A 52804-nucleotide genomic window follows, 5' to 3' on the forward strand; every position below is an offset into this window, starting at 1 on the left:
ATGCACACGTTCACCTGGGACAGTCGCAACCAGGAGGAGATTCTGGATTGCGACCACCTGTACCAGGAGGAGGACGAGGAAGACGGAACGGTCCACAGCTGAGCGAGGAAGAGGAGGAAGCGGCCTGCCGCGTTTCTCAGGAAGCAACGGAACAGCAACGCCAGCAGGCGCTACAGGCCGACGCCGGGCCGGAGCTGGAAAGCCCGAAACGCCGAGTACGAGCTGGACGAATATCCCGCCGTATGCCAAGAACCTCACCGTGTCGCCACCATCGCTGACATCGAGGAGCGAGGCCGACGCCTGTTTGATCCGCTCAAGAAGCCTTCTGACAACGCGCTGGTGTTCTACAGAGCACCTTCCGTCACGTCGATGCCCAAGGCAGCGACTGCGACAGCAACGCCTGGACGATCCACTGCCGGGCGTAGGCCAAGGACTTCCGGCAAGCCTCGCCCTCCCGCCAATGGCGGCCTGGTTCTGTCGTCCCGCCCTACGCCAAGAACCCCACCGGGTCGCCACGGTGGCTGACATCGAGCAGCGCGCCCGGATGCTGTTCGATCCGCTCAAGCGGCCCGCAGACAAGGCGCTGGTGTTCAAGCGCGCCTCGATCAAGGCCCTGACCGTTAACAGGCAGGCCTCGACGGTGGCCGCGTATTTCACGCGGGAAGCGCAGCACAACCAGATTGCCCCGGCTCATCGCCGGGCCATACGCCGGATCGATCAGCAGTATTACGCGCTCAGGCGCGCCGTGTTCTCCGATCAACGCTTAACCCGCCAGGACAAGGCGCAGCTGGTTTCCGTGCTGACCTTCGAACGGCTCAAAGCACGTGAACAGTTCCGTAACCCGAAACCCAACATCGAGGTAAATCTCATGGGCAGTGCAGCCATACGCAATCTTTTAGACGATGAAAAGGAAGACCCAGGCTTCAGCATCAGCGGTGCAAGAGGGCCTGGCCCAGAAGGCGTGCGTGACCGTGTGAAGCGTGTCATGGATCGCTTTGCCAAACAGGTTGATCCCGCCGCCGCCAGTCAGCGGGCCCGCGACCTCAGCGCCAAGGATCTTTACACACGCAAAGCCAAGTTCAGCCAGAACGTGCATTACCTGGACAAGCAGACCGACAAGACTTTGTTTGTGGACACGGGCAAAACTATCTCCATGCGCCGCACGGGCATTACCGAATCCGGGGTGTCGGTGGCCCTCCAGCTTGCCCGGGAGCGGTTCGGCAGCACACTGACCATCACCGGCACCGCCGAATTCAAAAAGCTGGTGATCGAGGCCGTGGCCAAGAACGGTCTGGACGTTCATTTCACTGACAAGGCCATGAACCAAAGCCTTGCGGCTCGTCGTGCAGAGCTGGACATTGAGCGTGGTGGCCAGAGCATTGGTCCTGCCACCGACTTGCCTCGGCACGTTGATGACGCCACACGGGACGTGCGGGACCAGGCGGATCGGATGGGCGTTACGGTGTCCATCGAAGCACTGTATGGCGAAGGCAAAACGGCTGAGCAGGTTAGCCAGGCGCTGGCCACCCAGCTGGACACCGTGCCGGAACCAGAGCGCGTTGCATTTGTGGAGACGGTGGCGATCACCCTGGGCATTCCAGAACGTGGCGTGCCCAAGGGCGACCAGGCGTTTGCACAGTGGCAGGCGCAGCGTGCGCAACCGGCTGCGGATGTTGCAGCAACGGCAACGTCTGAAGCGCAGGCCAACGTGCCAACGCCTTCAGACGCTGCGCCCGAGCCCGTTAGCCCGACAGTGGCCACCAGCACTGCGTCGGCGAGTCCAGAAGCCGCGAAGCCTGCACGGGCCGACGATCCGGACTTGCAGAGCCCCAGCGAGCTGGTGAGGCTTGAAGCACAATGGCGTCGTGATTTCCCGATGTCCGAAGCGGATGTCAGGGCCTCGGATACGGTCATGGGCTTGCGAGGTGAAGACCATGCCGTCTGGATCATTGCGACAAATGACAAGACCCCTGAAGCCGCTGCCATGCTGACGGCTTACATGGAAAACGACAGCTATCGTGAAGCGTTCAAAGCCAGCATCGTGGCCGCTTACAAGCAAGTCGAAAACTCGCCTAAGTTGATCGATGACCTAGACCACCTCACGGCGATGGCTGCGCAAATAGTCAATGAGGTGGAAGACCGTTTGTTCCCTGCACCTCAACCAGCAACGGGCCAGACAGCCCCGGTCAGGGGCAAAGTCATCGAGGGCACGCTGATCGAGCACGGGGAAGCACCCTATCAGCACAAGGACGACAACCAGATGAGCTACTTCGTGACGCTCAAGCCCGAGGGGGGTAGACCCCGCACGGTGTGGGGCGTAGGGCTGGAAGATGCCATGAAGGATTCGAATCTGAAGCAAGGCGACCAGGTACGGTTGCAAGACCTGGGCACTCAGCCTGTCGTGGTGCAGGTCATCGAAGAGGACGGCACTGTCACGGACAAAACGGTCAACCGCCGCGAATGGTCAGCGCAGCCGACCGCGCCTGAGCGGGAAGTGGCAGAGACCACGCCCAAGGGGCAGGCCGCAGCAGCCGGCACACCGGAGCTGTCATCGCCGGATGAAGATGACGGCATGAGCGTGGACTGAGCCGTCCGGTTACACCACCTCCTTGCCTGGAGGTGGTTCCCAGAAACCATTCGACGCACCTACAGTGAGCCACTACTATAGAAGCATATTTCTCATCCGGATAATCCAATTGGAAGTCAAAGAGCTTGTGCCGATGGCACCAGAAGCCTTCAAGGCTGAAATCAAACGTAGAGGCTGGGAGCCTGAGCTGCTGGCCGTACGCTGGGCCATGAGCAAACGCCGAGTGCATCAGATCATTGCGGATGGAGACCGGCCCAGGTACTACGACGATGCCGTGATGGCGCTCCCGGCAATCCTAAAATAGAAATATATTTCTTTATCTTTTGCGAAATATACTTCACAATTGCCCCATCAAGACGCAAAGTCCAAGGGGCATGTCGATGGAATATCTAGTCATTCTTCACACGGCACAGGGCTATGTTCGCACTCGCTATCCACGCCATATGCAGGCACAGGCTATCGCGCATTGGCAGGAATATGCGGCCACTGGCAAGAAAGCCAGCCTGATCATCGACTGATCGACCCGCCCAGCTCTTCGGGGCTCTCAAGCGGTTCCTGATACGCATCACAACCCCTCAATCATGTGCAGCGCTGAGCCCAGCGCTACGGCGCAGGGGGCAGTTTGCATCCGTTAAAGAGGTGAAGGACATGATTAACCACAGAACGCAAAAACTGCACGCTCAGCAGGTGCTTGAGCACCTGGCCCACGGTCTGGCACAGCCGATAGCGCTGCCCCGCGAGACCATTGAAGAAGCGCTGCGCGCAGCCATCATGGACGGACGACTTGAACCGGGTGAACGGCTTACGCAGCAAGCCATTGCCGATGCCTTCCAGGTCAGCCGGATGCCGGTGCGTGAAGCCCTGCGTTCGCTGGAGACGCAGGGCTACATCGCGACGGCGTATCACAAAGGCTATCGGGTCACGAACGGCCAGGAGTTGCCCCTGCACGGTCACCTGCCTGGCTTGCTGAGGTGCGTGGCAGAACGGCATACGCAGCTGGGCGACCTCGAAGCAAAAGTCGCCTTTGAAAACGAAATCCTGCGCGTCCTGGGCCGACTGCGTCCAACCCCGAGCGGATGCTCCAGTGAGGCGCTGTAGGTCTGGCAGTTCTGCATCCAGTTATTGGCACTGAAACGCTAACTGAGGAAAGACAACCATGACAAACCACCTTTGTGAATTCATCCGCAACGACAATGGCCGCAATGACGAAGCGTCTCTGCTGATCAGCCAGGATCGGCTCGACGGTGTGTCTCGCGACGGATGGGAGGCCAGTGCCGTCTGGCTTGACGCGGCTGATTTTCAGCGGTTCCGGCGCGGGCTTTACCCACGGCTGCTGAACAAATCGAGCGATGAAAGGCCGGTGGTGTCCAGGAAAGCGTCCTAGCTCGTTGAAAGCAGCGGATTTTGTAGGGCGAAAAGCGGAGGTCCCATGCTACTATCCGGCACAGTTTTATTTGCAGGAAAGCGACGATGTAGATTCACGAATCGCAGAAACCAAAAAGCCCCGGTTGGCGCCGGGGCTTTTTGGAAAATCCTGAACAGGCCGTTAGCAAGCGGATCACCTGTTCAACACACATAACGTGAGCTGATTATGGCGTTCACTGCGGCTTTGTGCAAGTCGTCAAAAGTGAAGCCTTCAGTTCACCGCTGAACGGTGGACTTATGGAAAAGATTCTTCAGCAGGCTGTGCCCCTTCTAAAGGCAGACCTGTACCCCCAGCATCACCAATACCTGACACGTTTTACCGTTGCGCATGGCCTTCATGGCCAAGGCGGTGAAGCATGAGGCACCTCAAGGCTGTCAGGCTCCCCCCTTCTGACCCTCACTCCGCTTTACGTCGCCCCGGTCGGGTAATGCCTGCCCGTTACGCGGCTCCCCGTCACCTCTCTGAACAACAGCTTAAAAATCCCCTGATCCGCTCGGCCTATGAGCGTCTGAGCAACATGGACCGCTACCGGGGCCAATACCTGCGCCGCCTGGATGGCGTTCATGGCGACAGGCGTACCCGGCGGGAGAAGTTTCTGGCCATCGAGCGCGTGGCCGAGCAGCTGCTGGTTCGCCTGGACCTGGCCACCAGCGTGCTGGGCTACATCGACCCCGACAATGGCCGCTATGTGCTTAACACTCAGTGTGGCATTGCCGAGGATGCGGGTATCTCTGCACCGGCGCTGTGTCGCTTGATGAAAACCCTGGATGATGCGGGGTATGTGTATCGTCGTATCGAGCGCATTCGCCTGGACGAGAAGGACGATAACGGTCTGCACCTAGTGCGCACCCGCGTCCTGATCCGCTTCACCAAGCTTTTCTGGAAAGACCTTGGCCTGGCCTATGTTCATGAACGCGTGCAGAAGTCGGCCAAGAAGCGTCGCGATGCTCAGTTGCGCGACATAGGGCAACAGCGCTTGGCGGACATGGAAAAGCACTCTCTGGAACTCCAGCGCCGTGAAACGTCGCGTCAGCGCTGGCAGGCCAAGGAAAATCGGGAGGCGGGCGTACCGGATACGCAAGATGTCGCGGACACCAGCACATCGCCGCCAGTGAGCAACACCGTGTCCAGTGCGCTGGATAGGCTCCTGGCGTCGAGGAGCAAAAAAGCCTAACAGGCCCCCACTTTGTCCGAAAACTGCATCCGCTCACGCGGAGGCATTGTCACGCCTGCGTTTTAAGGGCGGTGGGTGACCCTATGGCCAGGCATTGCAAGGACCGCACGCCGGTGCTGGTTGTGCCGTTTTTTAGCTGTGCCAACGGCTCTTTTTGGCCACGCCGGAGGTGGCGCACTGGAGTGTTTGAAATAAATGAAATTTTATCCCCCCTTCAGTTATCCCTTTCAGGAAAAACAGGGATTTACGCGGTGGGAACCCACCTCATAAAGCAGTAATGCACGCGCAAGTCGTGCCTTCGGCACGGCGCGTATGTCTGCGCCTATACGTCAGTGAAACAGCCTGTCTAAGCGGCCCAGGGCGATGAAGCTGCCCTGCCCTGGCCTGCGGCCACCCTACGGGCGCTAAGACCCGGATAAATCGGCCTGGAACGGCAAGCCGCCCCAGTCCTCAACCGGGCGCGTGTGCGCGCAGGCTGTTCAAATAATTATGTGCATGGTCAATCGCTCTTTGCCTTCAATGAAGGCATGCGTTTTGCGCAGTTGGTCGGCTTGAGTTGACGGGTGATGGCGGCACGCCGTTAACTGTACGTCCATGTATAGGAATTTCAATAATTCCTATACAAGGTAATCCGCCGAAAAAGGTCCCCTCGGCGTGATGCCAACGTGGCGTCGATGTCGGCAAAAAGCTTTTTTAACCCATCACCCACGCCGAAAAATGGATTGAAAGCGACTTTTCTGTACCTTTTCCAGATTTTGGACGCACCTCTCCCGTATCAGGCCGGCACGTACCTCAATTGCGCGATGCTTTGAGCGTTGTTGATCAAGCCCTGCACGGTCAGGCCGGCGATGGCTGCGGTATAAACCATCCGTGCTCCGCACAGCACGCAGCTGAACGGATCCCGCTGCAAGAACGCTTTGCTCATCTGCGCAAAATACAGTTTTGGCGCTTTGCCACGCCTTTCCATGCGTAGCGCCTCATACACCCGGGGTAGCTGTCGGCCACAGACGCGGTTGGCCAGAAATCCAAAATACCGGATCATCCGAAAGTGCTTCTCCGGGATGTGCTGCACCACCCGGCGCAGCATGTCGGTCTGGCTCAGCGTTTCCTGCTGATAGGTCTTGGTGCGGTGATCCAGGTAGGTGAAGCTCAACGTGGCCCCGCAGGTGTAGTGCGCCAATCGGCTGCCCGAGATGGGCGGTTTTTTCAGGTAGCGGCCCAGGTAATTGACGGTCTTTTTGCCGTTTTTCGTCTTCTTCGACAAGTGGATGTGCCAGTGCTGACCACCGGCGTTGAGCACAAGGTGACGCCAGTCATTTTCGCTCTGCAGATGAGCGTTTTCAGGTGGGACGGTGGTGTGCTCCCACTGACTGAGCAGGTACTGGCGTACATTCCACATCCAGCGCCGACGCAAGGCTGATGGATGAAACGACAGATCTTTCCAGACACCTGCGTCATCGATCCCACCCAAGGTGACCGAGACATGGATGTGTGGGTGCCAGTTAAGTCGCCGGCCGTAGGTGTGGATGGCGCAGAAAACACCCACTTCCACGCCCCGGCGTCGGCCCGCATAGAGCAGGTTGTCGACGGCCAGGCGACACAAGGCATCGAGCCAGTGACGGTTATGAAAGAACAGCGGCCACAGGGTGTCAGGCAATGTGAACACCAGGTGTTGCCAGGTACACTCGGGTAAGCGGTGCTGTTGATTGGCGATCCACTGATCGGTAGCTTTTTTGCCGCAGGATGGACAGGCGCGGCAGCTGCAGGTGTTGCACAGGTATTTGGCGTGCGGGCAGCTGTCGTTGCCGCAGGTGTAGTGTTTGACGCCCAGGATCGAGGTGCCGCAGGCCAGCATTTTGGTGACGGACTCGACTTCGATGTCGCGCAAGCCGCCCTCCTCGAGGAGGTGTGCCCAGCATTGATTGGCGGTGAAGAGGTTTTTGAGCGGTCGAGGTTTGTAAGCAGGCGGTGCAGAGGCCACGTCAGCAGGGCGGCTCCTCATCGTGGTGAATGACGGCGGTGATGACGAATCCGCCTGGCCCTTCTCTCATCGAAACGCTTACGCAAGAAGCGTCGGGAAACATGTCGTTCAGATACGTTGTCTGGCAGCAACTACAAAGATCGACATCACCCAAAGGATCGATATCGAAGAAAAAGTCGGTATCGGGAACGAAGGTGGTATGCCCGGCGCGTTGGAGACGGGTCTGCTTTGCCTTGGCTTTTGCCCGGCTCGCCCGTTTACGTTTTTTGGTCTCTGACGCCATGTGTAAGCCTGTGCTGAGGAGGGATCGACTCGATTTCGGCTATGATAACCGATTTCAAAATCCCACAATTTGCAGCCGCAGGCTGCCCAGTTCATACAGTTAACTCTGTTCCTGCCAGGTTCGCCTCATGAACGTCAAAATACTCGGCCGGTTGTGCGAATCCGGAAAGGTCATACCCTTCTACACTTTCAAAATCCCTGCCGGTTTTCCTAATCCGGCTGCGGACCACATCGAGCAGGACTTCTCATTCGACCGGCTGATGGACTTGCGCGCCCCTCACATTTACGTGGCCAAGATCGATGGCGACAGCATGGAGGGTGCCAAGATTTTTCATGACAGCCTGGTTGTCGTGGATCGCTCCAGAAAACCGTCCAGCGGGAGCATTGTCATTGCTGCCGTGAACAACGAGCCGCTGTGCAAAATTCTCATCCTGCAGGGTGACCATGTGGTGCTGAAGTCAGCCAACCCTGCCTATCCGCCTCGGCATATCCTGGAAGGTGAAGAGCTGTCGATATGGGGCGTTGTGCGACATGGCGTCACAAGCTTTGAGTAACAAGCCAACGCCGGTGTTTGGTCTGGTCGATTGCAACTCGTTCTACGCCAGCTGTGAGCGCGTGTTTCGACCAGACTTGGCCAAGGTTCCTATAGTTGTGCTCAGCAACAACGATGGTTGCGTTATTGCCCGCAGCTACGATGCAAAACCCTACGTGAAAATGGGCGCGCCCTATTTCCAGATCAAGGATGTTTTGCGTCGGTATGGAATCCAGTCGTTCAGCAGCAATTTTGGGCTTTAGTAAGTTAGGTGGAATGCTTTTGGACTACGCTGATTCTGTCGACGTTCTGGGGGATTGCCCATGGCCTCTACTGCCTCTTATGAGCACGTGCTTCACCGCTACCCCAGCGTTCAGGAATGGCTGACACTGCTCGATAACCTGGGAAGAGCGCCGGCTACTTTGGATGCGTACGGCAGGGGATTGGCGCATTACTTGCTCCACTGCGAAGCCTCCGGTCTGGAGGCTGAATCCATCACATTTGAGCAAGTCACGCTCTACATCCGTCGGCTACTGCCCGGGCAAGAAAACGCGGTGGCGAGTTCGACCTTGCACCAGCGCCTCACCGCGATCCGCCTGTGGTACGACCACCTGGTTTTTCAGGGGCGTTGCGCACGGAATCCGGTACCTCGCGGCCAGCACGGCCGCTTGTGTCAGGTCCCTGGACATTCAGGCTTTGTGAGAGGGCTGGTACCTCGCTTGATAAAGCTGCCCGACATCCCCACGGATGAGCAGTGGCGTTACTTTCTCAGCATCGCGGCCAGGTCGTCTATTCGTGATCGGCTTATGCTCTCGTTGGCGTACTGCGGTGCGCTCCGTCGTGCCGAACTGGTGGCCCTTAGAATCGAAGACCTGGATCTCGCCCATCGACTCATTTCAGTGCGCGCAGAAACGACCAAAGGCCGACGCAGCCGTGTCGTGTGCTACAGCCCTGACATTGCGCCGATACTTGGAACGCATCTTCATGCCCTTCGTCTGGCCGGTTGGTCGAAAGGAGCCCTGTTTCGATCCGAGTCTGATCGCAATCGAGGTTCGGCACTCACGCGGTGGACGTGGAGTAAAACGGTAGAAAGATGGGCCGCAGACTCAAATCTGTCATGCCTGAGCACACACACTTTTCGTCATCTGCGACTCACGCATTTGGCTCGTGCGGGGTGGAAACTGCATGAGTTGACGGCCTATGCAGGTCACCGGGATCCGAAGACCACCTTGATTTATGTGCACCTGTCGGGCGCGGACCTGACTGCAAAAATGGCGCATTCGGTGGGTAGTCTGGACGCCCGACTGTTCGCTGAACTCTTCAAGTCGGAGTAATCGTCACGGGAGCATTACTTACCATGAGCTACGTGCCATTTGATGTGGATCATTATGAGCGTCAAGAGAAACTGTCGGATCTGGAGCGAACTATACTTTCGAATCGTCGGTATCGTTCCGACTTGGCCTATCTACAATCGAGTGTACCCAGACTCGATGCATAGGAATTTCAAAATGCCTATGCATCAAGCTGACGCTTGGAAGGAGGCGTCATGCCTTCATAGCGATGTGTAGGAAGACGCTGATGCGTTACTTATGCAGTGAAAATCCCTATAAATCAGCGTTAATGCAGGTTATTTCACCGCGAAGCCTAGGTGCGGACGCACCTTCCCCCTGTCAGGGCTTCACGTACCTCATCTGCGCGATCGCCTGAGCGTTGAGGACCAGTCCCTGTACCGTCAGCCCGCTGATTGCCGCCGTGTATACCATCCGCGCGCCACACAGCACGCAACGGAACGGATCGACGTTTAGAAAGGCTTTGGCCATCTGCACAAAATACAGCTTCGGTGTCGGTCCTGGCGTCGCCATCTTCAATGCTTCATACACCTTCGGCAGGTATTTCCCACACACCCGATTGGCCAGAAAACCAAAATACCGGATCATCCGGAAATGCTTTTCCGGGATGTGCTGCACCACCCGGCGCAGCATGTCGGCCTGGCTCAGCGTTTCCTGCTGATAGGTCTGTGTGCGGTGATCCAGGTAGGTGAAGCTCAACGTGGCCCCGTTGGTGTAATGCGCCAGACGACTGCCCGAGATCGGCGGTTTTTTCAGGTAGCGGCCCAGGTAATTGACGGTCTTTCGGCCGTTTTCCGTCTTCTTCGACAAGTGGATGTGCCAGTGCTGGCCGCCAGCGGTCAGTATCAGACGGTGCCAGTCGCTTTCACAGTGGATGTGGGCCAGCGGCGGCGGCATCGTCAGTTGCGAAAGCGGCTGTCCCAGCAGGTAATCGCGCACCAGCCACATCCAGCGCCGCCGCAGGGCCTCTTTGTGGAACGACAGATTTTTCCAGACGCCCTGCTCATCCAGGCCGCCCGCGGTCACCGACAGGTGGACGTGGGGATGCCAGTTGAGCCGCCGTCCATAGGTGTGCAGCGCCCCGAAAATCCCGACGCGCAAACCGCGCCGCTTGGCGGTGTAGATCAGGTTATCGGCCGCCAGACGAAACAGCGCATCAAGCAGCCAGCGGTTGTAGAAGAACAGGGACCACAGCGTGTCGGGCAGCGTGAACACCAGATGCTGCCAGGGGCAGTCGGGCAGACGGTTGTTTTGCACGGCGATCCACTGGTCGGTGGCCTTTTTGCCGCAGGAAGGACAGGCCCGGCAATGGCAGGTGTTGCACAGGTATTTGACGTGCGGGCAGCTGTCGTTGCCGCAGGTGTAGTGTTTGACGCCCAGTATCGAGGTGCCGCAGGCGAGCATTTTGCTGATCGACTCCACTTCGATTTGGCGCAGACCGCCGGCCTCCAGCAAATCTGCCCAGCAGCCGTTGGCCGTGAAGAGGTTTTTGAGCGGTCGAGGTTTGTAAGCAGGCGGTGCAGAGGCCACGTCAGCAGGGCGGCTCCTCATCGTGGTGAATGACGGCGGTGATGGCGAATCCGCCTGGCCCTTCTCTCATCGAAACGCTTACGCAAGAAGCGTCGGGAAACATGTCGTTCAGATACGTTGTCTGGCAGCAACTACAAAGATCGACATCACCCAAAGGATCGATATCGAAGAAAAAGTCGGTATCGGGAACGAAGGTGGTATGCCCGGCGCGTTGGAGACGGGTCTGCTTTGCCTTGGCTTTTGCCCGGCTCGCCCGTTTACGTTTTTTGGTCTCTGACGCCATGTGTAAGCCTGTGCTGAGGAGGGATCGACTCGATTTCGGCTATGATAACCGATTTCAAAATCCCACAATTTGCAGCCGCAGGCTGCCCAGTTCGTACTTTTCCAGCTGCCTCCTGCTCAGAACAGCTTCGGTATAACACTGTTTATTTATTTCAATCTCTTTTAGAGTGATTTTTCTATCTTTTTGACTGGCAAGAGTAGATATTTTTCGCAATAGCTTATCGCCAGATGGGCCGGCGCTGATATGGTCAAGTGCTTCCTCTGCCTGTTCTTTGAATGTGTGAGCTGCTGTCGGTTCGCTACTGAGGGGGGCGATATAGATGCCTGGGTATCGAGACGGAGTGATCATGACTATCCTAAGAAGTTAATTGAGCTATATGATCGCTTGAAATTGCAACTATTGGCGCTACCCCAATTGTTGCTGACATGGTTTGGCAGGGAGTCCAATGGACCATCCAGGATTACCTGAAAATTACACTCCCGTGTGCATACATCTATGTCGTAGATATGTTGCGCTGCTTGAGTGGCCCTTGATATGGGTTCGGTTCCATACAAAGGTAACGTAGTGTGCAATCAGTCGAAAAAGGCATCCTCTGCGTGATGCTAAGGTGGCATTGATGTTGGGGAAACGCTTTTTTCACGCCTCATCGGCCTCTAAAAACGGGTCCTATGCGACTTTACGACGTGTTTCGTTAATGTCAGGCGCACTTCCCCCCCCCTCAGGTCCTCAGATACTTGGGGGTGAGAGAGAAAACGGACAAAATAGGGGTGGTTGCGGCTGTGAGCGAAATGACACCCTAAGCCGTTTCGCGATGCCTACGCACAATTTCAGTGACGGTGTTTTTGCTGATACCAAGATCTCGGGCGATCCACCTGTAGCTGCGGCCTGCTTCAATTGCTTCCATGACTTTTGGGTAAAGCTTTTCGGATTTTGGACGTACTCCCACTTGGCGCCCTAGCTTACGTCCTCGAGCACGAGCAGCCGCGAGACCTGATTTGACTCGCTCGCTGATCAGATCACGTTCGAACTCCGCAATGCCGTAGAGAAACTTCGCCAGCATCCGACCATGCGGGGACGAGAGGTAAGAATACGGCGCAAGGGCTGATTCTGCTTGTGCTGATCCGTGGATGGTGCGCGGGCAATTGCTGCCGATCATGAAGCTGCCTGGCGGCAGCCAGAACCTCCAGGCAGCAAAGATAGGAGGGGAGCGCCCACAGAATTCGGGAACATCGTGCGCTAAGCCTACGGCACCTATGCGCACTTCTTGTTCCATGGCTCCCCGTACCCATCAACGTCAGCTACAAAGCCGCCCTGTACTCCATCAGCTGGATTACATATCTGACCAGCGTCTGGCGTTGAGCGATCTGAGCCGTGCCTCCGTATATTGCGAGTTCCGTTCAGGCGGCTCACGAAGATTTGTTCCTGTATTCCCCGAATAACTTGTGCGAGGCGCCAATCCATGCTCGCGACGTATTGCGTTTTCTGACGGATATTCGTCTTCGTACTGCCCGATGCCAACCGTTCGGATTTCTTCCTCCGCCGCTCCGCTATCTTCGTCGACATCCGGTCGGCCTCGACTCACTCGGTATTGAGTACCTTGTAACGTTCTGGATGCATGAATAAGTTCATGACCGAGAAAGACGTAAGCAAGGCTTGGGTCAGGTTGCCCATTGACAGACTGATCATCGAACCGTATACCAAACCTAGAGTTATATCGTACCGCGACAGACTCGCCTCTCCCGGCTACAAAGGGTACAAAAGGGTCGCGAGTCGGCCGCGCGCAGCCAGTCCAGTGCCCTGGCATGTTGGCTTCCGAGCCCTGATCTGTCTTGGAGATGACCACCCGCTTCTGCGGATCCATTTCACAGGCGGCCTCAATATTGCGAATTACCGTCCGACCGGCGTGTCCTCTATTCAGCTCATCCAGCGCAGATGTGGTCTCCTTATAGTAGTCACTTCGATTCGGATTGCCTGTCGTTTCAATATAGATTCCAGTAAAGCTAGTTGGGTTAATGCGAGGCATGGGGGGGCTCCAGTTGATCATGGAGAGGTTGAGTGGCTTAACGTGGAAAATAGTTCCAGCCTCAACGGGCTCGCTTCAGAGAGCTACAAGGGCTGTATGTGGGGCCAGCGCAGCACATGCTTGACTTGCCGCTGCTTGACTTGCCGCGCTTAATGGCAGTAGTCAGCAAGTCTCTGGGGCGCGGTCGCAAGACGCCAAAGCATGATGCCGCGTACCAAGTTTCACTGTCTCGCCTGACCTTGGGTTGATTTTCCATTCCACATAAATGGCAACTTAAGCCAGAGCGTGATGGCCATCATAGAATCCATGGTACCTGCCGTTGAGGTTTTCAGCATCGATGAGGCGTTTGCAGACCTGACCGGCATGCCTGGCAATCTCACCGAGTTGGGAAGATCGATTCGAGCCAAAGTCCATCGCTGCACAGGTATTCCCGTGGGTGTGGGGATTGCACCGACCAAGACACTGGCCAAGCTGGCCAATCACACGGCAAAGCGTATCCAGGCGCACACCGGCGGGGTCGTGGACATCTGCGACCCTGTCAAACGTGATTGGGTGCTGCGCAATACCTCTGTCGGAGAGGTCTGGGGCATCGGTCGAAAGATGAAAGCGCATCTGGAGGGCATGCGGATTCTGTCAGCCAAGGACTTGGCCATGGCCGATCCCTGGATGTTGCGCAAAACGTTTAGCGTTGTGATCGAGAAAACCGCACGCGAACTTGCGGGTACCGCGTGCCTGGAGCTGGACGAAGTCGAACCGCCACGGCAGGAGATTTGTTGCAGCAGGATGTTCGGCAAGCGACTGACCGAGCTGGGGCCGATCAAGGAGGCGGTGGCCACGTACATGATGCGTGCGTCTGAAAAACTACGCGCCCAGGGCTCCGTGTGTAAAAAGATCAGGGTGAGTATCCGCACCGGCATGTTCAACCCTGACGAGGCCAAGTATGCGAATGGCGCACTGGTCCAGCTGCCCTACCCCACCAACGATGTGAGGGTGATGACCCAATACGCGACAGAGGCGGTTTCGCGGATATTTCGCCCAGGCTTTAGGGAGGCGCTGATTTATTCGATTTTTCGTCCCTGCAACGCTCTGGAGGCCTTGATTTATCTGGGGGCAACAGCTGGGTTTTAGAATAAATCAGCGTCTCCTTAGGTACAGCAAAGCAGAAGTGCTACTGATGGATATTTGCCAGCCAGGCGAATTTACCGATGACCTGTTCGCGGTCAATCAGTCGGTGAGTTCAGATCGACTGATGGCTGCTTTGGATTCAATCAACGGCAAGTGGGGTCGTGGGACTTTGCGCACTGGTTCAGTGCCAATGACGCCGGACTGGGGCATGCGGCGTGAGCTGATGAGCCAGAGCTACACGACACGGCTCGATCAGCTATGGGTTGTAAAAGCCAAGTAATCAAGCGCACCAGCATGGGACCGCTTCTGTTTTCTCGGTTGTTCCCGTTTAGGCGTTCGTTAAAGCGCCGGGTTGACATAATTGTTATTTATGAGATTATTGACCCACTACTCAGCCCCGTACGCAGCGATTAAGTTCGCTGGCCGTTGGGGTGAAAAAACCGGCCCATAGCCGGTTTTTTCGTTTTAAGGACTGAAAATCTTGCGCACAGCCTGTTTCGTAGACGGCTACAACCTGTTTTACGGCCTGCTGGCAGGCACACCGTACAAGTGGCTCGATATTCCTTCTCTTCTGGCTCACATCATTCGAGTAGAACGCCCGGACAGTACGCTCCAGGCCGTTAGTTTTTTCACTACCGGCGTAATGCCGACACTGGCCACTCGTGGCATCCTTTCAAAAGAGGCGCAGGACACATACCTGCGCGCATTGAAAGCGCGTGGAGTTGAGGTGTTTTATGGTCGTCACCAGCTCGAACCCAGGTACGCACCACGCTTTGTAGACAAAAACACGCCAGCATCAAGAGCTGATCAAATTGGCATCTGGAAGCTAGAGGAAAAGGAAACGGATGTTCATATCGCGATCAGTATGTATCGCCTCGCCGCTCGCCAAATGGTGCTGCCGCCTGAAGAACGTATACAGCAGATAGTCCTAGTATCGGCAGATACCGACATGACACCAGCGATGAGAGCAATCAGGGAAGATTTTCCTGACGTTCGCCTTGGTGTGATCTTACCCCATCGAGAGGGAGCAAAACGCACCGTTCCCGGCTCTCTAAAGCTCTATTCGGATTGGATGCGCCGTGTCGTAACGAACAACGAACTGGCCGAACATCAATTTCCGCCTCGCATACCAACTCGCAAAAAACCTGCCGATAAACCAAAATACTGGTGAATTCGATTGGTCCTGTTTAATTGTAGCGGCTCGCGTTTGAATTCAATGGAAAAGGTACGGCGTTGTTTGGTCATCAGACACCTCTATCTGGCGATATTCTCGCCTAAATGAGTGTCCGGAATCATTAGACCACTACACCAATACCCTTCACTTTACCCAAGAAATTTAGCCGTTTCTCAAGGCTTCAAGGCCGCTATCTATAGTCGAAGCGGCATCCACGATAGTCCGAACTGCAGCTCGATCGAATTCGTGATCACGCTGTGAGTCATGGGTCCCACCATTTAGGTAACGCCATTCGATAGAAGTCCCGCTTCTGTCGAGCAATGCATCGAGGCCCGCCAAGATTGCTTGCACGCCTTGGTGCGGGTTAGGGATTTTTCTCATGGCGCTCCGAAGCTTCACGCACTTGTTGTTCAGTTCCCAGTTGGCCCGTGGCCCCGAAAGCTTGATCTCAAGAGCTCCATCGTGCTTCTTGCCTAACCACGTCCAAGCTCGATCCGTCAGGCTTTCAATGGCTGCACGAGAGTGACGCAATGCCTCCCGCTTCTCCTCTGCATGCACGGAGGCCTGTGCCAGTAGCACATAGTTTTTGGTAGGAGGATCAGTATCGATGCGTAGGTGATACTCACCTTGATGAGGCAGGAATCGGTAGAGACGTATTTGCGATGCCCTCTCGGCCCCCAGCTCTTGCTGAATTCGGTGCAAAAACTCCTCGGCGTGAGAGGTCAAAATCACCTGTTTGTTGTCGAGTAAGCCACTTTCAAAGAAGGTACGCCAAATCCCATCACGGTGTTCATGCATAGGAATTTCAAAATGCCTATGCATCAAGCTGACGCTTGGAAGGAGGCGTCATGCCTTCATAGCGATGTGTAGGAAGACGCTGATGCGTTACTTATGCAGTGAAAATCCCTATAAATCAGCGTTAATGCAGGTTATTTCACCGCGAAGCCTAGGTGCGGACGCACCTTCCCCCTGTCAGGGCTTCACGTACCTCATCTGCGCGATCGCCTGAGCGTTGAGGACCAGTCCCTGTACCGTCAGCCCGCTGATTGCCGCCGTGTATACCATCCGCGCGCCACACAGCACGCAACGGAACGGATCGACGTTTAGAAAGGCTTTGGCCATCTGCACAAAATACAGCTTCGGTGTCGGTCCTGGCGTCGCCATCTTCAGTGCTTCATAGACCTTTGGCAGGTACTGCCTGCAGACCCGATTGGCCAGAAAACCAAAATACCGGATCATCCGGAAATGCTTTTCCGGGATGTGCTGCACCACCCGGCGCAGCATGTCGGCCTGGCTCAGCGTTTCCTGCTGATAGGTCTGTGTGCGGTGATCCAGGTAGGTGAAGCTCAACGTGGCCCCGTTGGTGTAATGCGCCAGACGACTGCCCGAGATCGGCGGTTTTTTCAGGTAGCGGCCCAGGTAATTGACGGTCTTTCGGCCGTTTTCCGTCTTCTTCGACAAGTGGATGTGCCAGTGCTGGCCGCCAGCGGTCAGTATCAGACGGTGCCAGTCGCTTTCACAGTGGATGTGGGCCAGCGGCGGCGGCATCGTCAGTTGCGAAAGCGGCTGTCCCAGCAGGTAATCGCGCACCAGCCACATCCAGCGCCGCCGCAGGGCCTCTTTGTGGAACGACAGATTTTTCCAGACGCCCTGCTCATCCAGGCCGCCCGCGGTCACCGACAGGTGGACGTGGGGATGCCAGTTGAGCCGCCGTCCATAGGTGTGCAGCGCCCCGAAAATCCCGACGCGCAAACCGCGCCGCTTGGCGGTGTAGATCAGGTTATCGGCCGCCAGACGAAACAGCGCATCAAGCAGCCAGCGGTTGTAGAAGAACAGGGACCACAGCGTGTCGGGCAGCGTGAACACCAGATGCTGCCAGGGGCAGTCGGGCAGACGGTTGTTTTGCACGGCGATCCACTGGTCGGTGGCCTTTTTGCCGCAGGAAGGACAGGCCCGGCAATGGCAGGTGTTGCACAGGTATTTGACGTGCGGGCAGCTGTCGTTGCCGCAGGTGTAGTGTTTGACGCCCAGTATCGAGGTGCCGCAGGCGAGCATTTTGCTGATCGACTCCACTTCGATTTGGCGCAGACCGCCGGCCTCCAGCAAATCTGCCCAGCAGCCGTTGGCCGTGAAGAGGTTTTTGAGCGGTCGAGGTTTGTAAGCAGGCGGTGCAGAGGCCACGTCAGCAGGGCGGCTCCTCATCGTGGTGAATGACGGCGGTGATGGCGAATCCGCCTGGCCCTTCTCTCATCGAAACGCTTACGCAAGAAGCGTCGGGAAACATGTCGTTCAGATACGTTGTCTGGCAGCAACTACAAAGATCGACATCACCCAAAGGATCGATATCGAAGAAAAAGTCGGTATCGGGAACGAAGGTGGTATGCCCGGCGCGTTGGAGACGGGTCTGCTTTGCCTTGGCTTTTGCCCGGCTCGCCCGTTTACGTTTTTTGGTCTCTGACGCCATGTGTAAGCCTGTGCTGAGGAGGGATCGACTCGATTTCGGCTATGATAACCGATTTCAAAATCCCACAATTTGCAGCCGCAGGCTGCCCAGTTCATCATCGATCGCGTTGACTACGTCGTCGAAAATCACGACAGGACAATTCTCGGCGAGGTTCTTGGCAAGGAGAATAGCGAGGCCCAGGCAACGAATGTGCCCCTCGCTCAAAATCATGAGTGCATCGAATCGTTCACTTGGTTGACCTACGAATTCGATCTCAATTTTGCCGTTCTCAGCCAATGGCAACCACAACGCATGGATCTGAGCAGGTAGTGGATCCTCTCGATTGAACGAGTTGTACAAGTCCCGGGCGCTTTCTGCCAGCCCTTGAAGGAGCTGACGTGGTAGGTCTGCAAGGTACCCCTGTAGCTGTGGAAGGTAAGCGTCGTAAGCCGCTTTGATTCGCTTGTGGTGCTCAACCACCAGGGCTTCCTGAGCGACGTCCTCGATCAACTGCTGGTTGCCCAGTTCAAAGTGTGCCACCGTTGCCTGGGCCTGCTCCAGCTCTGTTAAAGCCTGAGATCGCAGTAGACGGCATCGCTCAATCTCTATCCTGAAACTATCAAGTTGCTCACGCTCTTGGGCTAGCTGCTGTCTTTGTGCAGCTAGTTCGCGTGTATTGGCATCAACCTGCTCGATCCGGCTGATTATTTCGAGCAAGGCGCGCCAAGCTCTTCGATTATCATCAATCCAAGGCTGAAGCCATTGACCGCTGGATAATTGGGGCAATTGAGGGAGCTGGGACGTTTGAAGATCTTCATTGTAAACTTGAGATGCGGCTTTGATGGCACTCTGCATCTCCGCCAGCAATGCGCGAAACGCTTCGTCTAGATTCTGAGCGGCGACTTGTGCCTGTTGCTGGAGGGTATGGAGTCCAGCGAGTTCAGCTAGGCCCGCACGCGCGCGTTCGAATGGGTTTTTTCTGACCTGATCCAACCCTGTGCCGCATGCTGGGCACTCTGTTGCGCTCTCAGATAACTGGAGTACCGCGTTATAAAGGCTTGAAAACGATACCTCAGCAGCACGATCATTTAGAGGGCGCCGTGCAGCTTCACTTAGTTCGTGGAGCCGATAAACTTCGCTTAGCCTGTGATCGAGTCCTGTTGCTGTGGGTCCATGCACCACAGCAACAGGCGCCTCCAAGAGGCATTGCACATCCGCCAAACGGCCCCGAACTTCATTCGTCCCGAGCAGCCATACACTGCATGCCTGATAGGAATAGCCAGGTGAAATGCGTGCGGCTAATACATCCTCTATCTGAACCAGACCTGCAATACGTTGCTCATAGTTATCAATTATCTGCTGGGAGGCCGCGACCTGACTACGTCGTCCCTCAAGATCCGCTGCCTTGACGCCAAGTACGTTCAGGTTCTCATCCAAGCTAGGATTGAAACCACGTACGAACTCGCTGTACTGCTCAACGCCAAACAGAGTCGCTATCAACTGGCGCTGGTCACCTGGCGTTCTCGCCGCAATACGACCAAAGTCATCCAGTCGATTCTTTTCCACGAAGCAGAAACGGTATTCTTCGTCACTGGCCCTCAGCGCATCAGCCTCTGCACCGCCCACCGATGCCAGAAGGCGTGGTGCTACATGCCGCCCTAGGCGAGCATTGTTGCAATAGGCACGGTGGTCAAAACGCTTCGCTCCGGCCTCACTGATAGATCCGAGCATTGCTGTCTCAAGCGCTTCAAAGAAGCTGCTTTTGCCTGTGCCATTCGGCCCATAGACCAAGGTAATGTCGTGGCTTAGGTCAAATACTTCAGCCTGCATGAACCCGCGAAATGGGCCTACCTCTAGACGCTGAAGGCGCATCTGCTTGCGGTCGATGGGCGCATGTGCAATGTCCGGTAGGTGTGGATCTACACTCGGAAGGTGTTGGACCGCAAGCGGGGCCAACCGGACAGACCGTGCTCGCCGATTCGCGCCTACCTCTGCCAACTGCTCGAGATTATTCATGACGAGATTGGCCATCCTACGGACGTCGTCATTCACGTCCTGATTTGCGAGATGCCCTAAGGAGACGCTGAACAATTAACCCGTTCGCACCGTCCCCATTTCCAAGCCGGTTTTTTTCAACCTGCCGGCCTTATTTTACGTTTCTCGAGCAGATTTCTGCCCTCATTTTGCTGAAAGGCGGGCCAGTCCCGCCTTTCAGACGGATTTATCCTGCCGTCTGTTGTAAATACCGCTTGGCCAGCATCAGATTGGCCAACCCAAACAAACTGAACAACTGCGCTGTATTCTTTTCCAGCCCACGGTAGCGAACCTTGCGATGATTGAAGCGCACCTTGATTACCTGGAAGGGGTGCTCGACCTTGGCACGCAGTTGCGCCTTGGCATATTCAATTTTGCGCTTGACCCGATACAGCACGCTGCCTTCGCCGTGCTGCTTGTAACTGCTTGGCCGTTCTGCAATCGACCAGATAACGTCCCGTTCAGCATGCTCCGGTCGCTTGGCCGCACCGGTGTATCCAGCGTCACCCGAAACATAGGTTTCGTCACCGTGAAGCAACTGGCCAACCTAGGTGACATCCGCCACGTTAGCGGCCGTCCCTACTACGCTGTGCACCAGCCCCGACGTGGCGTCTACACCAATGTGGGCCTTCATCCCAAAGTGCCATTGATTGCCTTTCCTGGCCTGATGCATCTCAGGATCACGCTTGCCTTCTCGGTTCTTGACCGAGGGCGGCGCGGCGATCAGAGTAGCGTCGACGATAGTGCCTTCCTTGAGCAGCAGCCCCCGGCTGGCCAGATGCTGGTTAATCGTTTCAAACAGCAGCCGGGTTAGCTGATGGACTTCCAGCAAGCGGCGAAAACGCAGCAAGGTGGTGGCATCCGGTGCAGACTCGCGACCCAGGTCGATACCCATAAAACCGCGGATGGCCTGGCTGTCGTAGACGGCATCTTCGCAACCTTCATCGGAGAAACCGAAACACTGCTGCACGACGTACATGCGCAACATGCGCGACACCCCTATCGCAGGGCGTCCGCGCTTGCCTGCGGTGTTGCTATAAAACGGCGCCACTTGCGCCTCCAGCAGGGCCCAGGGCACCAACTGTTCAAGGTCAGCCAGGAAGCGATCTCGGCGAGTCTGCTTTTTCTTGCCGGTATATTCGAGTTCGGAGAAGGTCTTCTGCACGCGCGTAACGCTCACGGAGAGGGAGGCTGTTGAAGGAACTTAGTGTGCCAAGGGTGGGGACAGTTGGCTATTTTTGCAGCGCCTCCCTAGTGTGATGTTTTCGAAATAAGTTACTTATTGCCTGCGGTTTCAAGTGCTTCACGCGCCCGTTGAATTTTGTTCAGAATCTCCTCTCCCTTTGCGTTCCAAACGTATCGGGTCGGCTGAGCATTACGTAACGCCATGAACGCTGTAATGGAGCTCTCCAGCTCGCGAACCGAGGCAAAACTGCCGTCGCGAAGATACACCGTGATGTCTCGAAAGAAGCGTTCAACCATGTTCATCCAAGAGCTGGAGGTCGGCGTGAAATGAATATGAAAACGCGGATGCTTCGCCAGCCAGGCCTTCACTGCGGCATGCTTGTGGGTCGCGTAGTTATCGACGATCAGATGAAGCTGGAGGTGTTTGGGCGTTTCTTTATTGATCTTCTTGAGAAAGGCCAACCACTCTTGATGCCGGTGCTGACGCTCGATGCTGCTGATCAATTTTCCTTGGAGGTAATGCAGTGCGGCGAATAACGTGACCGTGCCATGACGGGTGTAATCATGGGATTTAGTCTGGATATGACCGATGCCCAAAGGCAAACCCGGCTGTGTTCGCTCCAACGCCTGAACCTGGCTTTTCTCATCACAGCACAACACTAAAGCCTTATCCGGTGGGGCCAGATAAAGCCCGATCACATCCCAGAATTTCTCCTCAAACTGCGGATCGTTGGACAACTTGAATGTGCGCGTCAGGTGGGGCTTTAAATCATTGGCAGCCCACAGCTTATGGACGGTGGTCGAGGAAATACCCGCCGCCTTTGCCATGCTCCGACAGCTCCAGCGTGGTTCTCCGATGCGAGGACGGGTGACCTGTTCCAGGACACGGCGAACTGTCTCGGCAGGCAAAGATGACTTGCGTCCACGCCCAGGTTCGTCGACCAGTCCGTCCAGTCGACGAGCCTAGAAACGCTGGCACCAGAGCGTGATCGTTGGGCAGGAAAAGCCCGTCAAACGTGCAATGTTGTCTCGGGTTTCACCTTCGGCAGCCAGCAGGATTATGCGTGCTCGACGACCCTCTCGCTGAGGTATGGTGGCAGAGCGAACGCGTCGTTTGAGTTCGATCGTTTCTTCAAGGCTAAGCGTGATGTCCAGAGCGCTCACGATAAGCTCTCCACGGCTGGGATGACATCTGAAGTGTAGCCGAAAATAACGAAAAGATATTTCGCGAACAGCACACTAGGTGGGGTTTTAATTTTCTTCCAAGCCTGCCACGTTAAATGAAACGTGATGGGCTTACTCCCGCGCTGCCCTTGTCAGTAGGTCCTTTGAAACCTTCAATGACGGTTTCTCTTTGGCCTTCCCAAGTACATATACGGACCCGACGCGCTCACGCTGCGTGATAGCTAACAACTTCCACCCTTCCTGCTGGATTAGCTGATTGGCTTCTTCAACGCCCAGTGCTTCCACCAGTTGAAACGCTTCATGTAGCTGCATTAATAATCCCCTATATACTGACTGGCGGTTTTAGGCTCGCCCTCACCCAAGTATCAGATCTTAACCTTAGCCTGGTTCTGTGCCCAGACACGCTTTACCTGACTGACACTGACCCCGGCCAGCCGCGCAGTCTCCGCAATGCTACACCCACCGCTTTTAAGAGCGATGACCCGTTCATGCATTTTGGTGTTCGGTTTACGCCCAGCGTATCGACCGGCGCACTTGGCCAAGTCTATGCCTTGGCGCTGTCGCTCTCGCCGGTCCTCGAAGTCGTCACGCGCTATTTGGGGTCGGTTCCGGCTGGGGGCGAAATGACACCCTAAGCTTTTCGCCGTTGGGCCAGAGATATTCGCCAGTTAGAAATACGTGCGCCCAGCCCACCGGTAAAGATATGCGCCAGGAGCTCGGGCGGCACATCAAGCTCTTCATTTCACTGCTCTGGGGCTCTCCGGAATTCCCGTCTGACGAGCTGACGTTCACCCTGCACACACCTGAATGCTAGGGAGACGCTGATTTATTCTAAAACCCAGCTGTTGCCCCCAGATAAATCAAGGCCTCCAGAGCGTTGCAGGGACGAAAAATCGAATAAATCAGCGCCTCCCTAGATCGCCCGATATCTGGGTATCAGCAAAAACACCGTCACTGACATCGTGCGCAGGCATCGCGAAACGGCTTAAGGTGTCATTTCGCCCCCAGCCGGAACCGACCCCATGCAGGTTATTCATTTACAGGAGTCTGTGTCAGGCTGCACAACCGGGACAGGTTGTTGCATAAAATACTGGCCTGATGATCCAGAATAAATGGCTGATTAGTTTCACCATGCCCGAATTCCGGGTAATAATAAACCGGATAGTTAACGCGCCCGGCGAACTGTTTTATCACATACCGGTAAAGCGTTTTTTCTTCGTCGCTGGCATTCAGGCCGTAAAACTGACCAAAAATAACACCGCGTGGGTGAAATTTCCGGCTGTACTCTATCTGATGCAAGGTGCGGTCAAGCTGTTCAGGAGTTACCCCCGTATCTTCCAGCATCATAATTTTATCTGAATAGCTGCCCTCATAGACAGTGGAAAACAGAGACTGAACCAGGGTCAGGTTCCCGCCATCCAGTTTACCACTCACTGTTTTTGCTGCCTGACGGTTCATCGGCTCGATGCCGGTGTAATTAACCCCGTGAGACAGGGCCTCAAAGACTTCATTCAGACTGTTGTTCATACTGAGTTTTTTACTGTTATCAATCTCATGCATTTCTTTATTATAAGACGCCACCACGCCATGCACGCCTGGCCAGTTCAGCTCATGACTGACAAAGCTGTGAATGGCCGTTACGTCACTGAAGCCGATGAGGATTTTCGGCGTTGAGGCTGAAATACGCTGTCGGCTTGCATGCAGGGCAGGGTAAAGGTTGAGCGCCCCCGAGCCGCCCCTGACAAACCAGAGGTAGTGCACGTTGCGATTACTGAGAGCATTAATGAGGGTCCGGGCCCGCTTTTCATCCGTATTGACGTAACCCAGCCTGGTAGGCTTCTGGTCGAGATATCGTTTGTCAACCGCGTAGCACTGGCGGGAAAACGCCGTCTCAATCTCCGGGATGATGTTCTCGTCATATTGCGACGAGCTTGCAATCAGGAATACCGTCCCTTTTTGACCGGAACAGACTTTTCGTTCAGGCACCCCAGCCGGGGGAGCTGTTTTCTTCACAATGGTCGGTGGTAAGGTGGTCGCACACCCTAACAGGAAAAGCACAAGAACGAGGAGCGCGGTTTCTTTAAATGCCGTGCTTTTTATCTGAATCATATTCATCTTCCTTAACAATATGTTCGCCGCTGTTTTTGTTACGCTGGCATCTGCTGCGCGGCGGACGGTCACTACTTTTTTAGATTTGAAAAAGACTCTCCGACGGACCGCAGGTCTTTTATTTACACGGCTGTAAAGCGGCAGCGGTGGCAGGTTTACTGAAAAAACAGCTGACGTTTACCAGCTTCCGGCACAGCCCCGGTACTCAGGGGTTCTGTGCCGGAACCCGGATCAGGAGTCTACCCGTTAATCAGGCTGTATCCCGTGAATTCGAATGTCTCACCATACCTGACGGATATAATGAGGACCCCGTTACCGACCGTTGTGGTATCGACATATTCATTGCTAATCAGTGCGTTCGCATCCCCTCCGGTAGTGGCATTTCCTCTCGCGTTTTTCACCTTCAGCCTCAGTCCGATCCCCTGAGTTCCCGCGTCAGTGTGAATGATAAGCTCCCCTCCTGCCACATCGCTGGCAACAAGCCTGAGCACATTGCCATCAAAGCCGGTGGATGCAAAAGGAAACGCCGTACTTGCCTCAAGGGCGTAGTCGCTGAGGCTTTTGCCCGACGCAAAGTCATAATCAACGGGTGTAAAGGAAGGTCTGAAGTAGCCGGATGTTTTCCGGCTACCGAGTCCTCAGCACTTTTCAAAAAACGATGCATGTCGAAATTTGCTCAATTATCTTCGCTTTTTAGCTCTTTCGGCCGCTGCAAAGCCTTTTGCGGTAACCATTTCCTGCATTACACGCGCACCTCTCCTGCGCTCGCCAACAAATGTCGGCGGGCCATCCACAGGTTTGACAGGGCGAACAACGTCACCATCTGCGCGGTGTTCTTGGCCAAGCCCCGAAAGCGCACTTTTTCATAGCCAAACTGGCGTTTGATGACCCGAAACGGATGCTCGACCTTGGCGCGAACCTGGGCCTTGGCCTTCTCGATTTTGCGGATCGCCTTGTACAAAATACTGCGTTTTCCGTGCTTTTTGTAAGTGCTGCGGCGGGCGGCAATCTGCCAAATGACCTTGCGCCCAGCGTGTTCTTCGCGCTTCTCGACCCCGGTGTAACCTGCGTCGGCGCAGACTACGTTTTCCTCGCCGTGCAGCAGTTTGGCAACCTGCGTGACGTCTGCCACATTGGCCGCTGTTACTACCACGCTGTGCACCAGGCCTGACTCGTCGTCGGCGCCGATGTGAGCCTTGGCGCCGAAATAGTACTGGTTACCTTTCTTGGTTTGATGCATCTCAGGATCGCGTTTGCCATCCTTGTTCTTGGTCGAACTGGGCGCGTGAATCAGCGTGGCATCGACGATGGTGCCTTGACGCAACGACAAGCCACGGTCGCCCAGATAACCATTAATTACGCCGAGAATCCCGGTCGCCAACTCGTGCTTTTCCAGCAGACGACGGAAGTTGAGAATGGTGGTTTCGTCTGGAATGCGCTCCAGGCTCAGGCCTGAAAACTGACGCAGGATGGTCGTCTCATACAGCGCTTCTTCCATCGCCGGATCGCTGTAGCCGAACCAGTTCTGCATCAGATGAACACGCAGCATCGCCATCAGTGGGTAGGCGGGCCGGCCACCTTCTCCTTTTGGATAATAGGGCTCAATCAGGGCAATCAAACCTTTCCAGGGCACCACCTGATCCATCTCGATCAGGAACAATTCCTTACGGGTCTGCTTGCGCTTGCCGGCATACTCGGCGTCGGCGAAGGTCATCTGTTTCATCATCGAAAAGCTCGGCGACTGGTGTCCGGAGATTTTGCCAAATTAGGAAGTCTTTTTCAGAGTTTCCCTAGATTTTGTGACAGTACTATATCAAAAATGAAAATCAGCCCTATTGAGACATAAAAAACGCCTCAGACACGCGTCCCGCAAGGGTGTACTCGAATGAGACAGAAACAGCGTGTGCTCACTCGCAGTCAATTCCGGTTCATGCGGTCGATTGCAGGTCGGATCAGATGAATGCAGGTTCATTCGCAAATAATCTCGGTCTGCTGGCTCGGATAGACGCAATTAATCCCGGTCGAAAAATGCGATGATTGCAGGTCGAGGCCATTTCGATTGCAGGCCGCTACACTTAAGCCCAGTGCCTGTCCGTAAACCCGCGTGCAGCCTGGCCGGTACGATAAACCACAGTTTGGCGTCAATCCGCACCAGTACTGGCTTCCCGCCCATGACGGAAATTTCGGCGGTTCCGGCTTACAACCCCGATTAACGTTGTCTTGCGACACAAGGAAAAGGTGTCAATTGGCGATACCCAAGAACACGGCTAAACAGCGCTCCACCTCCACCATTGAATCCACTCCGATATGCCCAAAAGTCGGGCCTATTTTTTCACGCTTGAGTGTCATGGTCTTGTCTAGCATGACCTGAGAAGGCTTCTGCAAGCCGTTTTCTGCGGTCGGCTGAAAGGTGATGCGCAGCAGCGGTGCTGCGACTAGGGTGCTGGTCACTGGCAGCACGGTAACGCTGGTGTGTTCGCTGAATTGGTTTGCCTGAATTACTAAGGCGGGTCTTGGTTTACCAAAGTCACCTTGCATGGCGACGGTGACTAGGTCACCTCGCATCATGGCGTCCAACCCTCAACATCGTCTAAGGCTTCGTCCATCAACCCCTGCATATAGGTATTGGCCATGTCTGCCTGAGCAACCAACAGGCACTGTCGATGGCACTCCTGTGCAAAGTCTGGCCGCCGGGTATCGGGAACCCAAATCTGAATGGGCCGTAGGCCAGCCGCACGCAGCGCGTCGCGATGGCGTTGAACGCGGGCATTTACATGGGATGTAGGCATTTAAACCTCCGTAGATAGTTACATGTAACATTTTAGCGATAACTACACCCTAGTGCAACCGAGGCCTTTTGCGAAGGGGTCGGCTTTGCTCGACTTCTATCCCCATTCTTTCAATTTGAAGACCCTCTCCTGGCCTCGGTATCTCTGCATGCGCCGTTTTCGGTGCGTATCCAAGGATCAGGGGGATCGTCCTAGCGGACCGCCACGACTCTGTCCATTTAGGTATACCCGACGAACCTCAGCTCATTAGCTATGGCTCAATCGGCCTAAACGCGACCCTTTAGCGCTAGGTCAGAATGAGCCTACCTTTTACGCCATGATTATTGGTTTTCAACCATATTGCTCTCTAAGCTATCTTCTCCCCACATTTTGCGTCAAAGCGTCAAAGCGTCAAAGCGTCAAAGCGTCAATTCGTTATAATCCGCTTGCTTGTTCGATAAATGAGGGTTACGATTGTTTGCGTTAATTGACGCAATAACGCAATAACGCAATAAACTTGACTGGAGGCGGTATGGCACTTCGTATCGGTACGGCATCTCAAAAAGGAGGCGTTTACAAAAGCGCCATTGCTCGCGCTCTTGCTACGACATATGCATCAGCTGGCTGGACAGTCAAAATCTGTGACTTGGATATTGACCAATCCACATGTCATGACTGGAACCTGCGCCGTATGAAAGCTGGGATTGAGCCCATAATAAGGGTGGAGACGTTTGGCACTTTTAGCCAGGCGCTCAAGGCTTCTAGCTCAGATGACATAGATTTGCTTATATTTGATGGTGGCCCTCAAGCGACTGCTGGTACGGTCGACATGGGTAAATCAGTTGATCTTATGATTCTTCCGACCGGTCTCAGCCTCGATGACCTAACCCCTACCGTTCGACTGGCTAACAGGTTGGTTGATAAACACGGCATTTCGCCAGACCGGATCGCTTTAGCCTTGGTTCGTGGAGGCGACAGTGACAAAGAAATTGTGGAGGCTCGCTCGTATCTCTCTGCAACACCTTATCATTTACTCGCTGGCACGCTGTATGAAAAAGTGCTGTATCGCCGTGCCCATGACTCTGGATTTTCCGTGACCGAAGTCTCTCACAAAGGACTTCGAGAACAGGCAGATCGTTTGGTCCAATCAATTGTTGACCGCATAAGTTCTCTGCCGCAAAATGACTAAAGCGTCATTTGACGCTATGACGTTTTGACGCAAAATGAGGAGTTCAAATGGTTAATATTCCTAAGCCGCCCTCACGAGTAAAGGGCAAAGGCATCCCACCCCGCAGCGATGACCTGTCAACGGTTGTTGGCAACAACACCGAAAAACCAGAAGCCAAAAAAGACGTACCTATGAATCTGCGCGTACCAGATGAATTTAAAAGGCGTGTCGACCAATTTGCTTTGGACCACAGAGTCAGCGTGAAGAAGGTCACCATGCAGGCACTGGAAGAATTTATGAATAGAGCCGGGGCTGCGCAATAGCTTCACTGAATAGTATTCAGCGTCAAATAGTCATTGCGTCAAATGTAGCAGTAAGTGTCAGAACGGATTTGTAGGAGGGCAAAATCGAATCAGCTAAAAAGATGCTGGGGAATGGCTGTAACCATCCCCCAGCGTGAACAAAACCAACCGGAGGGAAGATAATGTCCGAGCGAGAATATAACACAGTTCGAAACCTGCACCTTAGCCAGCTTTCAGACCCTAAATATCTGCATTTACTGAGAGAGTTTGCTGGCCACATGGCTCCGCCATGCGTAGCAGAAGCCCTTACGAGGTGGCTTGATAGCCTTCAAGGTATGAAACAGGGAGCGGGCGTATGAAACTGTTATCTCTCATTCATCAGTCATCTTTCAAGGAGCTAGCACCGTGAATGGATTTGAACACCCTACCCGCGAAACCCCGGCGCACGCGGTCTACAGATTGTCTTGGCTTGCATATGCCAACGTGACCATGACGTCGATTTTCTTGATTGCTTTGTCATTAGTCATCGGCTCGTGGACGACACATAATGCTCAATCTGATGCGGCGTACCGTGTTGGGATTACCGTCAACGTGTTTGTATTGGTGGTAACGCTGGCAGTGTGTGCTTACAGGTTCCTCTTCCTAAAAAGTGTTCGCCTCTACACAGATGATATTGGTGTGTGGATTTTTCGAGGAATTTTGCCTTGGAGCAAAGGGGTTCGCGGTGTCAAATGGCGTGACATTGAAGACGCCATGTACTACACAGGGTTTTTCAGCTGGATGTTCCGTTCGTACACCGTGCGCATTGGCCATCGGTTCACCAAGACGAGCGAAATTTTCGTCTATCACCTGGCCCAAGGTCACAAGGCTGTCGAGCACATCAATCACATGCATCAAACTATGCTGCAAGCCGAGCAGGCAGCTAATCCCTCACTTGAGGTTTAATGTGCCGACAAGTCTGAGGAGGTCAGTGCCGTTCCTGGGGCGGTAAGCTGCTGAAATATCCATAACAGGTGCGATTTAAAATGGCAGCTAACACCCAATCTGTGCTGCGCTAGTGGGCTCCTAAAGTGTTAGCGTCTGTAGAGTCGAATAATTGGAACGCTGGGGCGGGGCAGTGCCTCACATTAGGACATTTACATGTTCCAGTGAGGCTCTATGTGCAGCCATTACGAAGCACCGTCACCGCACCAGATAGCCGAAGCGTTCGGCGTAGCACCGTTCGACCAGGGCAGACTTGATTTGTGGCCTGGCTACCTCGGTCCATTCCTACGTAGCGCTGACGGACGCGTCGAGGACAATGAATCTCCCGCATCCATGGAGGTGCTGACTGGCTCCTTTGGGCTGATCCCGTCCTGGAGCAAGGACAGTAAAATTGCCAGGCGCACGTACAATGCTCGGTCAGAGACAGTGGCCGAGAAACCGTCATTCCGGCATGCCTGGCGACAGGCGCAACACTGCATTATCCCTGCGGTGGCCATATATGAGCCGGACTGGCGATCGGGCAAGGCAGTTGCCACGCGTATAGCCCGCGCAGACGGCGAGCTGCTGGGCATTGCGGGCCTATGGGAGCAGTGGCGCGATCCGTCCACCGACCAGATCCTGCACAGCTACACCATGCTGACCGTGAATGCGGATGATCACGACTTCATGAAGGCGTATCACAAGCCCCAAGACGAAAAGCGCATGGTAGTGATTTTGCCCAAGGGCTCGTATGCGGACTGGTTGACCGCGCGGCCGGAGCAGAGTGCAGCGTTCATGAACCAGTACCCGGCAGATCGGCTGACTGTGGCCATGTAATGGGCTTTACCAGGAGCGGGTAAAGGGCAGTGTAATTTCTAAGAAGGTTTCCCCTTTTGTGTGGGCATTTGGCTGCATCTTCAGAGCCAAGTTATGTGTGATAATGTCCTTTATCATACATAGGAGAGGCGCATGGACGATTTGAGCAATCTTCACCTCATTCTGGTCCCAGACCCTGCAGAGCCGCATTGGACCCTCCCTGAAAGCCAAGCAGGTTTCCAAGCAGTTCACCGCGCTTTGCTGGAAGGTGACTACCAAGTTTTTGCAGTGCCATACCTGACCCGCGATTTTGGCTCAACAAGCAAACTATTTGGAGAGTTTGTGTTGCCGCTTGCCAACATTGCCGGACCCATTATCGGGGTCGCGGTAGGCACCTGGATCACCGGGCGGTCAGGACGCAAGATCAAGTTGAAAATAGGTGATGTCGAGCTGGAAGCCAACAGTCTTGCAGAGATTGATCGGTTGCTTAAAACAGCTGCTGAGTTCATGCATAGGAATTTCAAAATGCCTATGCATCAAGCTGACGCTTGGAAGGAGGCGTCATGCCTTCATAGCGATGTGTAGGAAGACGCTGATGCGTTACTTATGCAGTGAAAATCCCTATAAATCAGCGTTAATGCAGGTTATTTCACCGCGAAGCCTAGGTGCGGACGCACCTTCCCCCTGTCAGGGCTTCACGTACCTCATCTGCGCGATCGCCTGAGCGTTGAGGACCAGTCCCTGTACCGTCAGCCCGCTGATTGCCGCCGTGTATACCATCCGCGCGCCACACAGCACGCAACGGAACGGATCGACGTTTAGAAAGGCTTTGGCCATCTGCACAAAATACAGCTTCGGTGTCGGTCCTGGCGTCGCCATCTTCAATGCTTCATACACCTTCGGCAGGTATTTCCCACACACCCGATTGGCCAGAAAACCAAAATACCGGATCATCCGGAAATGCTTTTCCGGGATGTGCTGCACCACCCGGCGCAGCATGTCGGCCTGGCTCAGCGTTTCCTGCTGATAGGTCTGTGTGCGGTGATCCAGGTAGGTGAAGCTCAACGTGGCCCCGTTGGTGTAATGCGCCAGACGACTGCCCGAGATCGGCGGTTTTTTCAGGTAGCGGCCCAGGTAATTGACGGTCTTTCGGCCGTTTTCCGTCTTCTTCGACAAGTGGATGTGCCAGTGCTGGCCGCCAGCGGTCAGTATCAGACGGTGCCAGTCGCTTTCACAGTGGATGTGGGCCAGCGGCGGCGGCATCGTCAGTTGCGAAAGCGGCTGTCCCAGCAGGTAATCGCGCACCAGCCACATCCAGCGCCGCCGCAGGGCCTCTTTGTGGAACGACAGATTTTTCCAGACGCCCTGCTCATCCAGGCCGCCCGCGGTCACCGACAGGTGGACGTGGGGATGCCAGTTGAGCCGCCGTCCATAGGTGTGCAGCGCCCCGAAAATCCCGACGCGCAAACCGCGCCGCTTGGCGGTGTAGATCAGGTTATCGGCCGCCAGACGAAACAGCGCATCAAGCAGCCAGCGGTTGTAGAAGAACAGGGACCACAGCGTGTCGGGCAGCGTGAACACCAGATGCTGCCAGGGGCAGTCGGGCAGACGGTTGTTTTGCACGGCGATCCACTGGTCGGTGGCCTTTTTGCCGCAGGAAGGACAGGCCCGGCAATGGCAGGTGTTGCACAGGTATTTGACGTGCGGGCAGCTGTCGTTGCCGCAGGTGTAGTGTTTGACGCCCAGTATCGAGGTGCCGCAGGCGAGCATTTTGCTGATCGACTCCACTTCGATTTGGCGCAGACCGCCGGCCTCCAGCAAATCTGCCCAGCAGCCGTTGGCCGTGAAGAGGTTTTTGAGCGGTCGAGGTTTGTAAGCAGGCGGTGCAGAGGCCACGTCAGCAGGGCGGCTCCTCATCGTGGTGAATGACGGCGGTGATGACGAATCCGCCTGGCCCTTCTCTCATCGAAACGCTTACGCAAGAAGCGTCGGGAAACATGTCGTTCAGATACGTTGTCTGGCAGCAACTACAAAGATCGACATCACCCAAAGGATCGATATCGAAGAAAAAGTCGGTATCGGGAACGAAGGTGGTATGCCCGGCGCGTTGGAGACGGGTCTGCTTTGCCTTGGCTTTTGCCCGGCTCGCCCGTTTACGTTTTTTGGTCTCTGACGCCATGTGTAAGCCTGTGCTGAGGAGGGATCGACTCGATTTCGGCTATGATAACCGATTTCAAAATCCCACAATTTGCAGCCGCAGGCTGCCCAGTTCTAAGGCGTTAGGGAGGCGCTGATTTATTCGATTTTTCGTCCCTGCAACGCTCTGGAGGCCTTGATTTATCTGGGGGCAACAGCTGGGTTTTAGAATAAATCAGCGTCTCCTTAGGGCGAGGATCATGAGCGGATAAAAGGATCAATGTGCACTGCCGTCGTTGATGTGAAGCGGGTTGGACCTGCGTGAGGGATACCTGAAAAATCGTATGGGAAATTCAGTCCCGATTAGCGAACGAGGCCCTCACGTGCGTCTTTCATCAGGGTCCGAGCGATCAGCTCAAGATGACCGTTTGTAGTACCGCAGTCCTTCACCTTCTTTCAGTCGATCCGGCACATGCAGCGGAGTCAAACAGAAACTATTGGGCTTGTGCTCAATGGGGAAGCCCTTGTAGTACGATTTTGTCCGTTTTCTCTATCGACCCCATATGCATCAGTCGTGGAACCACTTATGTCCGATCGCCAACTCATGTCCAATTGCCGAAGCCGGAACAGTTCGCAACCATGAGATCAGGAGTGGAGAGTCTATATGCCGGGTATCAACGGAGCAGGACCATCAAATTTTTTTTGGCAGTGGCGCACAGACGGCGAGCCAGTAACTGAGCGCGAACATGACTCCAGTCGCAGTGCCAGCTCGGCGAACAGTCCGGAGTTGCCGCCGCCCGCATCTCCTGCGGAATCCGGACGCCAGAGGTTGCTACGATCCAACGCGTTGTCGCGGCAAACCAGAGAATGGCTGGAGGCAACGCCTGCCCGTGTCCAAGGCGCCACTCCGCCCGCAGAAGCCAGGCAGTCGCCTGAGGCACAACAGGCAGAGCGCATCGTTCAGGAGTTGGTCATGGGAGGCGCTGATCTTAATAATGTTCGCACCATGCTCAGAAATGTAATGGATAACAACGCCGTAGTTTTTTCTCGAGTCGAACGGGATATCTTGCTTCAACATTTTCCTAACATGCCTATGACTGGAATCAGCAACGACTCGGTGCTCGCTAACGAGCTCCGGCAGAGGCTTCGTCAAACGGTCCGCCAACAAAGAGCTTTGGTAGCAATACAATCGTCAACGCCTGCCCGCCCCGCAGACTCATCATCAGGAAGCAGCCAGCGTTCGTTAATTGGGCGGTCCACTATGTTGATGACACCGGGCCGAAGCTCGTCTTCGAGCGCGGCGGCTTCTAGAACATCGGTCGACAGGCATCCTCAAGGCCTCGACCTGGAATCAGCACGCCTCGCCAGTGCTGCGAGGCATAATCATAGTGCCAACCAGACTAACGAAGCACTGCGCAGATTGACTCAAGAGGGAGTGGACATGGAGCGCCTGCGCACCTCTCTTGGTCGCTATATAATGTCGCTTGAACCGCTACCCCCAGATTTGAGGCGCGCGTTAGAAAGTGTAGGCATTAATCCCTTTATACCAGAGGAGTTGAGCTTGGTGGATCACCCCGTGTTGAACTTCAGTGCTGCGCTGAACCGCATGCTCGCTTCGCGTCAGACCACTACGAACAGTCCGGAATTGCCGCCGCTCGCATCTTCTGCGGAATCCGGACGCCGGAGGCTGCTACGTTCCCCACCGTTGTTGTCTGGCCAAAGAGAATGGATTGAGCAGAACATGCGGCAAGAAGCAGAGCCTCAATCCTCACGCCTCAATAGGGCTGTAAGATTGGCGGTGATGCCACCGCAGAAGGAAAATGAAGATAATGTGGCTTACGCAATACGCTTGCGTAGACTGAACCCGGGTGCGGATGTAAGTAGGGTAGTTGCATCCTTTATAACTGACCCGGCGGCTCGACAGCAAGTTGTGGATGATATCCGCGCAGCCTTGGATATAGCTCCACAATTTAGTCAATTGCGTGCAATCTCGAAGGCAGATGCTGAATCTGAAGAGTTGGGTTTCAGAGATGCGGCAGATCACCCCGACAACGCGACGTCCTGCCTTTTTGGTGAAGAATTGTCACTGAGTAATCCGGATCAGCAGGTAATCGGTCTAGCGGTTAATCCGACGGATAAGCCGCAGCCTTACAGCCAAGAGGTAAACAAGGCTCTTACATTCATGGATATGAAAAAACTTGCCCAATACCTGGCAGACAAGCCCGAGCATCCGCTGAACAGACAAAGGCTTGATGCCAAAAATATCGCTAAGTACGCTTTTAAAATTGTTCCATGACCGTCAGCGTTTTTCAAGAGAGCATCGGTCGCCAAGGCGAAATCCGTGATCGGACCACTGAGGGTCAACATTACCGTATTGCCGACCTGCATTTGCTTGCGGCGGTCATCAACGGTACATCTCGGTCGTGCGGTCACAGAGCGGCGAAATGAAGGGCTTGATGCATAGGAATTTCAAAATGCCTATGCATCAAGCTTGTTTGATCGGCTGATGGATTTGCGCGCCCCTCACATTTACGTGGCCAAGATCGATGGCGACAGCATGGAAGGTGCAAAGATTTTTCATGACAGCCTGGTGGTCGTAGATCGTTCGAGAACGCCGTCCAGTGGCAGCATCGTGATTGCGGCACTGAACAATGAGCCTCTGTGCAAAATTCTTATCCTGCAGGGCGACCATGTGGTGTTGAAGTCAGCCAACCCCGCCTATCCGCCTAGGGAGGGTCTGAAGTAAGCATCGATTTTTGATGCCTTCATGGCCTGAGGTTCAAAAAACCTTGATGTATAGGAATTTCAATAATTCCTATACAAGGTAATCCGCCGAAAAAGGTCCCCTCGGCGTGATGCCAACGTGGCGTCGATGTCGGCAAAAAGCTTTTTTAACCCATCACCCACGCCGAAAAATGGATTGAAAGCGACTTTTCTGTACCTTTTCCAGATTTTGGACGCACCTCTCCCGTATCAGGCCGGCACGTACCTCAATTGCGCGATGCTTTGAGCGTTGTTGATCAAGCCCTGCACGGTCAGGCCGGCGATGGCTGCGGTATAAACCATCCGTGCTCCGCACAGCACGCAGCTGAACGGATCCCGCTGCAAGAACGCTTTGCTCATCTGCGCAAAATACAGTTTTGGCGCTTTGCCACGCCTTTCCATGCGTAGCGCCTCATACACCCGGGGTAGCTGTCGGCCACAGACGCGGTTGGCCAGAAATCCAAAATACCGGATCATCCGAAAGTGCTTCTCCGGGATGTGCTGCACCACCCGGCGCAGCATGTCGGTCTGGCTCAGCGTTTCCTGCTGATAGGTCTTGGTGCGGTGATCCAGGTAGGTGAAGCTCAACGTGGCCCCGCAGGTGTAGTGCGCCAATCGGCTGCCCGAGATGGGCGGTTTTTTCAGGTAGCGGCCCAGGTAATTGACGGTCTTTTTGCCGTTTTTCGTCTTCTTCGACAAGTGGATGTGCCAGTGCTGACCACCGGCGTTGAGCACAAGGTGACGCCAGTCATTTTCGCTCTGCAGATGAGCGTTTTCAGGTGGGACGGTGGTGTGCTCCCACTGACTGAGCAGGTACTGGCGTACATTCCACATCCAGCGCCGACGCAAGGCTGATGGATGAAACGACAGATCTTTCCAGACACCTGCGTCATCGATCCCACCCAAGGTGACCGAGACATGGATGTGTGGGTGCCAGTTAAGTCGCCGGCCGTAGGTGTGGATGGCGCAGAAAACACCCACTTCCACGCCCCGGCGTCGGCCCGCATAGAGCAGGTTGTCGACGGCCAGGCGACACAAGGCATCGAGCCAGTGACGGTTATGAAAGAACAGCGGCCACAGGGTGTCAGGCAATGTGAACACCAGGTGTTGCCAGGTACACTCGGGTAAGCGGTGCTGTTGATTGGCGATCCACTGATCGGTAGCTTTTTTGCCGCAGGATGGACAGGCGCGGCAGCTGCAGGTGTTGCACAGGTATTTGGCGTGCGGGCAGCTGTCGTTGCCGCAGGTGTAGTGTTTGACGCCCAGGATCGAGGTGCCGCAGGCCAGCATTTTGGTGACGGACTCGACTTCGATGTCGCGCAAGCCGCCCTCCTCGAGGAGGTGTGCCCAGCATTGATTGGCGGTGAAGAGGTTTTTGAGTGGTCGAGGTGTGTAGGCTGGACTCATCTGAAGCAGCAACGGTGGGTAAGCAGGCTTCATGATGATCAATAATGGGCCTCATGACAAAGCTCAAATCCATGTTTCTGCTGCTACGCGATCGCAAGAACGGGCGATTTGCAGCCGCAGGCTGCCCTGTTCCCCGATCAGATAGTCAGACGTTTTTGCGCTGTTAACTCATCGATTTTCCTTCAAACAGTACCTTTCCAAGGCGTTTTTCCGCATTACAGGCGCACCTCTCCCATCGCCAGCAGCCGTTTTCGCACCATCCAAAGGTTCGACAAGGCAAACAGAGTAGCCTGTTGCGCGGTGTTTTTAGCCAGCCCGCGAAACCGGACTTTCGTATAACCAAACTGGCGCTTGATCACGCGAAACGGATGTTCAACCTTCGCCCGTAACTGGGCTTTCGTGAACTCGATTTTGCGATAGACCCGTGCGATCAAACTTTTCTCGCCATGCTTTTTATAACGGCTTGGACGGGCCGCAATTGACCAGATCATCTGGCGATCCTGATGCTGCGCACGCTTGTCCACGCCGGTGTAGCCCGCATCACCGCTGACATAGGTTTCCTCACCGTGCAGCAATTGATCAACCTGAGTCACGTCCGCCACATTCGCCGCAGTACCCACCAGGCTATGGACTAAACCCGACTCGGCATCGACGCCGATATGCGCTTTCATGCCGAAAAAATACTGGTTTCCTTTCTTCGTCTGATGCATTTCGGGATCGCGTTTGCCGTCCTTGTTCTTGATCGAGCTCGGCGCATGAATGATCGTCGCATCGACCACCGTACCTTGGCGCAGCATCAAACCTCGATCACCCAGATAGCCATTGATGACCTGCAACATCCCGCCTGCCAACTCATGCTTTTCCAGCAGGCGCCGGAAATTGAGAATCGTGGTTTCATCGGCGATTCGATCCAGACTCAACCCTGCGAACTGGCGCAGGATCGTTGTCTCGTAAAGTGCTTCCTCCATCGCCGGATCGCTGTAACCAAACCAGTTCTGCATCAGGTGAATCCGCAGCATCGCCATCAGCGGATAGGCCGGACGGCCACCTTCGCCCTTCGGATAATGAGGCTCAATCAGAGCGATCAAGCCTTTCCAGGGCACCACCTGATCCATCTCGATGAGAAAGCGCTCGCGGCGAGTCTGCTTGCGTTTACACGCGTACTGGGGGTGTACGCCGGAATCCCAGAAAATTCCGTCGGAAAACATCACCAGAGTGGTTCCTGGCTGCTTGTGTTACCCGATACGGTTTTCCGTACATATTTGGCCGCTCAATCAAGCCGTTTTCGGCTTGGCGGCGTCGCTGCCGGAAAACAACTGTTTGGCGTCAATCCGCACCAGTACTGGCTTCCCGCCCATGACGGAAATTTCTGGGATTCCGGCTTACAACCCCATTCAGGTGAAGTATTGAGTATGACAAACTAGGTGGGCCTACTGCCTAGAGCTGGAAGAGCGAACCATCAGCATTTCTGGGCAGGAAATATCCCTTAATGCAGGACATATCTCTTATGCAAATCTGCACATGCGTTTGCTTGCGAAAAGAAGTGCCTGGGTATAGATCCGGCCCTTCCAGAAAGGGAGACCGGATTGATGCGTAATCCGGTAGCCCTACCGCAACGCGAGCCTGGTGTAATGTCTGGAACACAGCGCAATCTAGTTTACGTTTGAGATTGTCCTGATCGCCATTAAACCCAGGGGTGTTGAGTGGTATGTCCTCGGACGTAGCAACAAGGATGTCGTAAGCAGCTCGAAGCTCATCAAGAGCACCTTCGTCCGTCAGATTTAGACATAAACCTAAGGAGGCGCTGATTTATTCGATTTTTCGTCCCTGCAACGCTCTGGAGGCCTTGATTTATCTGGGGGCAACAGCTGGGTTTTAGAATAAATCAGCGTCTCCCTAAGTCGATCACAGCGCCAACGACAAATGGCCGCTTGATCGCCCCTTTGCCACGGCCGGAGTGCTTTTTGATGTGTTGGGCATAGCTCAAAGCACGCTCTGGACTGTTTTCCCAGAAATATGCGCCTTCACCCAACCAGTCATAATCATTGACACTCTGAGCAACATGCTCACCAGCGAGCACAGCTTCCCCGATTTTTCGATCGCAACCGTGAAAACCGAGAACAAATGAGGGAAGCTGTTGATACATCAGCGATAGGCGGCCTTCAGCTGGCCGTTTGTGTTATACACGCCTGTTTTAAGGCGGAAAGCCTTAGCTTCAGCAGGATCGCCAGCAAGAATCTGAGCCAGCTGGCGAAATCGCTCCGCAGCTTCAATATGCGGGTTTTCAGTCTTGCTGGTTTTTTTGGCTTTTGCAGTCATGTCGACCTCCCAGAGGGATCGGCTGGATGTACGCTCATTTTATAGACAATCGAAGGGTTTGTCAGTTGACATTTAGTGATGACCCACTGCAATAGTCATGCGGTGGGTATTGCCCCATCGGACTTGTTCGCTGCTTCGGCAGCAGCACCTTCATGCCCTTGTGACCAAGCGTATGCTGAGGCTTATCCAACCATTGCTTCCCAATCCGTTTTCGGTTTCGGGTCGACCGGTCCGGCCTTTCCAAGGACATATACGGATCCGACGCGCTCACGCTGTGTGATAGCTAACAACTTCCCCCCTTCCTGTTGGATTCGCTGATTGGCTTCTTCAACGCCCAATGCTTCCACCAGTTGAAACGCTTCATGCAGCTGCATTAATAATCCCCCATATACTCACTTGCGGTTTTCGGCGCGCCCTCACCCAAGTATCCGATCTTAACCTTAGCTTGGTTCATGCATAGGAATTTCAAAATGCCTATGCATCAAGCTGACGCTTGGAAGGAGGCGTCATGCCTTCATAGCGATGTGTAGGAAGACGCTGATGCGTTACTTATGCAGTGAAAATCCCTATAAATCAGCGTTAATGCAGGTTATTTCACCGCGAAGCCTAGGTGCGGACGCACCTTCCCCCTGTCAGGGCTTCACGTACCTCATCTGCGCGATCGCCTGAGCGTTGAGGACCAGTCCCTGTACCGTCAGCCCGCTGATTGCCGCCGTGTATACCATCCGCGCGCCACACAGCACGCAACGGAACGGATCGACGTTTAGAAAGGCTTTGGCCATCTGCACAAAATACAGCTTCGGTGTCGGTCCTGGCGTCGCCATCTTCAATGCTTCATACACCTTCGGCAGGTATTTCCCACACACCCGATTGGCCAGAAAACCAAAATACCGGATCATCCGGAAATGCTTTTCCGGGATGTGCTGCACCACCCGGCGCAGCATGTCGGCCTGGCTCAGCGTTTCCTGCTGATAGGTCTGTGTGCGGTGATCCAGGTAGGTGAAGCTCAACGTGGCCCCGTTGGTGTAATGCGCCAGACGACTGCCCGAGATCGGCGGTTTTTTCAGGTAGCGGCCCAGGTAATTGACGGTCTTTCGGCCGTTTTCCGTCTTCTTCGACAAGTGGATGTGCCAGTGCTGGCCGCCAGCGGTCAGTATCAGACGGTGCCAGTCGCTTTCACAGTGGATGTGGGCCAGCGGCGGCGGCATCGTCAGTTGCGAAAGCGGCTGTCCCAGCAGGTAATCGCGCACCAGCCACATCCAGCGCCGCCGCAGGGCCTCTTTGTGGAACGACAGATTTTTCCAGACGCCCTGCTCATCCAGGCCGCCCGCGGTCACCGACAGGTGGACGTGGGGATGCCAGTTGAGCCGCCGTCCATAGGTGTGCAGCGCCCCGAAAATCCCGACGCGCAAACCGCGCCGCTTGGCGGTGTAGATCAGGTTATCGGCCGCCAGACGAAACAGCGCATCAAGCAGCCAGCGGTTGTAGAAGAACAGGGACCACAGCGTGTCGGGCAGCGTGAACACCAGATGCTGCCAGGGGCAGTCGGGCAGACGGTTGTTTTGCACGGCGATCCACTGGTCGGTGGCCTTTTTGCCGCAGGAAGGACAGGCCCGGCAATGGCAGGTGTTGCACAGGTATTTGACGTGCGGGCAGCTGTCGTTGCCGCAGGTGTAGTGTTTGACGCCCAGTATCGAGGTGCCGCAGGCGAGCATTTTGCTGATCGACTCCACTTCGATTTGGCGCAGACCGCCGGCCTCCAGCAAATCTGCCCAGCAGCCGTTGGCCGTGAAGAGGTTTTTGAGCGGTCGAGGTTTGTAAGCAGGCGGTGCAGAGGCCACGTCAGCAGGGCGGCTCCTCATCGTGGTGAATGACGGCGGTGATGGCGAATCCGCCTGGCCCTTCTCTCATCGAAACGCTTACGCAAGAAGCGTCGGGAAACATGTCGTTCCATTGCTCCCCGGACCCCGTTTTCAGTCGCATTTAATCCTGGTCGGCCGCTCTCGATTGCAGGTCGAAGTGGGTGGATGCAGGTTCGTTTGCAGTCAATGCTGGTTCGAGGTGCCGGATAGACGCAATCAATCCCGGTCGAAAAACGCTATGATTGCAGGTCCGGGCCATTTCGATTGCAGGTCGTTACAGTTAGCGGTGAAGAGGTTTTTGAGCGGTCGAGGCGTGTAGGCAGGACTCATCTGAAGCAGCAGCGGTGGGTAAGCAGGCTTCATGATGATCAATAATGGGCCTCATGGCAAAGCTCAAATCGATGTTCATTGCTCCCCGGCCCTCATATTTCCCCGCAGGCTGGGAACTGCCGGCTGGTGCGGCTCCACTAACACTTCCGTGCTCTCTACAAGCAATCGTATTTTTTGGTTTACGTATAGAGCCTAGTCATTCATTCTATTTATAAGAACCAGACAAGAGGACAAGTGCTATGAACAGGCTTCACAAGAGCAGTCTGCTGGCGGCTATATTGACCGCATCCCCCTGCATTATGGCGGCTAACGCTCATGCTATGAGTTGTCCTGTCCCGCAAAGCGTGAAGTACGTTAATGGTATCTATATCGCGCCGGAAACGTTTGCTGGTTGGGAGGGGAACTGGGTTTCTCAACCACACAAGAAACACTCCATTAAAGAGTTTTCCACTGCTTTATATCTTTCAGTGGATAAAAGTCAGAAGGGAGGAACATTGACTAACTGTAGTTATTCACTAAGCGGAGATAATGGCGTAATAGATCTTGAGTATCGCAAAGCAGGAAATGAGAATAGATTAAAGACACTTATCGTTTCCATTGAAGGTCAGCACAATTGGATTAAAGAGCGTGGCGCGGTTGGAATTCAAGGATATGAATGTACAAAGTCAGCATCTGAGTGTCAGTTCGTTCCGCTGCGGCTAAACGAGGACTGATGAGTTTATGCATGAGGATTTTAAGATGCCTATGCATCAAGTTGACGCTATGAAGAAGGCGTCATGTCTTCATAGCCCCCTTCGAGGAGATGTGCCCAATACTGGTTAGCGGTGAAGAGGTTTTTGAGCGGTCGAGGTGCGTAGGCTGGACTCATCTGAAGCAGCAGCGGTGGGTAAGCAGGCTTCATGATGATCAATAACGGGCATCATGACAAAGCTCAAATTGACCTTGCCCCTGAAAAACGTATCCCTTGCCAGCGGCAGCAAGCGTCAGGCCTGTATCAACCAGTCGCACGGCCTCAAGCTTGAACTCGAGGGTGTATTTAACGCGGTCTGTCTTGGGCTTAGTCATGTCGTATCCTTGCGGCTATTGAGGCACCTGGCAAGGGATACGTTTTTCAGGGGCAAGGTCATATCTCGGTTGAGCGCTACAGGACGTAACACATTTTCTAATTATGACCTCAGCGGTTCAACCCGTGGTTTTTCCAAAAATGGGGTGAACGAGGACTAAGGTCTTCCGAGACTGTATTACCGGTCCTCGCGGGCATGCCACAGACGCAAAGGAGATAATCGCATCGACTATCTCGTGTGGGTTGGCCTGCAGCGTAGTCAGGGGCCTTTTGATTGCAGGTCGTTACAGCTATTAATCAGCTTTCGCTTGCTTCTGATAGCAGGCCACTTTTTATGGCTTTGTCGGTCCATCGCTCCAGCTTAAATTTTAAATCTGAAAAAGTTGAATATGGCGTAAGTAAAAATGCTGATTTCCCTCAGACTTTTGTATGCGTTTAGCTAAAAGACTTGCACATATGATTTTGTATTGGGAATTTAATTCTTTAGATTCTAAACTTTCGCATAATACATGGCATGCAGCAATAAATGGCGCAATTTTCTCTTTTTTATAATAAGAATTCTTACGCAAAAAATTCAGATCATTTAAGTTTTTAGGCAGTTGGCATATTGTATTTACAAAGTCTTGATCTCGGTGCTGTGCCATTAGCTCAGCCTGTACTTTGGCAACAAAAATTCTCATTTTTAATATTTCAAACATATATATTCTCCTTCTTAAGGAGGCGCTGATTTATTCGATTTTTCGTCCCTGCAACGCTCTGGAGGCCTTGATTTATCTGGGGGCAACAGCTGGGTTTTAGAATAAATCAGCGTCTCCTTAAGAACATTTTTTTAATACTCTATTACTCTATACGGGAAACCACGAGAGTTCGGACAATATCGTAGACTAAGTTTTTTTTCAGTCGGAGGTACACCTCAACCCGGCGTCAGGCCGCTCACCAGCCCCCTGTCAGACTAGGACGGTTTTCTGTATTTCCTGACGGATCGCCGTCAACTTCTATGACCTCAACCTGACAAAATTCACGCTAGTGTACTGTTTTCGAAATAACTTACCCATGACCTGAAACCTAAGGAGACGCTGAACAATTAACCCGTTCGCACCGTCCCCATTTCCAAGCCGGTTTTTTTCAACCTGCCGGCCTTATTTTACGTTTCTCGAGCAGATTTCTGCCCTCATTTTGCTGAAAGGCGGGCCAGTCCCGCCTTTCAGACGGATTTATCCTGCCGTCTGTTGTAAATACCGCTTGGCCAGCATCAGATTGGCCAACCCAAACAAACTGAACAACTGCGCTGTATTCTTTTCCAGCCCACGGTAGCGAACCTTGCGATGATTGAAGCGCACCTTGATTACCTGGAAGGGGTGCTCGACCTTGGCACGCAGTTGCGCCTTGGCATATTCAATTTTGCGCTTGACCCGATACAGCACGCTGCCTTCGCCGTGCTGCTTGTAACTGCTTGGCCGTTCTGCAATCGACCAGATAACGTCCCGTTCAGCATGCTCCGGTCGCTTGGCCGCACCGGTGTATCCAGCGTCACCCGAAACATAGGTTTCGTCACCGTGAAGCAACTGGCCAACCTGGGTGACATCCGCCACGTTAGCGGCCGTCCCTACTACGCTGTGCACCAGCCCCGACGTGGCGTCTACACCAATGTGGGCCTTCATCCCAAAGTGCCATTGATTGCCTTTCCTGGCCTGATGCATCTCAGGATCACGCTTGCCTTCTCGGTTCTTGACCGAGGGCGGCGCGGCGATCAGAGTAGCGTCGACGATAGTGCCTTCCTTGAGCAGCAGCCCCCGGCTGGCCAGATGCTGGTTAATCGTTTCAAACAGCAGCCGGGTTAGCTGATGGACTTCCAGCAAGCGGCGAAAACGCAGCAAGGTGGTGGCATCCGGTGCAGACTCGCGACCCAGGTCGATACCCATAAAACCGCGGATGGCCTGGCTGTCGTAGACGGCATCTTCGCAACCTTCATCGGAGAAACCGAAACACTGCTGCACGACGTACATGCGCAACATGCGCGACACCCCTATCGCAGGGCGTCCGCGCTTGCCTGCGGTGTTGCTATAAAACGGCGCCACTTGCGCCTCCAGCAGGGCCCAGGGCACCAACTGTTCAAGGTCAGCCAGGAAGCGATCTCGGCGAGTCTGCTTTTTCTTGCCGGTATATTCGAGTTCGGAGAAGGTCTTCTGCACGCGCGTAACGCTCACGGAGAGGGAGGCTGTTGAAGGAACTTAGTGTGCCAAGGGTGGGGACAGTTGGCTATTTTTGCAGCGCCTCCCTAAGTTCTTGATAAAATTTGAATTTTCCGTTAGCCAGTAGCTGGTTTATTCAAAAACAGTACACTAGCGTACGATTTTTTCCGTTTTCTCTATTCGCCCCAAGAGAGTGCATTGGGATTGAAAGTGGTAGACATTACCCGCTGCGGCAGGATTATTCACCGACCATCGCTTTCCAGTCTGTTTCTGGCTCCTGCTCAACAGGGCCAGATTTACCCAGCACGTACATCGCCGACGCTGAGCCATTGTTCAAGCTTGCAGACACCACGGCCAGCAGTGTCCACCCGTCTTTCAGACGAGCATTTGCGTCACTCTCGCCAATCACCTGCTTGACTTGCTTCACCTCACTCAACTGCATGACAACTCCTTAAACTGCAGACTGGCCGCTCCGTAGAGCGCGGCCGGGGGAATTCTGTTGGCTGCTCGACACTACTCTATTCGACTTCTCGCAAGAAATTTCCATCAATGTCAAAGTCAGCTATTCGGGTATTTTTGACAGTCCCTCCAAAGGCGTTCTTACCTCTGAATGTTGCGTAGACCCGGATAAATTTACCCTTATCCACGTATCGGGTGTCGACGTGGTCATAGCTGTCGGGATCATTCATGGCCTGTTTGATCAGCCTCTCAAATGTTCGGTGCGAACCATCCCATGGGCTGAACTGGCTTTCGATCTGTTTAGTGCGTGAAGCACGCGCCGCTGCGGCCTGTTGATCGGCCTCGATTTTCGACTGACGTGAAGCTTCAGCTTTCTTGAAGCGTTCAAGACTTTGCTGGTATGTCTTGTTGGAGGGGTCAAGCTCAAGCAGTGATGTGTAAAGCGACATTGCTTTGGTGTAATCGGCGGCGTCTACAGTTTTGAGATCGGCAAGCAGTCCCGCAATTTTGTCCTTACGCTCTTGCTCACGCTTGGCCTGAGCCATCTCAGCAGCGAGTCTCGCCAGTTTCTGCTGCAGCACCAAGTACTCCGGATCCGTAATAACAGAGGCATACTTGGCGTTGATAGCGGTTGCTTTATTGACGTCTCTCGAGTCAAGCGCGGTAGCAATTTCTCGCAATATCGAAGATTTGTTGGTTAGGTAGAACTGCCGGGTGCTCTCAATCTTTGCGTTTGCAGCTGCTGCGCTGGCTTCACGTTCGAGTTGATCTGTACGATCCTGCTCTGCTTTGGCAGCAGCGACGCGCTGATCCTCCATATGTGAGGTGTGAACGTTCAGCACATACGTAGAAGCAGTCAGACCTATCAGGACGACCAACATCCGCAAGTGGAGCGGATCCCCGACTTTGATGGCCACCAGCAAGCGGTCGTAGACTGGGGGGCTGATCAAAATGGCAAGACATATCAGCATCAAACCGGAGATCCAGCTTGATGCAAAAACGTTCACTCCCAACGCAGTTACTACGCCTGTGACAACCCACCACCGTGGATTTATTCCGTGCGGTACGCCGCTGAGCATAATTGAGAACATCACCTACTCCTTGTTATTCAGCGTAGCAATACCGCAGTTAAGCTCGTAGCCTTTCCCTGTTTTCCATACAGTCCTATCTAGGGAGACGCTGATTTATTCTAAAACCCAGCTGTTGCCCCCAGATAAATCAAGGCCTCCAGAGCGTTGCAGGGACGAAAAATCGAATAAATCAGCGCCTCCCTAGGTACGCGTTATAACCGTGGAAAGGCTGTTTGAAAGGCTTGCCCTGGGCTATTTTCTGTTCTAGATCGGAAGCCGAAATCCCAGTGACGTTGGTTATCATCTGCGTGCAAAGGCTTGCCAAAAGTTTGGCGTCTTGGGCCCCATGTGAGGAAACATTGACGTTAAGCATCAATTTCACACGCGTGACTTCGCTTGCATTTCCTTTGCCATACAGCGCTATGTTGTTAGGCAACGCTTGGTTTCCCAACTCCTTGTAAGGTGTGGCGCAAGAAAAAATGCCATCGTAAAGCTCAATGTAGCCGCTTTTGTTTGGCTGAAAACCGTCGATATCGGCAAGCGCACTGCATGCCGATAGAGGGGAAAAAGCTTCTCCACTGGCTGCATTTGAAGGTGATGTCCCTCCCATAAGTCCGACTGCCAACACCGCAACCGCCAAGCGGGTCAATACCTCTTTCTCCGGCTTGAATTTAGGGAAGGTCTGAAAAAGCCTTTTCTTCAAAAGTCGAAGCCAGTAAATACAGGCGCTCCAGCCCGGTTCCTCTCCAAAAAAATGGGCTTTTTCAGAGGATACTTAGGGAGACGCTGATTTATTCTAAAACCCAGCTGTTGCCCCCAGATAAATCAAGGCCTCCAGAGCGTTGCAGGGACGAAAAATCGAATAAATCAGCGCCTCCTTAGGTGTACCGGTTAGAAATGCAATTGGGTCCTCGGGCTCCTCAATCGAGGCGATAGCTTCGGTGATGTTGTAGGTCTCAGGCATGCTCTGATGCGCGATAAGTGACAGCACTAGGTTGACAGTCAACGTAGAGAAATCCTTGCTGGCACTCGGTGACGCTTTCAAAGCCTCTCTGGTCCTGGGGCTCAGCTCAGAAACAACTCGATGCGAAATGAAAGTATGAAGCGCCTCCTGCCAAGCTTCGTCATCTTTGATCCCAAAGCCTTTGTCGATAACGAGGCTCGTGCTTTTTGATTTCAACTCAGGGAAATGAGCTTGCACTGCCGTGAACGTGGCCCGTGCAAACTCGGCATACGCAGCATGACGAACATGCCGGTGATAGAGTCCTCGATAAAACAGAAAGAAAAACCCAGCCCACGCTATACAGATGGCTGTCATCAAAGCGTTCATCAAACTTCCTCAATCCTTGGAAAAAGCCTGACGGCTCATGGGTGGCAAGATGCCGTTATTCTACAAAGAATTAAGTATGATAGCCCGCAGAATTCCGAAAAAAACGTACGGTAAGTACTGCTGACGGTAGACAGACTCTCGTGCCGCCTAGAGTTTTATCTGCTGAAGCTTAGCCTGGTGCTGTGCCCAGACACGCTTCACCTGGCTGACACTGACACTGACGCCCGCCAGCCGCGCAGTCTCTGTAATGCTACTCCCGCCGCCTTTAAGGGCAATGATCTGTTCATGCACTTTAGCATTCGGCTTGCGTCCTCTATATAGACCAGCGCTCTTGGCCAAATCGATGCCTTGCCGCTGTCGCTCTCGCCGGTCCTCAAAGTCGTCACGGGCCATTTGCAGTGCCACACGCAACAGCATGTCTTGTACACCTTGCAACACCACCTTGGCGATGCCACTGGATGCCTCGGCCAATTCCGATAAATCGACGATGCCGGGCACTGCCAAGCGTGCGCCCTTAGCCCTGATCGCGTCCACAAGCTTTTCTGCTTCGACCAAGGGAAGACGGCTGATTCGGTCGATCTTCTCAGCGATGACGACTTCACCTGGTTGCAGGTCCTCTATCATGCGCAACAGCTCGGGGCGGTCGGATCGAGCGCCCGAGGCTTTTTCGCGATAGACCGCAGCCACGTAGTAGCCCGATGCTCGCGCATTGCCAATGATCGCTTCTTGGGGTTGTAAGCCGGAACCGCCGAAATTTCCGCCACCCGTCCCGAGCGATCACTCGGCAAGTTGCTTGATACGTCCGGCAAGGCGTGCGAACGTTTCGTTCACATACTCCAACGCTTTGGGGTCAGTGCCCGTCGCGCGTAAAAAGTCTTTAAGCTGTCCAGATCGGATAGCCATTGGCGGTGCAGGCTGCCCAGCTCGTTGTCGTGTGGCTGGAAGACTTGCAGGTTGCCGCTGTAACCAGCAGTTGAGCTACCCGTGGCTTGTGCTCTTCGGAGAACTCGGCCAAGCCGTCATATGGGACGGGATGGGGCAGTACGCCGGAATTTTGTCACGACCCTCTAGTGTGCTCGATGAGTGCAGTGGGACATTGCGGGGACAACGCGGCCTGTGAAGGCTTCTTCGGCCTGCTCAAACGCGAGCGGATCAGGCGACAGATCTATCCCACCAAGGACGCCGCACGCGCCGAGGTATTCGACTACATCGAGATGTTCTACAACCCCAACCGCCGCCACGGTTCAACTGGTGACCTGTCCCCTGTAGAGTTTGAACGGCGCTACGCGCAACGAGGGTCTTGAGTGTCTAAGGAACTCTGGGCGTATCAAGAAGCAGTGGTTCACTACCTACCAACGAGGGAGCACTTTAATGGGTGACAAGACCGACAAGAACACAATCGCCTGGCTGGCTCAACCGGAGGAACATGATTATCCGGCTGCGCAGTCCTATCTTAATCTGCTGTATGACGACGCCCACTGCGCCAAGCTGGTGCGTAAGCTGCACGCGGCACCCATGTCGGCCTTCAAGGCCAAGGACATCCTGCGCGCCAGCGGCCTCTCGCCGCTAGGAATGAGCAATGCACACGTGGAAAGGGACCTCAAAAAAATCCAGTCCGGCACCGCTCTGTCACCGCTGCTGCTGGTGCGCCAGGAAGGCCAGCGCACCGTAGTTGCCGACGGCTACCACCGTTTGTGCGCCGTCTATAGCTTCGACGAGGACGCTTCTATCCCTTGCAAGATCGTGTGAGCCGACCCTCTACCTGGCCCAGCTGCACGGTTGTCAGGCACGTACCCCATCATGTGATTGATGATGGAATGGGCCTCACTGACACCTTGGGTGGCAAGCTGTTTCATATGCTGGTCGATCTTCGTGGCCAGTCGGCGAAATTCGTTCATTCTCATGTCCGTCACAAAAGACGCGCTGATTGCCCTTGGACAGAGAGAAGTGTCACCGCCTTCTTATCGAAGGAAACGAAGGTTTCCCCACCAAGCCAATTACCTTCGTAGGCAATGACGCCATCGGCAAAGTCACCGCCTGCGTCGAGCACCAGCAAACCGGCCTCCACGGCGGGCCGGTTCACTTCCACGTTGGCGGCATCCAGTAGCGCCCGGATCGCGTCGGCCGCGTCAGATTGCTGGAAGCCATAGACGCGCATCAGCACCCAAACAAATTCGCATACCTGCGCGACCCTCAACTAGAGCGCAACGTGCACCGCTCCCAGAACCGCATCGAGTCTTACCACCAGCTACGCTCAACCGTTGCCCAGGTCGGTGGCAAGAAGGAACTGACCGGACGCACCGACATCGAGATCGAAATCAGCAACCAGTGTGCGCGCCTGATCGCCAACGCGGTCATTTACTACAACTCGGCCATCCTGTCGCGGCTGCTGACGAAGTATGAGGCGAGCGGCAACGCCAACGCGCTGGCGCTCATCACCCAGATGTCACCGGCAGCCTGGCGGCACATCCTGCTGAACGGGCATTACACCTTCCAGAGCGACGGCAAGATGCTCGACCTAGACGCGCTCGTGGCCGAACTGGAGCTGGGATGACGGAAATTTCGGCGGTTCCGGCTTACAACCCCAAGAACGGGCGATTTGCAGCCGCAGGCTGCCCTGTTCATACAGTTAACTTTGTTCGCCTCATGAACGTCAAAATACTCGGTCGGTTGTGCGGGGCCGGAAAGGTCATACCCTTCTACACTTTCCAAATCCCTGCCATTTTCAACGCTTTTGCAAAGGTGTCGGGATGCGCAGTGATACCGGTTTCGGCGAAGAATACGAGCGCCAATTCGGCCTGGCTGGAATAGGGCTGTGCATGAGCGAGTTTCACCAGCACGGGATAGTGCTCGGCGGCAATCGAGCGAGGACGTCCGGTTTTAGGCATGGCTTGAGGGCTATTCAGACAAGGGAGTGAAAGTTTAATTTATTTTGTCTACACCCTCCTAGGGAGGCGCTGATTTATTCGATTTTTCGTCCCTGCAACGCTCTGGAGGCCTTGATTTATCTGGGGGCAACAGCTGGGTTTTAGAATAAATCAGCGTCTCCCTAGGGAGCCGCTGATTTATTCGATTTTTCGTCCCGGCAACGCTCTGGAGGCCTTGATTTATCTGGGGGCAACAGCTGGATTTTAGAATAAATCAGCGGCTACCTAGGGAGGATTTGGTCATTGGTTTACGCCCAGGTTCGATTTGAATGATATTTTCGCAGAAATGCAGTGTGATTGCAGTGCTTATGAATTTTTTTGCAGTGTATTCGCAGTTAAAACGTCTGTCTATGCAGTGATTTAGAGTTTTTATGCAGTTATTACGCAGTGCGATTGCATTGAAATTGCAGCTTTTATGCAGTTCTGCATGACTCGGCTCAATCTCGAATTCGAAAAACAGGCACGTTACCGATTGTCTACAAAAAAGAGCTTCGCCTTTTTCGTAGCCAATCGACGTGCCAAAGGGGATACCCCTTTGGAACCCCGCAGAGCGGGAAAGCGTTGTCGTTGTCGTTGTTGGTTGTCGTCATTCAGGTGCCCTCAGGAGGTGATGTTGTGGCCAAAAAAGTGACCAAATCATGCCCCGTGTCATGCCGTTTCACGGATGAACAGTTCGCCCGGTTTGCTGAGCCCATCGCGCAATCCGGCCTCAAGCCAGCCCGCTTCTTTCATGACCTGGTGATGAGCCGTTCGCCTACCTTCGAGCAGTCCGCAATCGACAAGAAGCGGATGCAGCAGGTATTCGAAAAGTCCGGACATGCTCTAAACAAAGTTGCCTACTCCGCAAACTCGGCACCTTACAACGGCACGCTTTATCAAAAGCAGTATCTCCACTGGCTTAATAAGCTGAACGCTATTCAACAACTATTGCTCACGGTATTGCCCGAGACTGACCCACCAAAGCCGTCAAGGCCAGTCCATAACGGCAACCGTGGCTCACCTAACGTATCTGGCAAAAAAGTTCATATCATCCGGTTTCGACTCACCCAAGACGAAATGGCCCAGTTTAATGACATGATCAAACGGGCGGGCTGTTCTGCATCAGCCTTTTTTAGAGAGCTTATTTTAAATCAAAAACCGGTGTTTAGAGAGTTTACCGGGTTTAGGAAAAGAATAGTATTCATCGTCAACAAAGCCGGTAACAACATTTCTCAGTTGGCTTATATCGCTAAATCAGCCAGTGATAGGGGCCTTATTGCCGACAGTGTGAGAGACAAATGGTATGAATCGCTTGTGGTCATCGAAACGATTTTATTAGCAGGTATAGAATATGCTGATTAGAGTCAGTGGCTATAACACCGGGGCGCAGGAGTACTTAGAAAAAGGCAATAAGTCAGGTCGGGAGTTCACCCGTGATGAACTGGACCATCGCTTGATCATTGAGGGGCAGCTCAGTCTGACCAGGGCCATCTACGAAAGTATCCCAGATTACGGTCAGGACCGGTATCTTACTTTTACACTCAGTTTCAAAGAAGACACCGTTTCGCCTGAGTTGCTTAAATCTATCACGACCGACTTCAAGAACTTTTTCATGCATGCGTATAAGCCAGAAGAGTTCAATCTGTATGCCGAAGCGCATTTGCCCAAAATGAAAACGGTGACTGACAGGAAAACCGGTGAGGTCATTGACCGCAAGCCACACATCCACATCATTATCCCGCGCATCAACCTGCTAAGCGGCAATGAGGCCAATCCGGTTGATGTGTACAAGAATCATGAAAAGTACTTTGAAGCTTTTCAGGAACACATCAACCAGAAGTATGGCCTGTCTTCGCCGCGTGAGAATGTCCGTGCGGACATCGCCGACGCGGCCAGTGTCCTGTCTCGCTATAAAGGCGATGACTTTTACGGCAAGAACCGCCAGTTCAAACAGGATTTGGTCAAGCAGATAATTGAACGGGGTGTGACTACACGGGCTGACTTTTATGCCTTGGTAGCTGAACACGGTGAGACACGCATCCGTAACGAAGGTAAGGACACTGAATATATTTCGGTCAAATTGCCGGGTGACGCAAAGGGCACGAATCTGAAAGACACCATCTTTCAGGATGACTTCATTGTCAGGCGTGAACTGAAGAAACCACCGCTTGAAGCCAGTGTGATTCAGGAGCGCTTGCTCGCCTGGCCGCAGCGCGCGAGGGAAATCAAGTACGTCAACAAGGCCACCCCCAAGTTTCGCAAAGCCTATTCCGAAGCCTCCCCTGAAGATCGTGTTCGGCTACTGGCCGAACGCGAAGCCAGGTTTTATCAAACTTATGGAGAATCCCATGACTCAGTACACACCGGGCAACGACAGAGAGATCACCAGCGAAGTCCTGCTGAAACTGCGGGGCGACGCACTGCCGCACCTGCCGATGGCCTGCAAGACCTGTCCGTCAGCAATGTGGCAGATCACCGGCAAGCCGGATCGGCCCGAAGCCGTGACGGTGCGCTGTTACTGCCCAGTG

At 54.2% G+C, this 52804-nt stretch carries 50 protein-coding genes and 13 pseudogenes; 25 read left to right on the plus strand and 38 right to left on the minus strand.

Annotation, left to right across the window (positions count from 1 at the left end; genetic code table 11):
- The 7 genes and pseudogenes from BLT55_RS34300 to BLT55_RS29795 form a co-directional block, all read left to right on the plus strand.
- A pseudogene (locus BLT55_RS34300) lies at positions 1-228 on the plus strand (hypothetical protein); the annotation flags it as partial.
- Between the two features lie 289 nt (positions 229-517).
- On the plus strand, positions 518-2587 hold the full coding sequence (locus BLT55_RS29775) for an LPD7 domain-containing protein (RefSeq protein WP_341845505.1): 2070 nt from the start codon (positions 518-520) through the stop codon (positions 2585-2587).
- A 109-nt stretch (positions 2588-2696) separates the two neighbouring features.
- On the plus strand, positions 2697-2891 hold the full coding sequence (locus tag BLT55_RS29780) for a hypothetical protein (RefSeq protein WP_139206529.1): 195 nt from the start codon (positions 2697-2699) through the stop codon (positions 2889-2891).
- 76 nt (positions 2892-2967) lie between these two features.
- A complete protein-coding gene (locus BLT55_RS33670) occupies positions 2968-3105 on the plus strand; it encodes a hypothetical protein (protein WP_167359992.1) in 138 nt (45 codons plus the stop codon).
- 130 nt (positions 3106-3235) lie between these two features.
- Positions 3236-3685 (plus strand): GntR family transcriptional regulator, encoded by a 450-nt coding sequence (locus BLT55_RS29785; protein WP_074801934.1) that lies wholly within the window; start codon positions 3236-3238, stop codon positions 3683-3685.
- A 58-nt stretch (positions 3686-3743) separates the two neighbouring features.
- Complete coding sequence (locus tag BLT55_RS29790; protein ID WP_054098253.1) at positions 3744-3971, plus strand: hypothetical protein; 228 nt, start codon at positions 3744-3746, stop codon at positions 3969-3971.
- 469 nt (positions 3972-4440) lie between these two features.
- A complete protein-coding gene (locus BLT55_RS29795; protein ID WP_074801937.1) occupies positions 4441-5187 on the plus strand; it encodes a hypothetical protein in 747 nt (248 codons plus the stop codon).
- 775 nt (positions 5188-5962) lie between these two features.
- Here BLT55_RS29795 and BLT55_RS29800 read toward each other — a convergent pair.
- Positions 5963-7189 carry an IS91 family transposase gene (locus BLT55_RS29800; RefSeq protein ID WP_074801940.1) on the minus strand — a complete coding sequence of 409 codons (1227 nt, stop codon included), beginning with the start codon at positions 7187-7189 and terminating at the stop codon, positions 5963-5965.
- Positions 7170-7451, minus strand: coding sequence for a hypothetical protein (locus BLT55_RS29805; RefSeq protein WP_074801749.1), 282 nt, complete (start codon positions 7449-7451; stop codon positions 7170-7172). The genes BLT55_RS29800 and BLT55_RS29805 overlap by 20 nt, the downstream gene beginning before the upstream one ends.
- Before the next feature lie 127 nt (positions 7452-7578).
- Between BLT55_RS29805 and BLT55_RS29810 the strand changes: the two genes are divergently transcribed.
- The 3 genes and pseudogenes from BLT55_RS29810 to BLT55_RS29820 all read left to right on the plus strand — a co-directional run bounded on the left by BLT55_RS29810 (position 7579) and on the right by BLT55_RS29820 (position 9316).
- Positions 7579-8004: a LexA family protein gene (locus tag BLT55_RS29810; RefSeq protein WP_055000516.1), complete on the plus strand. Its 426-nt coding sequence runs from the start codon at positions 7579-7581 to the stop codon at positions 8002-8004.
- Positions 7982-8242, plus strand: a pseudogene (locus BLT55_RS29815) (Y-family DNA polymerase); the annotation flags it as partial. The gene BLT55_RS29810 and the pseudogene BLT55_RS29815, both read left to right, overlap by 23 nt.
- 63 nt (positions 8243-8305) lie before the next feature.
- A complete protein-coding gene (locus BLT55_RS29820) occupies positions 8306-9316 on the plus strand; it encodes a tyrosine-type recombinase/integrase (RefSeq protein ID WP_024960197.1) in 1011 nt (336 codons plus the stop codon).
- A gap of 336 nt (positions 9317-9652) precedes the next feature.
- On the opposite strand, the gene BLT55_RS29825 is transcribed toward BLT55_RS29820, so the two are convergent.
- The 5 genes from BLT55_RS29825 to BLT55_RS29845 form a co-directional block, all read right to left on the minus strand.
- Positions 9653-10882 (minus strand): IS91 family transposase, encoded by a 1230-nt coding sequence (locus BLT55_RS29825; protein WP_074801624.1) that lies wholly within the window; start codon positions 10880-10882, stop codon positions 9653-9655.
- Positions 10863-11144, minus strand: coding sequence for a hypothetical protein (locus BLT55_RS33200; protein ID WP_057424767.1), 282 nt, complete (start codon positions 11142-11144; stop codon positions 10863-10865). Before BLT55_RS33200 ends, BLT55_RS29825 begins: the two co-directional genes overlap by 20 nt.
- Positions 11145-11198: 54 nt before the next feature.
- Positions 11199-11492, minus strand: a complete 294-nt coding sequence (locus BLT55_RS29835) for a M91 family zinc metallopeptidase (protein ID WP_223862848.1) — start codon at positions 11490-11492, stop codon at positions 11199-11201.
- 448 nt (positions 11493-11940) lie between these two features.
- The gene (locus BLT55_RS29840; protein ID WP_223862849.1) at positions 11941-12417 is read right to left on the minus strand and encodes a recombinase family protein; all 477 of its coding nucleotides are present in this window, start codon (positions 12415-12417) and stop codon (positions 11941-11943) included.
- Positions 12418-12474: 57 nt separating this feature from the next.
- Entirely contained in the window at positions 12475-13167 is a 693-nt protein-coding gene (locus BLT55_RS29845; protein ID WP_074801946.1) for a M91 family zinc metallopeptidase, read from the minus strand.
- Between the two features lie 255 nt (positions 13168-13422).
- On the opposite strand from BLT55_RS29845, the pseudogene BLT55_RS29855 reads away from it, so the two are divergent.
- Together BLT55_RS29855 and BLT55_RS29865 are read left to right on the plus strand one after the other, a co-directional pair.
- Positions 13423-14572: pseudogene (locus tag BLT55_RS29855) on the plus strand (Y-family DNA polymerase); the annotation flags it as partial.
- Between the two features lie 201 nt (positions 14573-14773).
- Positions 14774-15463: an NYN domain-containing protein gene (locus tag BLT55_RS29865; RefSeq protein ID WP_055000661.1), complete on the plus strand. Its 690-nt coding sequence runs from the start codon at positions 14774-14776 to the stop codon at positions 15461-15463.
- A gap of 165 nt (positions 15464-15628) precedes the next feature.
- Here the strand turns inward: BLT55_RS29865 and BLT55_RS29870 are convergent.
- The 11 genes and pseudogenes from BLT55_RS29870 to BLT55_RS29940 form a co-directional block, all read right to left on the minus strand.
- Positions 15629-16258 (minus strand): annotated as a pseudogene (locus BLT55_RS29870) (ATPase); the annotation flags it as partial.
- 180 nt (positions 16259-16438) lie between these two features.
- The gene (locus BLT55_RS29880; protein WP_074801953.1) at positions 16439-17668 is read right to left on the minus strand and encodes an IS91 family transposase; all 1230 of its coding nucleotides are present in this window, start codon (positions 17666-17668) and stop codon (positions 16439-16441) included.
- A complete protein-coding gene (locus tag BLT55_RS29885) occupies positions 17649-17930 on the minus strand; it encodes a hypothetical protein (protein WP_057424767.1) in 282 nt (93 codons plus the stop codon). Before BLT55_RS29885 ends, BLT55_RS29880 begins: the two co-directional genes overlap by 20 nt.
- 54 nt (positions 17931-17984) lie before the next feature.
- Positions 17985-19940 carry an AAA family ATPase gene (locus BLT55_RS29890; RefSeq protein ID WP_104442826.1) on the minus strand — a complete coding sequence of 652 codons (1956 nt, stop codon included), beginning with the start codon at positions 19938-19940 and terminating at the stop codon, positions 17985-17987.
- Between the two features lie 190 nt (positions 19941-20130).
- Positions 20131-21108 (minus strand): annotated as a pseudogene (locus BLT55_RS29895) (IS5 family transposase).
- A 110-nt stretch (positions 21109-21218) separates the two neighbouring features.
- A pseudogene (locus BLT55_RS29900) lies at positions 21219-22292 on the minus strand (IS630 family transposase).
- Between the two features lie 386 nt (positions 22293-22678).
- Positions 22679-22912 (minus strand): annotated as a pseudogene (locus tag BLT55_RS29910) (helix-turn-helix domain-containing protein); the annotation flags it as partial.
- 430 nt (positions 22913-23342) lie between these two features.
- Positions 23343-24422 carry an LD-carboxypeptidase gene (locus BLT55_RS29915; RefSeq protein WP_055000451.1) on the minus strand — a complete coding sequence of 360 codons (1080 nt, stop codon included), beginning with the start codon at positions 24420-24422 and terminating at the stop codon, positions 23343-23345.
- A gap of 742 nt (positions 24423-25164) precedes the next feature.
- Positions 25165-26145: an IS5-like element ISPsy2 family transposase gene (locus tag BLT55_RS29925; RefSeq protein WP_054078085.1), complete on the minus strand. Its 981-nt coding sequence runs from the start codon at positions 26143-26145 to the stop codon at positions 25165-25167.
- 518 nt (positions 26146-26663) lie between these two features.
- Positions 26664-26990 carry a type II toxin-antitoxin system PemK/MazF family toxin gene (locus BLT55_RS29935; protein ID WP_054999215.1) on the minus strand — a complete coding sequence of 109 codons (327 nt, stop codon included), beginning with the start codon at positions 26988-26990 and terminating at the stop codon, positions 26664-26666.
- Positions 26987-27211: an antitoxin MazE family protein gene (locus BLT55_RS29940; protein ID WP_003319697.1), complete on the minus strand. Its 225-nt coding sequence runs from the start codon at positions 27209-27211 to the stop codon at positions 26987-26989. Before BLT55_RS29940 ends, BLT55_RS29935 begins: the two co-directional genes overlap by 4 nt.
- 511 nt (positions 27212-27722) lie before the next feature.
- Between BLT55_RS29940 and BLT55_RS29945 the strand changes: the two genes are divergently transcribed.
- The 5 genes from BLT55_RS29945 (at position 27723) to BLT55_RS34305 (ending at position 31024) form a co-directional block, all read left to right on the plus strand.
- On the plus strand, positions 27723-28379 hold the full coding sequence (locus BLT55_RS29945; RefSeq protein ID WP_017684244.1) for a nucleotide-binding protein: 657 nt from the start codon (positions 27723-27725) through the stop codon (positions 28377-28379).
- 47 nt (positions 28380-28426) lie between these two features.
- Positions 28427-28681 carry a hypothetical protein gene (locus BLT55_RS29950; RefSeq protein ID WP_024671648.1) on the plus strand — a complete coding sequence of 85 codons (255 nt, stop codon included), beginning with the start codon at positions 28427-28429 and terminating at the stop codon, positions 28679-28681.
- 384 nt (positions 28682-29065) lie between these two features.
- Positions 29066-29605: a hypothetical protein gene (locus BLT55_RS29955; RefSeq protein WP_054999216.1), complete on the plus strand. Its 540-nt coding sequence runs from the start codon at positions 29066-29068 to the stop codon at positions 29603-29605.
- A gap of 213 nt (positions 29606-29818) precedes the next feature.
- Positions 29819-30460, plus strand: coding sequence for an SOS response-associated peptidase (locus BLT55_RS29960; protein WP_054999217.1), 642 nt, complete (start codon positions 29819-29821; stop codon positions 30458-30460).
- 132 nt (positions 30461-30592) lie between these two features.
- Positions 30593-31024, plus strand: a complete 432-nt coding sequence (locus tag BLT55_RS34305) for a hypothetical protein (RefSeq protein ID WP_223862855.1) — start codon at positions 30593-30595, stop codon at positions 31022-31024.
- Positions 31025-31126: 102 nt separating this feature from the next.
- Here BLT55_RS34305 and BLT55_RS29970 read toward each other — a convergent pair whose 3' ends face one another.
- Together BLT55_RS29970 and BLT55_RS29975 are read right to left on the minus strand one after the other, a co-directional pair.
- Positions 31127-32356, minus strand: coding sequence for an IS91 family transposase (locus BLT55_RS29970; RefSeq protein WP_074801624.1), 1230 nt, complete (start codon positions 32354-32356; stop codon positions 31127-31129).
- A complete protein-coding gene (locus BLT55_RS29975) occupies positions 32337-32618 on the minus strand; it encodes a hypothetical protein (protein WP_074801749.1) in 282 nt (93 codons plus the stop codon). Before BLT55_RS29975 ends, BLT55_RS29970 begins: the two co-directional genes overlap by 20 nt.
- Before the next feature lie 621 nt (positions 32619-33239).
- Here BLT55_RS29975 and hopAB1 point away from each other — a divergent pair.
- Together hopAB1 and BLT55_RS29985 are read left to right on the plus strand one after the other, a co-directional pair.
- Positions 33240-34871, plus strand: coding sequence for a type III secretion system effector protein HopAB1 (gene hopAB1, locus BLT55_RS33220; protein WP_074801959.1), 1632 nt, complete (start codon positions 33240-33242; stop codon positions 34869-34871).
- A gap of 210 nt (positions 34872-35081) precedes the next feature.
- The gene (locus tag BLT55_RS29985) at positions 35082-35321 is read left to right on the plus strand and encodes a LexA family protein (protein ID WP_074801962.1); all 240 of its coding nucleotides are present in this window, start codon (positions 35082-35084) and stop codon (positions 35319-35321) included.
- A gap of 227 nt (positions 35322-35548) precedes the next feature.
- Here BLT55_RS29985 and BLT55_RS29990 read toward each other — a convergent pair whose 3' ends face one another.
- The 6 genes from BLT55_RS29990 to BLT55_RS30020 form a co-directional block, all read right to left on the minus strand.
- Positions 35549-36778 carry an IS91 family transposase gene (locus tag BLT55_RS29990; RefSeq protein ID WP_074801977.1) on the minus strand — a complete coding sequence of 410 codons (1230 nt, stop codon included), beginning with the start codon at positions 36776-36778 and terminating at the stop codon, positions 35549-35551.
- A gap of 182 nt (positions 36779-36960) precedes the next feature.
- Positions 36961-37953, minus strand: coding sequence for an IS5 family transposase (locus BLT55_RS29995; RefSeq protein WP_074801965.1), 993 nt, complete (start codon positions 37951-37953; stop codon positions 36961-36963).
- Positions 37954-38630: 677 nt separating this feature from the next.
- The gene (locus BLT55_RS30005) at positions 38631-38891 is read right to left on the minus strand and encodes a hypothetical protein (RefSeq protein WP_223862867.1); all 261 of its coding nucleotides are present in this window, start codon (positions 38889-38891) and stop codon (positions 38631-38633) included.
- Positions 38891-39064, minus strand: a complete 174-nt coding sequence (locus tag BLT55_RS33675) for a hypothetical protein (protein WP_005759896.1) — start codon at positions 39062-39064, stop codon at positions 38891-38893. The genes BLT55_RS30005 and BLT55_RS33675 overlap by 1 nt, the downstream gene beginning before the upstream one ends.
- Positions 39065-39246: 182 nt before the next feature.
- Positions 39247-39438 (minus strand): hypothetical protein, encoded by a 192-nt coding sequence (locus BLT55_RS30010; protein WP_005759895.1) that lies wholly within the window; start codon positions 39436-39438, stop codon positions 39247-39249.
- Between the two features lie 258 nt (positions 39439-39696).
- Positions 39697-40926: an IS91 family transposase gene (locus BLT55_RS30020; protein WP_074801624.1), complete on the minus strand. Its 1230-nt coding sequence runs from the start codon at positions 40924-40926 to the stop codon at positions 39697-39699.
- Positions 40927-41495: 569 nt separating this feature from the next.
- Between BLT55_RS30020 and hopBM1 the strand changes: the two genes are divergently transcribed.
- Positions 41496-41969, plus strand: coding sequence for a type III secretion system effector HopBM1 (hopBM1, locus tag BLT55_RS30030; protein WP_074801968.1), 474 nt, complete (start codon positions 41496-41498; stop codon positions 41967-41969).
- Between the two features lie 220 nt (positions 41970-42189).
- Here the strand turns inward: hopBM1 and BLT55_RS33680 are convergent.
- The 8 genes and pseudogenes from BLT55_RS33680 to BLT55_RS30070 all read right to left on the minus strand — a co-directional run.
- Positions 42190-42321, minus strand: a pseudogene (locus BLT55_RS33680) (IS3-like element ISPsy28 family transposase); the annotation flags it as partial.
- A 366-nt stretch (positions 42322-42687) separates the two neighbouring features.
- On the minus strand, positions 42688-43017 hold the full coding sequence (locus BLT55_RS30035) for a hypothetical protein (RefSeq protein WP_055000424.1): 330 nt from the start codon (positions 43015-43017) through the stop codon (positions 42688-42690).
- A 516-nt stretch (positions 43018-43533) separates the two neighbouring features.
- Complete coding sequence (locus BLT55_RS30040; protein ID WP_007247761.1) at positions 43534-44511, minus strand: IS5 family transposase; 978 nt, start codon at positions 44509-44511, stop codon at positions 43534-43536.
- A 238-nt stretch (positions 44512-44749) separates the two neighbouring features.
- A complete protein-coding gene (locus BLT55_RS30045; RefSeq protein ID WP_055000948.1) occupies positions 44750-44953 on the minus strand; it encodes a hypothetical protein in 204 nt (67 codons plus the stop codon).
- A 76-nt stretch (positions 44954-45029) separates the two neighbouring features.
- Entirely contained in the window at positions 45030-46061 is a 1032-nt protein-coding gene (locus BLT55_RS30050; protein ID WP_055000947.1) for a hypothetical protein, read from the minus strand.
- A gap of 169 nt (positions 46062-46230) precedes the next feature.
- Positions 46231-46743: a hypothetical protein gene (locus tag BLT55_RS30060; protein ID WP_223862837.1), complete on the minus strand. Its 513-nt coding sequence runs from the start codon at positions 46741-46743 to the stop codon at positions 46231-46233.
- Positions 46744-46836: 93 nt separating this feature from the next.
- Positions 46837-47370: a hypothetical protein gene (locus BLT55_RS30065; RefSeq protein ID WP_074801971.1), complete on the minus strand. Its 534-nt coding sequence runs from the start codon at positions 47368-47370 to the stop codon at positions 46837-46839.
- Positions 47371-47517: 147 nt separating this feature from the next.
- Positions 47518-48108, minus strand: a pseudogene (locus BLT55_RS30070) (recombinase family protein); the annotation flags it as partial.
- A 329-nt stretch (positions 48109-48437) separates the two neighbouring features.
- On the opposite strand from BLT55_RS30070, the pseudogene BLT55_RS30080 reads away from it, so the two are divergent.
- Together BLT55_RS30080 and BLT55_RS30085 are read left to right on the plus strand one after the other, a co-directional pair.
- A pseudogene (locus tag BLT55_RS30080) lies at positions 48438-48674 on the plus strand (IS3 family transposase); the annotation flags it as partial.
- Between the two features lie 67 nt (positions 48675-48741).
- Positions 48742-49119 carry a hypothetical protein gene (locus BLT55_RS30085; protein ID WP_004666662.1) on the plus strand — a complete coding sequence of 126 codons (378 nt, stop codon included), beginning with the start codon at positions 48742-48744 and terminating at the stop codon, positions 49117-49119.
- Between the two features lie 160 nt (positions 49120-49279).
- On the opposite strand, the gene BLT55_RS30095 is transcribed toward BLT55_RS30085, so the two are convergent.
- On the minus strand, positions 49280-49534 hold the full coding sequence (locus BLT55_RS30095) for a PIN domain-containing protein (RefSeq protein ID WP_455657236.1): 255 nt from the start codon (positions 49532-49534) through the stop codon (positions 49280-49282).
- A 15-nt stretch (positions 49535-49549) separates the two neighbouring features.
- On the opposite strand from BLT55_RS30095, the pseudogene BLT55_RS30100 reads away from it, so the two are divergent.
- A pseudogene (locus BLT55_RS30100) lies at positions 49550-49924 on the plus strand (Tn3 family transposase); the annotation flags it as partial.
- A gap of 148 nt (positions 49925-50072) precedes the next feature.
- On the opposite strand, the pseudogene BLT55_RS30105 reads toward BLT55_RS30100, so the two are convergent.
- Positions 50073-50258 (minus strand): annotated as a pseudogene (locus tag BLT55_RS30105) (IS5/IS1182 family transposase); the annotation flags it as partial.
- A gap of 654 nt (positions 50259-50912) precedes the next feature.
- Between BLT55_RS30105 and BLT55_RS30110 the strand changes: the two are divergent.
- A complete protein-coding gene (locus BLT55_RS30110) occupies positions 50913-51638 on the plus strand; it encodes a plasmid mobilization protein (RefSeq protein WP_057415120.1) in 726 nt (241 codons plus the stop codon).
- 52 nt (positions 51639-51690) lie between these two features.
- On the opposite strand, the gene BLT55_RS35080 is transcribed toward BLT55_RS30110, so the two are convergent.
- Both BLT55_RS35080 and BLT55_RS35085 read right to left on the minus strand, forming a co-directional pair.
- Entirely contained in the window at positions 51691-52005 is a 315-nt protein-coding gene (locus BLT55_RS35080; RefSeq protein WP_397389535.1) for a hypothetical protein, read from the minus strand.
- Between the two features lie 24 nt (positions 52006-52029).
- Positions 52030-52302, minus strand: a complete 273-nt coding sequence (locus BLT55_RS35085) for a hypothetical protein (protein WP_397389534.1) — start codon at positions 52300-52302, stop codon at positions 52030-52032.
- Positions 52303-52624: 322 nt separating this feature from the next.
- Here BLT55_RS35085 and BLT55_RS34315 point away from each other — a divergent pair.
- Positions 52625-52804, plus strand: a pseudogene (locus BLT55_RS34315) (hypothetical protein); the annotation flags it as partial.

Source organism: Pseudomonas cannabina, assembly GCF_900100365.1.
Taxonomy (GTDB): domain Bacteria; phylum Pseudomonadota; class Gammaproteobacteria; order Pseudomonadales; family Pseudomonadaceae; genus Aquipseudomonas; species Aquipseudomonas cannabina.

Excerpts from the sequence above, each read along its gene's own strand:
- BLT55_RS29890 (WP_104442826.1), bottom strand. The coding sequence starts at position 19,940 with ATGGCCAATCTCGTCATGAATAATCTCGAGCAGTTGGCAGAGGTAGGC.
- BLT55_RS30005 (WP_223862867.1), bottom strand. The coding sequence starts at position 38,891 with ATGTATCAACAGCTTCCCTCATTTGTTCTCGGTTTTCACGGTTGCGAT.
- BLT55_RS30020 (WP_074801624.1), bottom strand. The coding sequence starts at position 40,926 with ATGAGGAGCCGCCCTGCTGACGTGGCCTCTGCACCGCCTGCTTACAAA.
- BLT55_RS30085 (WP_004666662.1), top strand. The coding sequence starts at position 48,742 with ATGGGTGACAAGACCGACAAGAACACAATCGCCTGGCTGGCTCAACCG.
- BLT55_RS29885 (WP_057424767.1), bottom strand. The coding sequence starts at position 17,930 with ATGGCGTCAGAGACCAAAAAACGTAAACGGGCGAGCCGGGCAAAAGCC.
- BLT55_RS29790 (WP_054098253.1), top strand. The coding sequence starts at position 3,744 with ATGACAAACCACCTTTGTGAATTCATCCGCAACGACAATGGCCGCAAT.
- BLT55_RS29940 (WP_003319697.1), bottom strand. The coding sequence starts at position 27,211 with ATGCCTACATCCCATGTAAATGCCCGCGTTCAACGCCATCGCGACGCG.
- BLT55_RS30010 (WP_005759895.1), bottom strand. The coding sequence starts at position 39,438 with ATGCAGCTGCATGAAGCGTTTCAACTGGTGGAAGCATTGGGCGTTGAA.
- BLT55_RS29810 (WP_055000516.1), top strand. The coding sequence starts at position 7,579 with ATGAACGTCAAAATACTCGGCCGGTTGTGCGAATCCGGAAAGGTCATA.
- BLT55_RS29820 (WP_024960197.1), top strand. The coding sequence starts at position 8,306 with ATGGCCTCTACTGCCTCTTATGAGCACGTGCTTCACCGCTACCCCAGC.
- BLT55_RS29845 (WP_074801946.1), bottom strand. The coding sequence starts at position 13,167 with ATGCCTCGCATTAACCCAACTAGCTTTACTGGAATCTATATTGAAACG.
- BLT55_RS29990 (WP_074801977.1), bottom strand. The coding sequence starts at position 36,778 with ATGAAGCCTGCTTACCCACCGTTGCTGCTTCAGATGAGTCCAGCCTAC.
- BLT55_RS30045 (WP_055000948.1), bottom strand. The coding sequence starts at position 44,953 with ATGCAGTTGAGTGAGGTGAAGCAAGTCAAGCAGGTGATTGGCGAGAGT.
- BLT55_RS29800 (WP_074801940.1), bottom strand. The coding sequence starts at position 7,189 with ATGAGGAGCCGCCCTGCTGACGTGGCCTCTGCACCGCCTGCTTACAAA.
- BLT55_RS29840 (WP_223862849.1), bottom strand. The coding sequence starts at position 12,417 with ATGGAACAAGAAGTGCGCATAGGTGCCGTAGGCTTAGCGCACGATGTT.
- BLT55_RS29960 (WP_054999217.1), top strand. The coding sequence starts at position 29,819 with ATGTGCAGCCATTACGAAGCACCGTCACCGCACCAGATAGCCGAAGCG.
- BLT55_RS29975 (WP_074801749.1), bottom strand. The coding sequence starts at position 32,618 with ATGGCGTCAGAGACCAAAAAACGTAAACGGGCGAGCCGGGCAAAAGCC.
- BLT55_RS30035 (WP_055000424.1), bottom strand. The coding sequence starts at position 43,017 with ATGTTTGAAATATTAAAAATGAGAATTTTTGTTGCCAAAGTACAGGCT.
- BLT55_RS29805 (WP_074801749.1), bottom strand. The coding sequence starts at position 7,451 with ATGGCGTCAGAGACCAAAAAACGTAAACGGGCGAGCCGGGCAAAAGCC.
- BLT55_RS34305 (WP_223862855.1), top strand. The coding sequence starts at position 30,593 with ATGGACGATTTGAGCAATCTTCACCTCATTCTGGTCCCAGACCCTGCA.
- BLT55_RS29785 (WP_074801934.1), top strand. The coding sequence starts at position 3,236 with ATGATTAACCACAGAACGCAAAAACTGCACGCTCAGCAGGTGCTTGAG.
- BLT55_RS29935 (WP_054999215.1), bottom strand. The coding sequence starts at position 26,990 with ATGATGCGAGGTGACCTAGTCACCGTCGCCATGCAAGGTGACTTTGGT.
- BLT55_RS29915 (WP_055000451.1), bottom strand. The coding sequence starts at position 24,422 with ATGATTCAGATAAAAAGCACGGCATTTAAAGAAACCGCGCTCCTCGTT.
- BLT55_RS29925 (WP_054078085.1), bottom strand. The coding sequence starts at position 26,145 with ATGAAACAGATGACCTTCGCCGACGCCGAGTATGCCGGCAAGCGCAAG.
- BLT55_RS30065 (WP_074801971.1), bottom strand. The coding sequence starts at position 47,370 with ATGAACGCTTTGATGACAGCCATCTGTATAGCGTGGGCTGGGTTTTTC.
- BLT55_RS33200 (WP_057424767.1), bottom strand. The coding sequence starts at position 11,144 with ATGGCGTCAGAGACCAAAAAACGTAAACGGGCGAGCCGGGCAAAAGCC.
- BLT55_RS30050 (WP_055000947.1), bottom strand. The coding sequence starts at position 46,061 with ATGTTCTCAATTATGCTCAGCGGCGTACCGCACGGAATAAATCCACGG.
- BLT55_RS29880 (WP_074801953.1), bottom strand. The coding sequence starts at position 17,668 with ATGAGGAGCCGCCCTGCTGACGTGGCCTCTGCACCGCCTGCTTACAAA.
- BLT55_RS29950 (WP_024671648.1), top strand. The coding sequence starts at position 28,427 with ATGGTTAATATTCCTAAGCCGCCCTCACGAGTAAAGGGCAAAGGCATC.
- BLT55_RS29795 (WP_074801937.1), top strand. The coding sequence starts at position 4,441 with ATGCCTGCCCGTTACGCGGCTCCCCGTCACCTCTCTGAACAACAGCTT.
- BLT55_RS33670 (WP_167359992.1), top strand. The coding sequence starts at position 2,968 with ATGGAATATCTAGTCATTCTTCACACGGCACAGGGCTATGTTCGCACT.
- BLT55_RS29985 (WP_074801962.1), top strand. The coding sequence starts at position 35,082 with ATGGATTTGCGCGCCCCTCACATTTACGTGGCCAAGATCGATGGCGAC.
- hopAB1 (WP_074801959.1), top strand. The coding sequence starts at position 33,240 with ATGCCGGGTATCAACGGAGCAGGACCATCAAATTTTTTTTGGCAGTGG.
- hopBM1 (WP_074801968.1), top strand. The coding sequence starts at position 41,496 with ATGAACAGGCTTCACAAGAGCAGTCTGCTGGCGGCTATATTGACCGCA.
- BLT55_RS29945 (WP_017684244.1), top strand. The coding sequence starts at position 27,723 with ATGGCACTTCGTATCGGTACGGCATCTCAAAAAGGAGGCGTTTACAAA.
- BLT55_RS33675 (WP_005759896.1), bottom strand. The coding sequence starts at position 39,064 with ATGACTGCAAAAGCCAAAAAAACCAGCAAGACTGAAAACCCGCATATT.
- BLT55_RS29825 (WP_074801624.1), bottom strand. The coding sequence starts at position 10,882 with ATGAGGAGCCGCCCTGCTGACGTGGCCTCTGCACCGCCTGCTTACAAA.
- BLT55_RS29835 (WP_223862848.1), bottom strand. The coding sequence starts at position 11,492 with ATGATCACTCCGTCTCGATACCCAGGCATCTATATCGCCCCCCTCAGT.
- BLT55_RS29970 (WP_074801624.1), bottom strand. The coding sequence starts at position 32,356 with ATGAGGAGCCGCCCTGCTGACGTGGCCTCTGCACCGCCTGCTTACAAA.
- BLT55_RS29995 (WP_074801965.1), bottom strand. The coding sequence starts at position 37,953 with ATGTTTTCCGACGGAATTTTCTGGGATTCCGGCGTACACCCCCAGTAC.